The following is a 41,802-nucleotide window of genomic DNA, read 5'->3' as shown; positions in this document are numbered from 1 at the left end:
AAACACCCCCCCCAAAGACAACCGACAGACGGCTGTGGGCCTCCCCCCCCCCCGCGAAGGGCTGCGCAGCAGCCCCATATGGATATCAACGCTTAGCGCGCAGCTCTTCGACACCGCGGTTGGCCAGTTGGTCAGCCCGCTCGTTGCCCGGGTGGCCGATGTGCCCGCGCACCCACTTCCAGGTCACCTTGTGGCGGTTGACCTGCTCATCGAGGGCCACCCACAGGTCGGCGTTCTTCACCGGTTCCTTCGCGGCAGTCTTCCAACCGCGCTTCTTCCAGTTGACCATCCACTCGTTGATGCCCTTCATCACGTACTGCGAGTCGGTGGTCAGCACCACCTCGCATTCACGCTTGAGCGCCTTCAACCCTTCGATCGCGGCCATCAGCTCCATGCGGTTGTTGGTGGTTTCGCGTTCGCCGCCCCACAACTCCTTCTCGGCGCCCTTGAACACCATCAGCACGCCCCAGCCGCCCGGGCCAGGGTTGCCTTTGCAGGCACCATCGGTGTAGATCTCGACGATTTCGCTTTCGCTCATGTACCACTCATCTTCAATGCTTTTCGATATCGGGGTTGCTGGCGTTGCGGTTGACCTTGGCCAGCGGCAGCGGCAAAAGCTTGCCCATGGGCTCGCGGCGCTCCTGACGAAGTGGCCGCAGGCCGACCATGATCTTGCGTGCCACCAGCAGGTAGACACCGCCACCGGCCGTCTGCCAGCCACCGGCAATGCGCTCCCAGCCGGCCAGGCGTTGCTGCCAGGCCGCCGAGGCAAGCGGCGGACGATAGCACCCGAAACGGCGTTTCTCCAGCGCGAAGCCCAGCAGGTTGAGCCAGTCGCCAACCCGCGACGGCGGGATGCAGCGCGCCTTGCGCAAGGCGCCGTGGCTGAAGAAATGGCGCATGCCCCAGCTGCTCCAGGGGTTGATACCGACGATCAGCAAGTGGCCACCCGGGCGCACCGCACTGGCCGCTTCGCGCAGCAGGCCATGGGGGGACAGGCTGAAATCCAGGCCATGCTGCAGCACCACCACGTCGGCGGCGTGCTCCGACAGCGGCCAGGCCTGCTCCTCGCAGACGATCTCGACCCCCGGCAGCGGCGCGCCCAGGCGCACGTTGCGTTGCACCTGCGGGGCATTGGGCGGGGCGTCGGCACCGGGGCCGTAATGCACCAGATAGCCGCCGAAGAAGCGGCCGAGCTCTTGTTCGAGCAGTTTCTGTTCTTCCTCGAGCATCAATTGCCCGAGCGGCCCGTTGAACCACTCGCGGGCCAGGCTGATCAGTTCAACCCACTCGGGGTCGGCCTGGGCGAAGGCTTGGTCGGTCATTGCGTTCTCCCTCGAAGGTTCTCCGGCCGCGCCATCGCGGCTAAGATGCCTTCAATGTCCCGGCTTGGCGATACGGATCCGCACCATGATACAGATCGATGCCCTACCCGCTTTCTCCGACAACTACATCTGGTTGTTACAGGATACTGCCAATCGCCGCTGCGCGGTGGTCGACCCCGGTGATGCCGGGCCGGTGCAGGCCTGGCTCGACGCCCACCCAGGTTGGGTACTGACGGATATCCTCGTCACCCACCACCATCACGACCACGTCGGCGGCGTCGAAGCGCTGAAAAAGGCTACCGGCGCCCGCGTCTGCGGCCCTGCCCACGAACGCATCCCGGCCCGCGACCTGGCCCTGGAAGACAACGCCCGCGTGCAGGTGCTGGGGCTCGACTTCGAGGTGCTCGCCATGCCCGGCCACACCCTTGGGCACATCGCCTATTACACTGCGCAACCGGCCACGCCGCTACTGTTCTGTGGCGACACCCTGTTCGCCGCCGGTTGTGGCCGCCTGTTCGAAGGTACACCCGAGCAGATGCACCATTCATTGCAGCGCCTGGCCGCCCTGCCCGCTGCCACCCAGGTGTACTGCACCCACGAATACACCCTGAGCAACCTGCGCTTCGCCCGCGCCGTAGAGCCGCACAACGCGCAGGTTCTGCAGCGGTTCGAAGACGTTACCCGGCTGCGCGCCGACAATCGCATCAGCTTGCCCTCGACCATCGGCCTGGAGCGCCAGACCAACCCTTTTTTGCGCACTGCTGAAACATCCGTTAAAGAAAAAGCAGACGAATGGAAGGGGCTTTCAAACCCCACCCAAGCCACTGTTTTTGCTGCCTTGAGGTCTTGGAAGGACGTGTTCTGATAACCCTGAGATATATCGCGACACAGGTACAAAGGTTGACCCGGCCGGGACCGGTTTCTAGAATCGCCGAACTTTTTTGCCCGGATAACTGTCCCAGCCGATGCCTTCCACTAGCCGCAGAACCTCTCATTCGGTCGCCCTGACGCGACTGGCCCAGATCAGTGCACTGGCGCTGGCCGCCACCCTGGTCGGCTGCCAGAGCACCCGTCAGCTCGACGAATCCGACAGCGTTCGCGCGCACAATTACCAGGCGCGGATCAAGCACAAGCCCGCCCCGCTGCTGGTCAAACCGAAGGAGCAGGCCCCGCAGGACGTCTGGGAGCGCATGCGCCAGGGCTTCGCCCTGCAGGACAACGTCGACGTCAACCCGCGCATCGAGCAGCAGCGCCTGTGGTTCGCCAGCAACCCGTCGTTCCTCGAGAACGCCGGCGAGCGCGGCAGCCTCTACCTGCACTACATCGTCGAGCGTCTGGAAGAGCGTGACATGCCGCTGGAGCTGGCCCTGCTGCCGGCCATCGAGAGCGCCTACAACCCAATGGCCTACTCCCGCGCGCACGCCGCCGGCATGTGGCAGTTCATCCCGTCCACCGGGCGCCACTTCAACCTGCGCCAGACCAACTTCTACGATGGCCGCCGCGACATCACCGCATCGACCAACGCCGCGCTGGATTACCTGAACCGCCTGCACGACATGTTCAACGGCGACTGGCTGCTGGCCCTGGCTGCCTACAACGCCGGCGAAGGCACCGTCAGCCGCGCCATCGAGCGCAACGAACGCCTTGGCCTGCCGACCGACTACTGGAACCTGCCGCTGCCGCAGGAAACCCGCGACTACGTGCCCAAGCTGCTGGCCCTGTCGCAGGTGGTCAACACCCCGCAAGCCTATGGCGTCAACCTCAACCCGATCGCCAACGAGCCCTACTTCGAAGCCGTCGCCATCAGCGAACGCCTCGACCTGTCGCGGGTCGCCGCCTTCGCCGACATCGACGAGGACGAGCTGATCCAGCTCAACCCGGCGTTCAAGAAACGCATGACCGTGGACGGCCCCAAGCAACTGCTGGTACCCACCGCCAAAGCGCAGTTGCTGACCGACCGCATGTCCAACCTCAAGCCCGAGGAGTTGGTCAGCCTGCAACCGAACAAGGCCGTGTTCAATGCGGCCCTGGCCGAGGCCAAGGCGCCGGCGGCGCGCAGCTACCGGGTCAAGCGCGGCGATAACCTGGCCAGCATCGCCAAGGCCAACCGGGTTTCGGTCAAACAGCTGCAGGGCTGGAACAAGATTCGCGGCAACAGCCTCAAGGTCGGCCAGGTACTGGCCCTGCGTGGTGGCAGCGCACCGAGCGCCGCCGCCAACCGGGTAGCCGACTCGAAGCAGCGCTCCACCCAGTACAAGGTGCGCAAGGGCGACTCATACTACCTGGTGGCCAAGCGCTTCAATGTCGAGATGCAGCACCTCAAGCGCTGGAACCCGCGCAGCGGCCATGCGCTCAAGCCAGGGCAGACGCTGACCGTTTACCTGGCGCGTTAACAGCCCAATCGCGGGGGGGGGGGAGGGGGGGGCGGAACAGGAGAGAGGTGGGGGGGGGGGGGGGGAGGCGGAGAATCCCCCCCCCCCCCTCCCTTTACGCCCGGTGGTTGGGGTTTGCCCCCCCCCGCGATGCTTTGAAGGCTGAAGCAAAGCCCCGCGCCGTACCCTTTTTCCATTCCAGACAAGCTGTTACTGTACCCCGACCAAAGCCCAACGCCTTCTGGATCGGATGCCGACTTGATACGTCCCCTCCTGCTGTCCCTCAGCCTGGCCTTGAGCTTCCCCGCCGTCGCGATGGTGAGCGAAAGCCACGGATACGCGCAGTTCGGCACGCTCAAGTACCCGGCCACCTTCACCCACTTCGACTGGGTCAACCCGCAAGCCCCTAAAGGCGGCACCTTGCGGGCCATGGCGTTCGGCACCTTCGACACGCTCAACCCCTATACCTTCAAGGGCTCGAGCCCGGTCACCACGCCCAACTTCCTGCAATACGGCATCAGCGAGCTCAACGAGCCACTGATGGTCGGCACCGGCATGTACGACCCCTCCGGCGACGAACCCACTTCAAGCTATGGCCTGATTGCCCGCAGCGTCGAGTACAGCGAGGACCGCAGCTGGGTGGTGTTCAACCTGCGCCCCGAGGCCCATTTCCACGACGGCACGCCGATCACCTCGGCCGACGTCGCCTTCAGCTATCGCACCCTGCTCAAGGATGGCCACCCGATCTATCGCACCAACCTGCAGGAAGTGCAGCGTGTCGACATCCTCGGCCCCCTGCGCATCCGCTTCGTCTTCAAGCGCGCCGGCAACCCGCTATTGATCCTGCGCCTGGGCGAGATGCCGGTGCTGCCCAAGCATTACTGGCAAAAGCGTGACTTCAAGGCCACCACCTTCGAGCCACCGCTGGGCAGCGGCCCGTACCGCATTACCGAAGTGCAGCCTGGCCGGCGCCTGGTGTTCGAGCGGGTGAAGGACTATTGGGGCAAGGACCTGGCGGTCAACCGCGGCAAGTACAACTTCAAGCGCGTCGAATACGAGTTCTACCGCGACGCCACCGTGGCCTTCGAAGCATTCAAGGCCGGCGAGTTCGACATCTATATCGAGCACCAGGCCAAGAACTGGGCCAACGGCTACAACTTCCCCGCAGTGCGCCGGGGCCAGGTGATCAAGGCGCAGATCCCGCACCAGATCCCCACGCAAACCCAGGGCCTGTTCATGAACAGCCGCCGCGCCACCTTCAGCGACCCTCGGGTACGCCAGGCGCTGGGCCTGATGCTGGACTTCGAGTGGACCAACCGCGCGCTGTTCAGCAGCGCCTACCGCCGCGCCACCAGCTACTACCCCAACAGCGAGTTCGCCGCCAGCGGCCTGCCCACCGGCAAGGAGTGGCTGCTGCTCAAGCCGTTCCGCGACCAACTGCCGGAAAAGCTGTTCACCGAGCCCTACCAGGTCAGCCACACCGATGGCAGTGGCATCAGCCGCCAGACCCTGCGCCAGGCCCTCGATCTGTTCGCCCAGGCCGGCTGGAAGCTCAACGGCCAGCGCCTGGTGGACAGCAAGGGCCAGCAGTTGCGCATGGAACTGCTGCTGGTGAACCCGAACCTCGAACGTATCCTGCAACCTTATGTCGAAAATCTGGCCAGCATCGGCATCGATGCGCGCTTGCGTACCGTCGACCGCGCCCAGTACAAACAACGGCTCGACCAGTTCGATTTCGACATGATCCTGATGACCCTGAACCAGACCCTGAGCCCCGGCCTCGAACAGTGGCTGTACTTCCATTCAAGCCAGGCCGCGACCAAGGGCAGCAAGAACTATGCTGGCGTGAAGGACCCGGTGGTCGACCACCTGCTCGACACCCTGCTCGCCGCCCGCACCCGCGATGACCAGATCGCCGCCGCCCGGGCCCTGGACCGCGTGCTCTCATGGCAGTACTACATGATCCCCAACTGGTACCTGGACAACCATCGCCTGGCCTACCGCAACCGGCTGGCCTTCGTCACCACGCCGCCCTACACCCTCGGGCTGAACAGCTGGTGGATCAAGAAGACTTCGGAGAAAGCCAAATGACCCCGACCCTGCGCCTGGCCTGCAGCCTGCTGCTGGCCTGCCTCACGCTCCCGGCCATGGCCGCCCCGCAACACGCCCTGACCCTGTATGACGAAGCGCCGAAATACCCGGCCAACTTCAAGCACTTCGACTTCGTCAACCCGAATGCGCCCAAGGGCGGCACGTTCCGCCAGTCCAGCTTCGGCGGCTTCGACAGCCTCAACCCGTTCATCAACAAGGGCGTGCCCGCCGACAACGTCGGCAGCATCTACGACACCCTGATGCGCCAGAGCCTGGACGAACCCTTCACCGAGTACGGCCTGGTGGCCGGCAAGATCGAAAAAGCCCCCGACAACAGCTGGGTGCGCTTCTACCTGCGCCCCGAAGCGCGCTTCCACGACGGCCACCCGATGCGCGCCGAGGACGTGGTGTTCACCTTCAACGCCCTGATCAAGGACGGCGCGCCGCTGTACCGCCAGTACTACGGCGACGTCGCCGAGGTGGTTGCCGAAGACCCGCTCAAGGTGCTGTTCAAGTTCAAGCACACCAACAACCGCGAGCTGCCGCTGATCCTCGGCCAGCTGCCGGTGCTGCCCAAGCACTGGTACGAAAACCGCGACTTCAACCGCGGCAACCTGGAAATCCCCCTGGGCAGCGGCCCCTACAAGGTCGCCGACGTGAAGGCCGGCCGCTCGATCCGCTACGAGCGGGTCAAGGACTACTGGGCCAAGGACCTGCCGATCAACCGCGGCTTCTACAACTTCGACGTGATGACCTTCGACTCCTACCGCGACAACACCGTCGCCCTCGAAGCGCTCAAGGCCGGCCAGTTCGACTACGGCCTGGAAGTCAGTGCGAAGAACTGGGCCACCGCCTACGACGTGCCCGCCGTGCGTGATGGCCGGCTGATCAAGGAAGAGCTGCCCAACGGCACCCCCGTCGGCATGCAGGGCTTTATCTTCAACCTGCGCAAGCCGGTGTTCCAGGATGTGCGGGTGCGCCAGGCGCTGAGCCTGCTGCTGGACTTCGAGTGGACCAACAAGCAGCTGTTCAACGGTGCCTACCTGCGCACCGGCAGCTACTTCGAGAACTCGGACATGGCCGCCCAGGGCCTGCCCTCCCCGGCCGAACTGAAAATCCTCGAACCGCTGCGCGGCAAAGTCCCCGATCAAGTGTTCAGCGAGGCCTTCCACAACCCCGTCACCGACGGCAGCGGCATGATCCGCGAGCAGCAGCGCCAGGCCTACAAGCTGCTGCAGGAGGCCGGCTGGAAGATCGTCGACGACAAGATGGTCGACAAGGACGGCAAGCCGCTGAGCATCGAGTTCCTGCTGGCCCAGACCCAGTTCGAGCGCATCCTGCTGCCGTTCAAGCGCAACCTCGCCGACCTCGGCATCGAGCTGAACATCCGCCGCGTCGACGTTTCGCAGTACATCAACCGCCTGCGCTCGCGCGACTACGACATGATCGTCGGCGGCTTCGCGCAATCCAATTCGCCCGGCAACGAGCAGCGCGAGTACTGGTCCAGCGCCGCCGCCGACAACCCCGGCAGCCGCAACTTCATCGGCCTGCGCGACCCAGCCATCGACCAGCTGGTGGAACAGTTGATCAACGCCGATTCGCGCCAGAGCCTGATCGACCACACCCGCGCCCTCGACCGCGTGTTGCTGTGGGGTTACTACGTGATCCCCAACTGGCACATCAAGACCTGGCGCGTGGCCTACTGGAACCACATCGGCCACCCGCAGGTGCCGCCCAGGTACGACATCGGCATCGACACCTGGTGGATCAAGCCAGGCGTCACCCCCGCCGTGACCGACGCCCCTGCGGATGAGGCCAACTGACATGCTGGCCTATATCCTGCGCCGCCTGCTGCTGATCATCCCCACCCTGTTCGGCATCCTGATCATCAACTTCATCATCGTCCAGGCCGCCCCCGGTGGCCCGGTCGAGCAGATGATCGCCAAGCTCGAAGGCTTCGAAGGCGCCACCAGCCGCATCGCCGGCGGCGGTGCCGAAGTGTCGGTGGCCGGCTCCAACTACCGCGGCGCGCAAGGCCTGGACCCGGCCCTGATCGCCGAGATCGAGCGCATGTACGGCTTCGACAAGTCCGCCCCCGAACGGCTGTGGATCATGGTCAAGAACTACGCCCAGCTCGACTTCGGCAACAGCTTCTTCCGCGACGCCAAGGTCATCGACCTGATCATCGAGAAGATGCCCGTGTCGATCTCCCTGGGCCTGTGGAGCACGCTGATCATGTACCTGGTGTCGATCCCGCTGGGGATCGCCAAGGCCGTGCGCCACGGCAGCCATTTCGACGTATGGACCAGCTCGGCCATCGTCGTCGGCTACGCCATCCCCGCGTTCCTGTTCGCCATCCTGCTGATCGTGCTGTTCGCCGGCGGCAGCTACTTCGACTGGTTCCCGCTGCGCGGCCTTACCTCCAACAACTTCGACGAGCTGTCCACCACCGGCAAGGTGCTGGACTACTTCTGGCACCTGGTGCTGCCCATCACCGCGCTGGTGATCGGCAACTTCGCCACCATGACCCTGCTGACCAAGAACAGCTTCCTCGACGAGATCAACAAGCAGTACGTAGTCACCGCCAAGGCCAAAGGCCTGAGCCGCACCCGCGTGCTGTACGGCCACGTGTTCCGCAACGCCATGCTGCTGGTGATCGCCGGCTTCCCCTCGGCGTTCATCGGCATCTTCTTCACCGGCTCCCTGTTGATCGAGGTGATCTTCAGCCTCGACGGCCTGGGCCTGATGAGCTTCGAAGCGGCAATCAACCGCGACTACCCGGTGGTGTTCGGCACCCTGTTCATCTTCACCCTGCTGGGGCTGTTGGTGAAGCTGATCGGCGACCTCACCTACACCCTGGTCGATCCGCGTATCGACTTCGCCAGCCGGGAGCACTGACATGGCCCTCTCCCCCCTCAATCGCCGGCGCTTCGAGCGCTTCAAGGCCAACCGCCGTGGCTGGTGGTCGCTGTGGATCTTCCTGGTGCTGTTCGGCCTGAGCCTGGGCGCCGAGCTGATCGCCAACGACAAACCGGTGGCAGTGCGCTACGACGGGCAGTGGTACTTCCCGGCCTTCAAGCGCTACCCCGAGACCACCTTCGGCGGCGAGTTCCCGCTGGAGGCCAACTACAAGAGCCCGTACATCCGCGAGCTGCTGGCCAAGAAAGACGCCTTCGTGCTGTGGGCGCCGATCCCGTTCAGTTACCAGAGCATCAACTACGACCTCAAGGTGCCCGCCCCCGCGCCGCCCTCGGCCGACAACCTGCTGGGCACCGACGACCAGGGCCGCGACGTACTCGCCCGGGTGATCTATGGCTTTCGCATCTCGGTGCTGTTCGCCCTGACCCTGACCCTGGCCAGCTCCGTCGTCGGCGTGATCGCCGGGGCCCTGCAGGGCTTCTACGGCGGCTGGGTCGACCTGGCCGGCCAGCGCTTCCTGGAGATCTGGTCCGGCCTGCCGGTGCTGTACCTGCTGATCATCCTCGCCAGCTTCGTGCAGCCCAATTTCTGGTGGCTGCTGGGCATCATGCTGCTGTTCTCGTGGATGAGCCTGGTGGACGTGGTGCGCGCCGAATTCCTGCGTGGCCGCAACCTCGAGTACGTGCGCGCCGCCCGCGCCTTGGGCATGCGCAACGGCCCGATCATGTACCGGCACATCCTGCCCAACGCCATGATCTCGACCATGACCTTCATGCCGTTCATCCTCACCGGCGCCATCGGCACCCTCACCGCCCTGGACTTCCTCGGCTTCGGCCTGCCCGCCGGCTCCCCGTCGCTGGGCGAGCTGGTGGCCCAGGGCAAGTCCAACCTGCAAGCGCCGTGGCTGGGCATCAGCGCCTTCGCCGTGCTGGCGGTGATGCTGAGCCTGCTGGTGTTCATCGGCGAGTCCGCCCGCGATGCCTTCGACCCAAGGAAATGACATGAGCCAAGACACCCTGATCGAAGTGCGCGACCTGGCCGTGGAGTTCGTTACCGGCGACCAGGTCAACCGCGTGGTCGATGGCATTAGCTTCGACATCCGCAAAGGCGAAACCCTGGCCCTGGTGGGCGAGAGCGGCTCGGGCAAGTCCGTCACCGCCCACTCGATCCTGCGCCTGCTGCCTTACCCCCTGGCCCGGCATCCCTCCGGCAGCATCCAGTACGACGGCAAGGACCTGCTGCACCTGGGCGAAAAGCCCATGCAGCGCATCCGCGGCGACCGGATCGCGATGATCTTCCAGGAGCCGATGACCTCGCTGAACCCGCTGCACAGCATCGAAAAGCAGATCAACGAAATCCTCCTGCTGCACAAAGGCCTCACCGGCAAGCAAGCCACCGCGCGCACCCTGGAGCTGCTGGAACTGGTCGGCATCCCCGAGCCGCACAAGCGTTTGAAAGCCTTGCCCCACGAGCTGTCCGGCGGCCAGCGCCAGCGCGTGATGATCGCCATGGCCCTGGCCAACGAACCCGAACTGCTGATTGCCGACGAGCCCACCACGGCGCTCGACGTGACCGTGCAGTTGAAGATTCTCGACCTGCTCAAGGAGCTGCAGGCGCGCCTGGGCATGGCCTTGCTGTTGATCAGCCACGACCTCAACCTGGTGCGCCGCATCGCCAACCGCGTGTGCGTGATGCAGTGCGGCAAGATCGTCGAGCAGGCCGATTGCGCCACGCTGTTCAGCAAGCCGCAGCACCCTTATACGCAGATGCTGATCAATGCCGAACCCAGCGGCGCGCCGGCAGCGAACGCCGAAGGGGCGCCGTTGCTGGAGGTGAAGGACCTGAAGGTGTGGTTCCCGATCAAGAAGGGGCTGCTGCGCCGCACCGTGGACCATGTGAAGGCCGTGGATGGGGTGAACTTCAGCCTGCCCCAGGGGCAGACCCTGGGGATTGTTGGCGAGAGTGGATCCGGCAAGTCCACCCTGGGCTTGGCCATCTTGCGGTTGATTTCCAGCCAGGGCGGCATTCGCTTCCACGGGCAGAACCTGGAGGGGTTGAACCAGAAGGAAGTGCGGCCGCTGCGGCGGGAAATGCAGGTGGTGTTCCAGGACCCCTTTGGCAGCCTGAGCCCGCGCATGTGCGTGGCGGATATCGTTGGCGAAGGGTTACGGATTCACAAGATCGGCACGCCGGCCGAGCAGGAAGCGGCGATTGTGGCGGCGCTGGAGGAAGTGGGGCTGGATCCGCGTACGCGGCACCGGTATCCCCATGAGTTTTCCGGCGGGCAGCGGCAGCGGATTGCGATTGCTCGGGCGTTGGTGTTGAAGCCGGCGCTGATTTTGTTGGATGAGCCGACGTCGGCGCTGGATCGGACGGTGCAGCGACAGGTGGTGGAATTACTTCGGAATTTGCAGGTTAAGTACAACCTGACGTACCTGTTCATTAGCCATGATTTGGCGGTGGTGAAAGCGTTGAGTCATCAGTTGATGGTGATCAAGCATGGGCAGGTGGTGGAACAGGGGGATGCGCGGGCGATCTTTGATGAGCCCAAGCATGGGTATACGCGGCAGTTGTTGGAGGCGGCGTTTTTGGGCACAACATCGATTGCCTGAAACTGGCCCCTTTCAGGAACCACGGTCTTGCTCAAAATCTAAATTGCTCGCGCGGTCCCTGTAGGAGCGGCTTTAGCCGCGAACACCGGCGTAGCCGGTGCCAGTCACCGCGTCGCTTGTTTCGCGGCTAAAGCCGCTCCCACAGAAATCGCGTTTACCGGGCCGGCCAATATCAATGCAACATCTGCAACTGCTGACTTTGCTACCCGTCACGAAAAATCAGATTAAAGCCCTTACTTGTAGTCCATTTCCCAAACATACTCCTGCCGCCTTTTTTCCGTTGCGGTCGCTTTGGCAGCCCCCTAGTCTCGGCGAGTCGCTGAGTTCAGCGATCGACTTTGACAGGTCGCGACGGTATTAAGCTTACGGCTAGCCTTCAATGGTGGCTGTACGTGCGGGCACGCTTGCGTGCGCCGGAACTTTGCTTATTCCGCCGGTCTGTCAACCCACGTACAGCTGCCACCCTTCTGTTTGACAGCAGTCAGGTGACCGCCTTTTAAAGGAATAAGGTCATGTTGAAGATTGTCCCCGATCCACCCCACAACCATCACTCCCTCGAAGACACCCTCGTCCAGGCCACGGAGTACGCCCTGTGCGCTCAGGCCGTGGCGCATCAGGCCATTTCGGTCCAGCAGCCCAGGTCACACGCGTCGATTCTGATCATGGCGTTGATGCATGAGATCGAGGCGCTGCGGGTGCTGCTCGAGTCGGCGTTGATTCAGGTGCAGATGCCGCAGATGGAGCGCCGGGCGTTCCACTAGGCCGTTGGTCATGTGTCGCCTGAGCTGGCGCTATCGCGGGGCAAGCCCACTCCCACGCCACCCCCAGCCCGCAGGGTTATGCCTGCATCCGTGGGAGCGGGCTTGACCCGCGATAGGGCCCGCCCAGGCATCGATCATTTCAGGGAAAGTGAGCAATGAACACAGACGACACCACGCCCCGCACCACTGCGGGCAAGACCAAGTTCTATCAAGGCGAAGGGGTGACCGCCCCGCTGTTTTGCATCGAGCCCGGCATCCCCTGCCAGCATGCGCGGGACCAGGCCTCGGAGTTGATGGGCTGCGTGCGGGACCTGACCATCGCCGGGATCATGGAGGAAAAGCCGCAACTGCTCTGGGCATCGTATTACCTGAGCGCGCTGGCCAAGGCGCTGATGGATGATGCCGAGTTGGGGATGAAGCACTGAGCTTGCGCATCTGCTTTGGCTGCGGCTTTACGGTGAGAGAGGCGGCGCCTGCCTTGGTGCATGACTCAAGACAGGCGCAGCGGCATCCGCGCGCACCACGATACCGCGTCGTGCCAACAAGGCGGACCAGGTGATGGCACAGGAAAGACTGGCCCGAAACAGATGTGGGAGCGGGTTTACCCGCGATGCGCCGCGCGGGCGGCGCTCGATTTCATAGGCGCTGCAAAGATACCGGCAGACACCTGGTGGCCCTCACTCGATATCCCGGCATGCACCTGGTAGCCCATACCAAATCCTGATTTTCCAGGGCCCGCAGCGTGACACCCAAGCGCCTGCCTTGGGATGGCATGTGCGCCACCAGGTGCATGACGACGGATTTGCAGCGTTCTCAAGATCGAGCGCCGCCCGCGCGGCGCATCGCGGCGCAAGGCCGCTCCTACATCTGTTTCGGGCCAGTCACGTCTGTGAAGTCACCGCTGTCCGCCTTGTTGGCATGACGCGGTATCGCGGTGCGCGCTGATGCCGCTGCGCGTGTCTTGCGTCATGCGACACTCCCACGCCATAACCTCCACGGCACCCCAACAAATGTACGGCTACAGTGATCGCTGAGAACAGCACCTGCGAATGGCCCGGGGAGCATGTGTCAGCGCACCACCCGCTGTAACTTGCGCTGCATCCTGCACGAAAAACCCGTTACTCACGCCCATGCCCAGTGCGGTTCAAAGCCCAGGCAACTAGTGGCAAAGGAGAACGGACAATGCCCAAGAAAATCATCATCTCGTTTGACGGCACCTGGAACACACCGGATGTGAAGTCCGAAATCAAAGGCAGTAAAAGCACCAACGTGTGGAAGTTGCACGCAGCCCTGCTCCCACGCGACAAGGACGACACCGTCCAGCACAAATGGTACGACCAAGGCGTTGGTACCGACTGGTACGACCGCATCAGCGGGGGTGCCTTCGGGGTGGGGCTTTCAGAAAAGATCCTCGACGGCTATCGCCACCTGGCAAGCACCTACGAACCGGGTGACCTGGTCCATATCTTCGGCTTCAGCCGGGGCGCCTACACGGCGCGCAGCCTGGTGGGCCTGATCCGTAACGCAGGGCTGCTCAAGCCCGAACACCTCGATCTGGCCCGTGAGGCCTATGGCCTGTACCGCACCCGCGACGAAGGCGCCGACTCGGACAGCGCGCAACTGTTTCGCAGCAACTTCTCACGCACCATCACCATCCACATGCTGGGCATCTGGGATACCGTCGGAGCTCTTGGTGTACCGCTGGAGTCCTTCGACTGGTTCAACAAGTCGTACTACGAATTCCATGACACCGAACTCAGCTCGATCGTCCACAACGCCTTCCACGCGCTGGCGATCGATGAATGGCGCAAGAACTACCAGTGCACCCTGTGGGACCCGAAAAGCAAACCCAACCAACGTGTAGAGCAAGTCTGGTTCTCCGGTGCCCACGCCAATATCGGCGGTGGCTACCCGGACAGCAGCCTCTCGGATATCGCCCTTGCGTGGATGATCAACAAAGCGGCCGAATGTGGCCTTGCAGTCGACACCAGCAAGATCCCCAGCCTGCCCACTACGACACTGCCGATCACCAACTCCTACAAACAGTTCCTCGGCGGTGCCTACAGCCAGTTCAACCCACCCTACTACCGGGATATCGGGCAAACACTGTTTGGCCGGGAGGCCATCGACCCAAGCGTCGAAGACCGGCTGAAGCACGAGGCGGATTACAAGCCGAAGAACACGGTCGGCCCGAACTTGGTCGGCAGTTTCACGCCGGTCGGCAAGGTCAGGTGATGCTGACGCAAGCACTCTTCACCAACCCAAGTACATGCACCGCCCTCTACAGTAAGGGAGCTGTCAGGATGAAGCGAGATGATTTCATTTTATTACTTGCAGGGCTCGGTGGCGTCGCTGCAATCGTTGCACTCACTGCCCCCCTGATATGGACGATGATTCAGCCTAAACCTATAAAACCTACAGGAAAACCCACAGCTTTCGTGTACGACTACCCTTGGGGCGAGCTGGCAGGCGAGCGCCATTGGTCGCAAGTAGAAACCGGAGGGTGGCGAGAAGTGTATCCGGATGGCAAGACGGTGAATTACTTCAAGGAGGTGCGGCGGGAAAAACTCGAGCGATGCGGGGGCACCGTTGTTGAACGCGAGGACGGTACCAACTTCAAAATCCTGATTGCAGACAGAGACTGCGAAAAAATGTGGCTATTTTATCAGATCGGTGATGGAGCATGGAATTTCATGGGTGCAATGAAGTCCGTAAAATAACTGTAGCCAAGGGCAGTTCGCATCCTTGGACTGAAACGCTGTAAGCCCTCACCCAAGTCTGGGCCAAAAGCATAGCTATTGACGCCTCTATTCAGAATAATTCTAACCGTGTGTGCGCCCTCCCCATTGCCGTGTCTATATTTTCACCTATAGCTGACAGGCAGACGGAGAACATCCATGGATCACGACAACCAGCAGGCCATCGATGCCTTGGCCAAAGGGCTTATAACATTACATGCACCAGAAGAAATCGACTACTTCGAACAGCTTAAGCAGCAATCAAACGAAGTAATTCAAGATGACGATGCCTTCGCATTTGGTGTAGCAGAGGTAGTACCTGCGATAACCCCTATTGCGCTCATGATCGCCACAACAGCCGTAAATTTTCTGCTTGAAACCATGGGTGAAGTCGGGACGGATATTATGAAGGAAAAGTACAAAAGCTGGGCTCGCGGACTGTTTTCGGCCAGCCCGAAAATTGCTCCGACACTTACAGAGGTGCAAAAGGAGGCGCTGACAAAAGCATTGCTCGCAGCTGCGCTACGGTCGGGGGTTAAGACCGATCTGGCGGTGAAGCTGTCCTCCAAGTTCATAGACAACGTTCTCTAACTTTATGCAGGGCCTGACGATGCCCACGTTGAACCCCGACGCATTCCCAAGCGCCACGAACCAGAGGTTCTCGGTATTTATCCTGACAGTTGGGGCGCAAGCCTGGATTTTAGGAGACTGGTACGCCAACTTCCTGCCCCCTCCTTTTAATGCAATTGAGGACGTATATATCTCAGCACTCGCCTGCACCTACTCGTTCTTCATGGCATATTTGATCTACCTGCTACATCCAAAAATGATCACCAGAAGAGAAAAGCTAACAGAATTATGCTCCAACACCCACCCACAAATTTACAGAACTCTCGAGAAGCTAGCACAAATAACGGGATGCCAGACACCCAGAGTATTAAGATCTGAAAATCTCAGACGGCAATCCGCAAAAGTGTTTGGAATTGGTAAAAATAAAATACTGAAACTAGATGGCGGATTGATCCTCTTGAGGGCACGTGACCCTGATAAATTCGAAGCAATCATCCTCCATGAGTTGGCGCACATCAAGTACAGAGACATCTTTAAAGGATACTATGCAAGATGCCTTTTCTGGGTTGCATTCATTGCAACAATTCCAATCATCCTTTTTCGAGGCATTGGCTACATCATTCAATTCATCAACGTCTACCCGCAAATGCTTATACATCTGGATACAGGGAACTATAAATGGTTTGCACTGTGGCACCTGCAGAATATCCCCAATTTTGTATCCAGCATTGCGCCATTTTTGTTCATGCAGTTCATATTGACCATCGAATACTGCTCAATACTTAGAGCCCGGGAGCATCACGCCGACTGGGCAGCCAGCGTACATGGCGCGCGGGATACTTTACTTTCCATTTTTGAAAGCAGCCAAACGCCATCAGTAGCAAAAGGCGCTGACATATTCAAACGACACCCTACCCTATCAAAACGAGCGAATTTCATCACTGAACCGGCGAAGGCAGCCTTCGAAACAAACGGGCTAGATGCCTTTCTAACCGCTTACGCCGTCTGCTCTATTTTTCAGATCACCGTGCTCGCAACCGAATTACTTTCAGCTATAACAGGAAAAGATTGGTCAGAAAATTTTGACGCCCTCCTGACCACGCTACCCCTGCTGATAATCGGAAACATATACGCCGCCATCATCTGGTCTAGGATGATTCAAAAATTCTCCACCGGAGAATGGCTTACAAAAAGCCAATGGAAGACTAGAACTTTTCACTTCCTCCAACTGTCCACTTACGCCGCCCTAGGCGCCCTCTCCGGCGCAATTTTCTGGCCAGAAGAATTCTACAGCGCCATCACCCTCCCCAAGTTGGCAAGCTCATTTCAGAGCGGCCTATATTTTCTACCAGCCCTTTTGATATCCGCTTACTTCTGCTCAGTTTTCACCGTATTCGGCATTGCACGCTCAGAGGGAGAAAGCAAACCAAAATCGCTTTTCATTATTGGCCACTTAATCACCCTGTGTGGATTTAACGCAGGCATGCTATATTCCGGATACTGGCTAAGAACACCAACCACGACCGAAGCATTTGACTCACTTGGCATACCATTACTACAATTTACAATCATCGGCTTGGCGCAACTCCTAATCTACATGACCATATTGGTTGGCCTTTTTAAACTGTTCATGCGCCGACGAAGCAGAGTATCCCCTGATGCCCACGCGCCTGCATGGCTGTTGATTCCTGAGCGTTAGCGGCGAAGAGTACCTGACGCCACCTGTTGCCCTTTTACCGCACCGCGCAACGCCTTGGCTTCAGACTGAACGAGATCAGCAGCAACGTGGAGCAGCTGTGGCACGTAGCGAATCCCGACCAGGCTGTACAAGCGCTTTTGCGCGACAAGCTGGTGCAGGTGGAGCAGCGGCTCGAAGACCTGCAGCAATTGCGGGACACCTTGCGGCAGCGGCTGAAACTGGCGTGTCCATTACGGCCCGAGCAAGGCTGAGGACATGTGAAAGGGATGTTCCAGCGCCGTCGGCGAACCCACGCGGTATTTCCAAAGGAAACCACCGCCGCCACCGAACCTCAACTCAACTGGGCAATCAGCACCGCATTGGTGTAGATCAGGCTGCCATCGCTGGCCCGATGCCCCACCAGGTGAAACTGCCCGCGCTCATCATCACTCAGATAGACCCGCAGACGGCAGTCTGACAACGGTCCATAGCCTTCCGGCAGCATCAGGTTCAGCGTGCCCATGTCGACATCGACCATGGCTTCGGGCTCGTGGCTCCGTTGCAGGCGCTCTTCGACCTGCTCCAGCAACGTATGGGTCGGGCCTTGGATGTCGAAGTGGATGTCGCCCACCGGGGTGGAGCGGCGATCACCATTGCCTTTGCACCAACCTTCTATCGTCAGGGTACTCATGGCCAATCCTCCTGCTATGGAGCGTTCTCAAACTCCAATGCAGTTGTTGACCCAACCCCCGCTCGATTCGTTCCGACGGGCTCAGCCCCCCTTCGCCAGCGCCGCCTCCATCTCCCGCGCCTGAGACCGCAGCGCCTGGCAAAACGGCTCCACCACAACCGATGCAGGTCGATGTTCGGGCCGGATCAGCATCACCTGGTAGGGCACCGAGATACTCAACCGCCGAATCGGCAACCCACCCTGCCCCGCCTCCAGCCCACTCAAAGGGTTGATGATCGCCACCCCCAACCCCTGCCGGACCATGGCACACACCGAGGCCGCGCTGGTGGTCTCGATCACCGTGCGCCGGTTCACCCCGGCAGCGCGAAAGTGCTGGTCGAGCTGCTGGCGGTAAGTATCCAGGCTGGCCAGGTTGATGAAATCGACCTCGTCGAAATCGCTCAGCTCGAGAACGGCTTTGGCCTGCAATGGGTGCCCCTGGGGCAGCACGCAGACCATATCAGCGCTGAACAGCAACTCGCCCACCGCGCCACGCGGTACCTGCTCGACTTCGGTCAGACCGAGGTCGTGCTGCTGGGCGACCAGCGATTCTTCCAACAGCGGCGACTCCTGGGCAGTGATGCTCACGCTCACGCCCCGGTGTTGCTGATGGAAGCGCTGGCAGGCCCTGGGCAGCAGGGTTTGCGAGAACAGCGGCAGGCAGGTAATGGCCAGCCGGCCTTGCTCGAAGTTGCGGATGGCCTGGGCGAAGCGGTCGATGCGTTCCAGCCCGACGAAGGCGCGCTCGACCTCGTCGATCAGCAGCAGGGCCTGGGCGGTGGGCGCCAGGCGCCCGCCTTCGCGGTCGAACAGGTTCAGGCCGGTGACCTGCTCCATGCGCGCCAGTTCACGGCTGACGGTGGGCTGCGAAGTGAACAGCAGCCGGGCGGCGCCGGTGACGCTGCCGGCGGCCATGATGGCGCGGAACACTTCGATGTGGCGGACTGAGAGTTTCATGGGGGTACACAGCCTGAGGTATGGACGCGGTGTCGTGAGAGCGGCTCGTGGGAGCGGTGTCGTGGGAGCGGGCTTGCCCCGCGATGCAAGCAACGCGGTGCATGGCACCGGCCATGCCGGTGATCGCGGGGCAAGCCCGCTCCCACGCACATGCACATGCACATGCACATGCACATGCACATGCACATGCATATCAAATATGAATAGACTGAATAAAAATAGCTATTTTTGTGAATCAATCAACTCATTCAAGATCGGTGCATCCATTACAAGGAACACCACCATGAGCACCCCCTCCACCCTCCTGGCCGACGCCGTCCGCCAACACGGCTCGCCCCTGTGGGCCTACGATGCGCAAACCATCGGCCAGCGCATCGACCAGCTGCTGCAGCACTTCGACACCGTCCGTTTCGCACAAAAAGCCAACCCCAACCTGCACGTGCTGCGCCTGATCCGCGAACGCGGCCTGGTGCTCGATGCGGTCTCGCTGGGTGAAATGGAGCGTGCCTTCGCTGCGGGCGCGCAGGTAACTGGCGAGCCGGCCGGGGTGGTGCTGACCTGCGACGTGCTGGACCAGCCGACCCTGGCGCGGGTGGTCGAGACCGGTATCGAAGTGAACGCCGGTTCCATCGACATGCTCCACCAACTGGGCGAACGCTCCCCCGGGCACCGGGTGTGGCTGCGCATCAACCCAGGGTTCGGCCACGGCCACAGCCGCAAGACCAACACCGGTGGTGAAAACAGCAAGCACGGTATCTGGCACGAGCAACTGCCCGAGGCGCTGGCCTGTGTGAAGCAGCACGGCCTGCACCTGGTCGGCGTACACATGCACATTGGCTCGGGGGTGGATTACCAGCACCTGGAGCAGGTGGCCGGGGCCATGGTCGGGCTGATCGGCCAACTGGGCATGGACATCGAAGCCTTCTCCATCGGCGGCGGGCTGTCCACGCCTTACCGCCAGGACGACCAGCCGGTGGACCTGCAGTGCTATGCCCGCACCTGGGCAGTGGCGCGGGCGGAGATCGAAGCGATGCTCGGCCACCCCGTGCGCATGGAGATCGAACCGGGGCGCTTCCTGGTGGCGGAGTCGGGCTACCTGGTGGCCGAGGTGCGCGCCGTCAAGCAGATGGGCAACAACCACTACATCCTGGTGGACGCCGGCTTCAACGACCTGATGCGCCCGGCAATGTATGGCGCCTATCACCGCATGAGCCTGTTCGATGCCGTGGGGCGGCCCGTCAATCGCCCGCTGCAACCGACCGTGGTGGCCGGGCCGCTGTGCGAGTCCGGGGATGTGTTTACCCAGGACGATCAGGAGCTGACGCCCCAGGTGCTGCCGCAAGCCAAGGTAGGTGACCTGCTGGTGATTCACGATGCCGGGGCCTACGGCGCGTCCATGTCGTCGAACTACAACAGCCGGCCGCTGTTGCCGGAGTTCCTGATCGAGCAGGGTCAGTTGCGCATGATCCGCCGGCGGCAGACTGTGCAGGAGCTGCTGGCATTGGAGCTGGGTGTCTAACACTCAGTAATGCGATACGCGCTGATGTGAACATCGTGGGAGCGGCGGTGCGCCGCTGCGACTTGCCCCGCGATTACCGGCAAAGCCGGTGCCATAACGCCCCGGGCATTCATCGCGGGGCAAGCCCGCTCCCACGTGTCCTCGCTACGGCTGCGCTGGCGCCACCAATCGATACCCCACCCCCGCCTCGGTAATGATGAACCGTGGCGCCGTGGGGTCATCCCCCAGCTTCTGGCGCAAGTGCCCCACCACAATCCGCAGGTAATGCGTGTCGTCGGTGTGGGTCGGCCCCCAGATATCCTTGAGCAACTGCTGCTGGGTAATCACCCGCCCCGGGTGCCCGGCCAGCTGCGCCAGCAACGCGTATTCCTTGCGCGTCAGCGCCACCTCCAACCCCTCCAACGTCACCTTGCGAAAGGCAAAATCCACCACCAGCGGCCCAAAACTGGCCGTCGCGGTTGCACTGCCCACCTGCGGTGCCTGGCGCAGCAACGCGCGCACGCGGGCGAGGAATTCCTGGATGCCGAAGGGCTTGGTCACGTAGTCGTTGGCGCCGCCATCCAGCGCATCGACCTTCTGCACTTCACTGGCACGCACCGACAGCACCATCACCGGCACCGTGCTCCATTCGCGCAGTTCGCGCAGCACTTGCTGGCCGTCCATGTCCGGCAGGCCGAGGTCGAGCACCACCAGGTCAGGCTTGCTCAAGGCGGCCTGGGCCAGGCCTTCACTGCCGGTACCGGCTTCGATCACCTTGTAGCCCTGGGACGCCAGGCTGATGCGCAGGAACTTGCGGATCTGCGGTTCGTCGTCGATCACCAGCAGGGTGGCGGCTTGGCTCATGGGGCTTCACTTTCGCTATCGGGTTGGGTGGGCAGCGGCAAGCATAGTGTGATGCAGGTGCCGTGGCCATCGAGGCCCTCGCCCACCAGGATGCGCCCGCCGTGGGCGCCGATCATGCCCTGGCAGATCGCCAGGCCCAGCCCGGTGCCCTGCCCGCCGCGGTCACCGCGGGCGGCGGTGTAGAACATGTCGAAGATCTTTTCGCGCTCGTCCTCGGGGATGCCCGGGCCCTGGTCGCTGACGGCGAAGCACAGTTGCTCGTCCTGCACCTTCACCTGCAAGTCGAGCCGCCCTTGTGGCGGCGAGAAGCGCGCGGCGTTTTCCAGCACGTTCACCAGCGCCTGCTCGATCAGCGCGGCATGCACGAACAGCAGCGGCAGCTCGCCGGGCACATCGGTGTGCACGCGCAGCGGCGCCAGCACCACGCGCAGGCGGTTGAGGGCGCTGCCGACGATATCGGCGGGGGCCACCCAGTCGCGGGCAAGCTTGAGGCTGCCGTGGCCGAGGCGGGTCATGTCCAGCAGGTTCTGGATATAGCGGTCCAGGCGCTCGGCTTCGTCGCGGGTGCCTTCAAGCAATTCGCGGCGGTCGTCCGGGGGGATGGCGTCGCCCAGCGCCAGCAGGCTGTCGATGCTGCCGCGCATGGACGTGAGCGGGGTGCGCAGGTCATGGGACACCGAGGCGAGCAAGGCGCTGCGCAGTTGCTCGGTTTCACCGTGCAGGCGCGCGGCCTCCAGTTGCTCGCCCAAGCGGGCGCGGGCCAGGGCCTGGGCCAGGGGCTGCGCCAGGGCCATCAACAGGCGGCGGCGTTGGGCAGCCATGGGTTCACCGTTGCGCGGGCGCACGCCGAGCAAGGCCAGGGGTTGCTCCTCCACGGCCAGCGGCCACCACCACCAACGGCCGTGGGGCAAGGTGTCGCTGCCAAAACCTGCGGCCTGGCCGTGTTGCCAGGCCCATTCGGCGGCGGCGCGTTCGTTGTCGGTGAAGGCCGGCGCATCGCCGCTGGCGACTTGCAGCAGGCCGTCGGCGCTGCGTTCGAGCAGGCACACCTGCACGTCCTGCCAACCGTTCAGGTGCTGGCCGGCGGCGCTGAACACGGCCTGGCGATCGGTGGCCACGGTCAGCCGGCGCGACAGGTCGAGCAACTGGTTGGTCTGCGCCTGGGTTTCGCGCAGGGCCTGCAACTGGCGGCGCTGGCGGGCAGCGAGGTTGCCGGTGAGCGCGGCCATCAACAGGAAGAACACCAGGGTCAGGACGTCTTCTTCGCGCTGGATGCTGAACGAGAAGTTCGGCGGGATGAACAGGAAGTCGTAGGCGAGGAACGACAGCACCGCGCAGGCCAACGCCGGGCCAAGGCTGCTGCGCACCGCCACCAGCAGCACGGCGGCGAGGAACACCAGCGAGATATTGGGCAGCGCCAGCACGCTGGACACCGCCCATGACAGGCCGGCGGCCAACACCGTGGCCACCAGCGCCAGCAGGTAGTGGCGCCACACCCACACGCGCTTGGCCGCAGCGCTGGCCGGTTGTGGCTGGGCGTCGCGGTCGAGCACGTTGATTTCCAGGCCATGGCTTTCGCGCAGCAGGCGCGCCGCCACGCCGGCACCGAACAAGCGGCGGCGCAGCAGGTCGCGGGACTGGCCCACCAGCACCAGGCTGGCGCGGCGTTCGGCGGCGTGCTGGATCAGCGTGCGGGCCACCTCCCCTGCCCTGAGCAGCACCACTTCACCGCCCAGCCGTTCGGCCAGTTGCTGGGCGGCCTGCAGGCGATGACGGGCGGTTTCGTCGCGCAGGCGGCCGTTGTCGACGTGCACCACGCTCCACGGCAAATGGCGGCGTTGCGCAACGCGGCTGGCATGGCGCACCAGGCGCTCGGCCTGGTCGTCGCCGTCGATGCCGACCAGCAGCCGGCCGCGCAGGGCCGGCGCTTCCTGGCCACGCTGGCGGTAGCCGCTGGCCAGGTCCGCATCCACCTGGGCGGCGGCGGTCTGCATGGCCAGCTCGCGCAGGGCGGTGAGGTTGGTCTGGGAGAAATAGGCGTCGATGGCGGCGCGGGCCTGCTCGGGCACATAGACCTTGCCCTCGCGCAGGCGCTCCAGCAGTTCGCGCGGCGGCAGGTCGATCAGCACCAGTTCGAAGGCTTCCTGCAGCACCCAGTCGGGCAGGGTTTCGCGCACCAGCACGCCAGTGATGTCGCGCACCTTGTCGTTGAGGCTTTCCAGGTGCTGGACGTTGACCGTGGTGTACACGTCGATGCCGGCGGCCAGCAGTTCCTGCACGTCCTGCCAGCGCTTGGCGTGGCGGCTGCCGGGGGCGTTGCTGTGGGCCAGCTCGTCGACCAGCACCAGCGGGGGCTTGGCCTTGAGCAGACCATCGAGGTCCATTTCTTCGAGCAGCACGCCACGGTATTCGCTGCGCAGCAACGGTTGCTGGAGCAGGCCACCGAGCAGGGCCTCGGTTTCGGCGCGACCGTGGGTTTCGACCACCCCGGCCACCACCTGCACACCCTGGCGCTGCTGGGCGTGGGCGGCCTGGAGCATGGCGAAGGTCTTGCCGACCCCGGGCGCGGCGCCGAGGAATACCTTGAGCCGGCCCCGGCCTTCGCGGGGCAGGCCGGCCAACAGCGCGTCGGCGCGGGTGGGGTTGCTCATGTTCGATCCTTTGGTTGTGCGGTGATCGGTGGCGCCTGTAACGGCCATCGCGGGGCAAGCCCGCTCCCACGCAATTCTTTGGATGCGTGGGAGCGGCGGTGCGCCGATGCGACTTGCCCCGCGATGGGTCCGGTCATTTGCCAGCTATGGGTGCCAAACGCTCAAGCGCCTGGTTCAGCGCCAGCACATTGACCACCGGCGGCCCGACCAATGGGCGAAGGGTGGCGTCATTCACCAGCACTTGCAAGCGCTCCACCGGCACCTGCCGCGCCGCCGCCACACGCGCCAGCTGGTAGGCGATGGCCTGCGGCGGCAGGTGCGGGTCCAGGCCGCTGCCGGAGGTGGTCAGCAGCGCCAAGGGCACCGGCCCTTGCTGCGCCTGGTATTGCGCGGCGGCCTCGCCCTTGACCCGCTCGGCCAACGCGGGGTTGCTCGGCGACAGGTTGCTCGCGCCGCTGGCCACGGTGGCATACGCCCCCGCCGAGGGCCGCGACTGGAACCAGCCATCGCCCTTGAACTCCTGGGCGATCAGCGCCGAGCCGCGGACTTCACCTTTGTCATCACGCACCAGGCTGCCATTGGCCTGGTCGGGGAACGCCACCTGGGCAATCCCGGTCACCGCCAGCGGGTACAAGGCACCGGTGACCACGGTCATCAGCAGGATCAGGCTCAAGGCCGGGCGTACATAAGCAGTCATGTCAGTCTCTCCTTCAAACCAGGTGCAGGGCGTTGAGCAGCAGGTCGATCAGCTTGATCCCGGCGAACGGCACAAGGATCCCGCCCAGGCCGTAGATCAGCAGGTTGCGCCGCAGCAGGTGGGCGGCGCTGGCGGCCTGCACCCGCACCCCGCGCAGGGCCAGGGGGATCAGCACGATGATGATCAGCGCGTTGAACACGATGGCCGAGAGGATCGCGCTCTGCGGGCTGGCCAGCTGCATCAGGTTGAGCACGCCCAGTTGCGGGTAGATGGCGGCGAACAGCGCCGGCAGGATGGCGAAGTACTTGGCCACGTCGTTGGCAATGGAGAAGGTGGTCAGCGCGCCACGGGTGACCAGCAGCTCCTTGCCCACCTGCACCACGTCCAGCAGCTTGGTCGGGTCGCTGTCGAGGTCGACCATGTTGGCGGCCTCGCGGGCGGCCTGGGTGCCGTCGTTCATGGCCATGCCCACGTCAGCCTGGGCCAGGGCCGGCGCGTCGTTGGCGCCGTCGCCGCACATGGCCACCAGGCGGCCGTCGTTCTGCTCCTGGCGGATGCGCGCCAGCTTCTTCTCCGGGGTGGCTTCGGCGAGCACGTCATCCACGCCGGCCTCGGCGGCAATGGCCGCGGCGGTCAGCGGGTTGTCGCCGGTGACCATCACGGTGCGGATGCCCAGCTTGCGCAGCTCGGCGAAGCGCTCACGGATGCCGGGCTTGACCACGTCCTTGAGGTGGATCACGCCGAGCAGGCGCTTGTCGACGCACACCAGCAGCGGTGTACCGCCGCTCTGGGCAATGCGCTCCACTTCACGGGCCAGGGGCACCGGCATTTCCAGGCGTTGCATGCCGACGAAGGCCAGCACCGCATCGACGGCACCCTTGCGGTAGCGGTGCTGCTGGAAGTCGATGCCCGACAGGCGCGTCTCGGCGCTGAAGGCGATGGCCTGGTACTGGCTGCTCGAGGGTTCAGCGAAGTCATGCAGCTGGCGCAGGTACTCGACGATGGACTTGCCTTCGGCGGTGTCGTCGGCCAGCGAGGCGAGCAAGGCGCCCTCCCCCAGTTCCTTGGCGGTCACGCCCGAGGCGGCATGCAGGGCACTGCAGCGACGGTTGCCGAAGGTGATGGTGCCGGTCTTGTCGAGCATCAGCGTGTGCACGTCGCCGGCCGCCTCCACCGCGCGGCCGGAGCGGGCGATCACGTTCAGGCGCACCAGGCGGTCCATGCCGGCGATGCCGATGGCCGACAGCAGGCCACCGATGGTGGTGGGGATCAGCGTCACCAGCAAGGCGGCGAGGAAGATCAGCGGCAGGCTGCCACCGGCGAAGCGGGCGAACGGCTGCAGGGTCACCACCACGATCAGGAAGATCAGGGTGAGGCCGATCAGCAGGATGTCCAGGGCGATCTCGTTGGGGGTTTTCTGGCGCTTGGCGCCTTCGACCAGGGCGATCATGCGGTCCAGGGTCGATTCGCCGGGGTTGCTGGAGATGCGGATCAGCAGCCAGTCGGAGACCAGCCGGGTGTTGCCGGTGACGGCCGAGCGGTCGCCGCCGGACTCGCGGATCACCGGCGCGGACTCGCCGGTGATGGCAGCCTCGTTGACCGCAGCGATGCCTTCGAGCACCTCGCCGTCACCGGGGATCATCTCGCCGGCCACCACGCGCACCACATCGTCCTTGCGCAGCTGGCTGGCGGCGACGGTCTCAAAGCTGCCGTCGCTCTTGCGCCGCTGCGCGGTCAGGCCCTGGCTGCCGGCCTTGAGGCTGTCGGCGCGGGCCTTGCCGCGGCCCTCGGCGAGGGCTTCGGCAAAGTTGGCGAACAGCACGGTGAACCACAGCCACACGGTGATCTGCACCGCCACGCCGGTGCTCACGCCGCTTTCGGGGGCGTAGCACAGTACCGTGGTGAGCAACGCAGTGAGGGCCACCACCAGCATCACCGGCGAGCGTTTGAGCTGGCGCGGGTCGAGCTTGACGAAGGCCTGCAGCAGCGCCGGGCGCCACAGCGCGGCGAAGCGGGTCTGGTCCTTGGCGCTGCGTTGCGCCTTCACGTCAGGAATGGGCATGTTCATCAATGATTCCTCAGAAACCCAGGCTCAGGTGTTCGGCGATCGGCCCCAGGGCCAAGGTCGGCAGGAAGGTCAGGCCACCGACCAGCAGGATGGTCACCAGCAGCAGCGTGGTGAACAGCGGGCCGTGGGTGGGGAAGCTGTTCAGCCCCTGCGGTGCGCTCTTCTTCGCCGCCAGGCTGCCGGCCAGGGCCAGCACCGGCAGGATGTAGCCGAAGCGGCCGATCAGCATGGCCAGGGCGATCATCACGTTGTGGTAGGGGGTGTTGGCGCCGAAGCCGGCGAAGGCCGAGCCGTTGTTGGCGGTGCCGGAGGTGTAGGCATACAGCAACTGGCTAAAGCCGTGGGCACCGGGGTTGCTCACCGCGCCGGCCGGGCCTGGCAGGCTGGCGGCGATGGCGCCGAGCACCAGCACGCCGACCGGCATCACCAGCAGGGTCGCCACCAGCAGTTGCACTTCACGGGCCTGCAGCTTCTTGCCCAGGTACTCCGGGGTGCGGCCGTTCATCAGGCCAGCCAGGAACACCGCGATCAGCACGAATAGCAGCATGCCGTACAGGCCTGCGCCGACGCCGCCGAAGATCACCTCGCCGACCATCATGTTGACCATCGCCACCATGCCGGTCAGCGGGTTGAGGCTGTCGTGCATGGCGTTGACCGAGCCGTTGGAGGCGGCGGTGGTGGTGACCGTCCACAGCACCGAGCCGGTGGTGCCGAAGCGGCTCTCCTTGCCTTCCAGCGGCGCGCTCTGTTGCACCTGGGCACTCTCCAGGGCCGGGTTGGGCTGATGCTCCGACCACAGCGCGGTGCTGCCGCCAATCAGGAACAGCGCCAGCATGCAGGCGATGATCGCGCGGCTCTGGCGCAGGTCCTTGACGTAGTGGCCGAAGGTGAACACCAGCGCCACCGGGATCAGGATGATCGAGGCCACCTCGAACAGGTTGCTCCAGGCCGTGGGGTTCTCGAACGGGTGCGCCGAGTTGACGCCGAAGAAGCCGCCGCCGTTGGTGCCCAGCTGCTTGATGGCGATCTGGCTGGCGGCCGGGCCGAGCGGGATGGTCTGGTCGGCCCCCTGCAAGGTGACGGCGTGGGCGTAGTCGGCGAAGGTCTGCGGCACGCCCTGCCACACCAGCAGCAGCGCCAGCACGAGGCACAGCGGCAGCAGGCCGTAGAGGGTGGCGCGGGTCAGGTCGACCCAGAAGTTGCCCAGCGTGGTGGTCGAGCGGCGGGCGATACCACGGCACAGGGCGACCAGCACGGCCAGGCCGGTGGCGGCGCTGACGAAGTTCTGCACGGTCAGGCCGAGCATCTGGCTCAGGTAGCTGACCGAGGCCTCACCGCTGTAGGACTGCCAGTTGGTGTTGGTCATGAAGCTGACCGCTGTGTTGAACGCCAATGACCACTCCTGGCCCGGCAGGTGCTGCGGGTTGAGCGGCAGGCTGCCTTGCAGCAGCAGGACGGCGAACAGCAGCCCGAAGCCGGCCAGGTTGAAGGCCAGCAGGGCCAGGGTGTACTGCTTCCAGTTGTGCTCTTGCCCGGCGTTGACCCCAGCCAGGCGATAGCAGCCCCGCTCCACCGGGCCGAGCACCGGCGTCAGCCAGGTGCGCTGGCCTTCCATCACTTTGAAGTAGAAACGCCCAAGCCAGGGTGCCGGTAGCAGCACGATGGCGAAGAACGCCAGCAATAGCAGGTAATCGTAACTGTGCATGGCCGCCCCTTAGCTGCGATCGGCGCGCAGCAGCGCCACCAGCAGGTAAACCGCCAACGCCACTGCCAACAGCAGTGACAGCCCATCGAGCATGTACATGAGCCCATCTCCCTTGATGCGGCATGAGGGCCGCTTTGGGGAAATTGTCCTAGGGAGGGGCGTAAAGGGGCGAGATGGGGGGTGGGGTCAGGGCATAAAGAAGGCGTAAAGATCAACTGACCATCGCGGGGGGGGGGGGGGGGGGGGGGGAGCCCAAAAAAGATGGGGGGGGGGGGGGTTTGGGGAGGGACGATCCCACGCATCCAAGGGATTGGGTGGGAGCGGGCTTGCCCCGCGATGGGCGTTAGTTCTGCGCAGAGTGGCGGCTCCAGTCCAGCAGCAGGCTGTACCCCACCGCCAACAGGGTCGGCCCGATGAACAAGCCGATAAAGCCAAAGGCGAGCAAACCGCCGAACACCCCGAGCAGCACGATCACCAATGGCAGGTTGCCGCCGCGGCTGATCAGGTAGGGTTTGAGCACGTTGTCCACGCCGCTGATGACGAAGGTGCCCCACACCCCGAGGAACACCGCCATGCCGTAATCGCCCTTCGACACCAGCCAGGCGGTGGCGGGGATCCACGCCAGCGGCGGGCCCATGGGGATCAGGCTGAGCATGAAGGTCACCAGGCCCAGCACCACTGCCCCCGGCACGCCGGCAATCAGGAAACCGATCAGTGCCAGCAGGGCTTGCGCCGCAGCGGTGCCGATCACCCCGTTGACCACCCGTTGCACGGTACCGGCCACCAGTTCGACGTAGTACTCGGCGCGCTCGCCTACCAGCCGTTGCAGCAGGCGGAGCACGAACGCCGCCAGGCGCGGCCCGTCGCGGTAGAAGAAGAACACGAACACCAGACTCAGGGTCAGCTCCAGCACCCCGCTGCCGATCTGCGCGCTGCGCGCCAGCAACCAGTTGCCGACCTGGCCGAGGTAAGGTTTGGCCGACGCCAGCAGCGCCGCACCTTGCTGGTCGAACGATTCCCACCAGCCGACCAGGCGCGCACCCACCAACGGAATACCCGCCACCCAGGCGGGCGCATCGGGCAGGCCTTCGACCTGCACGTCGCGCACAAAGGCGGTGGCATCGCGGATATGGTCGGCCAGGTTGAAGCCCAGCCACACCAGCGGCAAGGCCACGATCAGGATCCAGGCCGTGGTCAGCAAGCTGGCGGCCAGGGTTTCCCGCCCGCCCAGCACACGCGTGAGCAAACGCATCAACGGCCAGCTGGCGAAGGCCAGGATGGCGCCCCACAGCAGTGCCGAGATGAACGGCGCCATCACCCAGAGTGCAGCGCCGAGCAGCGCCAGCAGCAGGATCTGCACCAGCAGGCGGTCGGTGTTGGGCATGGGGCGCTCACTCAACGGATCAGCTCCAGGTGCAGGCCATCGGTGGGCGCATCGCCGACTTCGAGCCGGCCGTTGCGCACGCCGGCCTTGGTCAACTGCTCGCGCCAGGCCTCGGCGCCCTTGCCACTGAGGCTGGCGCGCAGGGTGCTGTCAAGGTTCAGGCTGCGCGCCAGCAGCGCCACCCAAGTGGCCTGGGGCTCGGCCAGGTCGGGGTAGTCGAGCTTGCCGGTGTCGCGCAGTTCGCGCAGGACTGTGGCGGCCGTGGGCAGGATTTCTCCCAACGGGCTGCCGGCGACGAACTCTTCCACATGCAGGTAGGCGCGACGGTTGCCTCGGGTGACGCTGTACAGCGCGACCAGGGTGTCGGCCTCCTCGGCCGAGCGACGCAACAGGATGAACGCCTGCTGCTCGTCGCCGCCATTGAGGCGGGCGTTGGCGAACACGTCGTTGGCCCACAGGCTGGCTTCGCCGCAGTCGCGGCCCTGGCACCAGAACAACGGGTAACCGCCGTCTTTTTGCAGGGCTTCTCGGGCGCTGGTGAACGCCTCGCGGGCGCTGCGCTCCAACGGCAGTTCGTAGGTGACCGAGCTGACCTGGCCACGGCTTTCGACCTTGTCATCGACCCGCAGGCGACCACTGATCTTGCGCAGCGGCCCCATTGGGTAGACCCGCTCCTGCTCCACCGCGGGGCGTTGATCGACCACTTTGGCGTCAACCGGAACGGGCAGCTCACCGGCCCACAGCCAGGGGCTGGCGAAGGCGAGGCAGGCAGCGATGGCGCTGCGGGCGTAAACGGGTACGCTCATCGGCAGCCCTCGTGGCCGCGGGTTTGGAATACGTGAGTGTCTGGCATGTACATGGTTGTCTCCCTTTCAACCCGCCAAGCCTCGACACTTGCCCGGTGCAAGTCAAGGAATGCCAAAGAAGCGATTGAAACAGTCTGCAACAAGGGCCGCACCCTGCTCATCGTTCAAGTGCAGGTGATGGCCACCCGGCAGCGTGATCTGCTCGAAGGGTAGCTGCTCCAGCAGCTCCGTGTGGCGCGCCAGCATGCCGTCGGCCGCCACCACCAGGCAGGCCGGGCAGGCCACGCGCTTGACGAAGGCCATGGCCTGGGCCTGGTTCAGGCGGGTGGGCGACGGCAACGTCAGGCGGCTGTCGCTGCGCCAGCTGTAACCGCCGGGTACCGGCATCAGGCCGCGCTGGGCCAGCAGTTCGGCCGCTTCACGGCTTACCGCGACCATGCCTTTCATGCGCGCCTCGACCCCCTCCTCCAAAGTTGCGTAGACCGTCTTGCGCTTGCCGTCCAGGCGCAGTTGGGCCTGCAGCGCCATCCCCAGGCGCTCGGCGGCATCCTGTTCGGTCACGGTGGGCGGGATCACCCCGTCGATCAGCGCCAGGTGGCTGACCCGCTCGGGCAAGGCGCCGGCCAGTTGCACCGAAATGATCGCCCCCAGCGAATGGCCGAGCAGGCCGAAGCGCTGCCAGCCCAGTTGCTCGGCGACCCGCAGCACGTCGTGGGCGTAATCGGCCAGGGCGTAACCAGCCCCGACCGGGCGGTGCTGCGAATAGCCGTGCCCGGCCAGGTCGAGTGCGACGATACGCAGCCCTTCGAGCTGGGGCGCCAGGCGGGCGAAGCTGTTGGCGTTATCCAGCCAGCCGTGCAAGGCGATCACCGGCAGGCCGTCGTCGGGGCCGAACAGGTGGGCGGCCAGTTCGATATGGCCCAGGGTCAGGCGAACTTCTTCAACCTGGGCGCTCATGCCTGGCCCCAGCGGTCGAACAGGCCTTTGATCAGGCTGGCGGTGTCGAGGGGGCGCTCCAGCGGGAACATGTGCCCGCCCGGCAAGCTGTGATATTCGCCCCGGGCCATGCCCCGCACGCCCAGCGCATGGTGCCGGCGGATCACCCGGCTCTGGGCGCCGCGCACCACGGCCAGCGGCACTTGCAACTGGCGCGGTGGCAGCGGGCTGGCATGGGGGATGCTGCGGTAGATGCTGATCTCGGTGGCCGGGTCGAAACGCAGGCGCAGGCCGTCTTGCGCGCGCTCCAGACCATGCTCCAGATAGGCCTCCAGGCATTCCGGGTCGAAGTGGCGGAACAGGCTCTTGCCGGCGAAGTAACTGCGCGCGCTGTCGCGGTCACTGAATGCCTCACGCCGGCCCAGGGTGCGCCCGGCCGGGGTGATGCGGTCGATGAAGCCCAGGCGCTTGGCTGCCTGGATCAGCCATTCATCGACCCGGGTCAGCACCGGCGAGTCGAGCATCACCACGCCACGGTAGAGTTCCGGGCGGCGCAGCGCCGCGTGCAGGTGCAGCACACCGCCCAGCGAATGGCCGACACCCCACACCGGGGCGTCCTGCTGTTCGAGGTGATGCAGCAGCTCGTCCACCAGGCTTTGCCAGTTGTCGTTCACCGGGAAGCGCGGGTCGTGGGCATGCTGGGCCAGGTGGCACACCTGGTAATCCGGCGCCAGGGCGGCGAACAGCTTGCCGTAGGTGGCCGAGGGGAAGCCATTGGCGTGGGCGAAGAAGATCTGCTGCGACATGGCCGCCTGCTCTGCACGGGGAAGGATGGCCCATTGTCGGCAAGCCGGTGGGTGGCGGCAACGTCCGGAAAGGTCATCGCCAAGGGCGATCAGGTCATTCAGAACTCGCCGAAGCTGGCCATTGAGCGCCGCAGGCAGGCCTGCATGTAGGCCAGCTGATACTCCAGCGCCTCACGGGCCAGGTGTTTGTCCTGCTGTTCCAGGCCAAGCCTGCGCAAGGCCAGGCAGCTGGTTTGCAACAGATGGGCCATGCGCATGCTGGCTTCCTGCAGGCGCCGCAGATCTTCTTCGCCGTCGAACAGCGTGGCGGGAGCCAGGCCTTGCCCGGCACGGACCTTGTTCATCAACTGGTAGAGCTTGGCGTCTGCCGACTCTCGCAACATGCTGTACTCGGCAAATTCCAGCACGTCATCCTTCTGCACTTTTTCCAGCGTTGGTTGCAGGTCAACCGAACCTACCAACGCCAGCCTCCGGCTGTTCATTCGACACTCCCTGGGCCTGCCGCACATTCACTTGCTGTTGCCGACGCTAGCAAGCGCCTCGGCGGCGCGACAACTGGCAAAAATACCAGTTGCCGCCTTCACGCCGAATGATGAAGGCCGCGCAGGGTCATCAATCCGGCCAGCGGCCAGTCGCCTTCCAGCGTGGCCAGGCTGGCGGTGCTCAAGGGCGCCGGTTGCTGAGCATGGCCATGCTCCAGCATGCCCACCAGCGAACCCACCAGTGGCTGGTGGCTGACCAGCAGCACATGCTCCAGCCCCAGGCGCTCGAGTTCGCCGATCACCTGTTGCACATTGCTCTCGGGGGTCAGCCAGGGCACGGTGCGCACGGGCTCAGCGAAGCCCAGGGCATCGTGCACCAGCGCTGCGGTTTGCTGGGCGCGCACGTAAGGGCTGGCGATGATCGCCTGCAGCGGCTGGCCCAGCAGGTGCGCGGCACTGCGCAGCACCTGCTCGCGGCCGTGGGCGGTGAGGCGCCGTTCGGCGTCGGTGTTGGCGCGCGGCTCCGCCTCGCCGTGGCGCAGCACCCACAGCCTCACAGCTTGGGCTCCTCGTCACGCACCGGGTGCGGGGCCGGGGCCACGGCATGGGCGGCCTCGCCCTCAGGGGTGCGGGGTGTAGGCCAGTCGGCGAACGGCCAGGGTTTCTGGTCGCTGTGGAAGCTGCCGAAGCGGCCGATCTGTGCCAGGTACTGGCTGAGGCTGTCGCCAAAGTTCATCAGGCTGGCGCTGGGCGCGCCGTAGATCAGCCGGTAGATCAGCTGCACCAGGACCAGGCCGCCCAGCAACAGCTCGGCGAGCTGCCAGACCACCAGGAACACCAGCATCCACAGCACCCGCAGGATGATCGACTCGCGCGCGGCGCTTTGCGGGGTATCGTTCATGTGTCGCTCCTTCGTTCAGTTGAAACCGCTGGTGGAAATGAAATCGATGTCGGTCTTGGGCTCGGCGCGCATCAGGTGCTCGATCACCTGGTTGAGGGTGCGGCCTTCGAACAGGATCGCATGCAGGCCGGCCACCAGGGGCATGTACACCTGCACTTCCTGGGCCTTGGCCTTGAGCACCTTGATGGTGTTGACCCCTTCGGCCACCTCGCCCAGGCGGCTGACTGCCTGCTCCAGGGTCAGGCCCTGGCCCAGGGCGTGGCCGACCTGGTAGTTGCGGCTCTTGGGCGAGGAGCAGGTGACGATCAGGTCGCCGACCCCGGCCAGGCCAAGGAAGGTCATGGGGTTGGCACCCTGGCTCACGGCGAAACGGGTCATCTCGGCCAGGGCGCGGGTGATCAGCATGCTCTTGGTGTTCTCGCCCATGCCCAGTGCCACCGCCATGCCGGCGATGATCGCGTAGACGTTCTTCAGGGCGCCGCCCAGCTCGACGCCGAAGCGGTCGTTGCTGGCATAGACGCGGAAGGTGCGGCCGTGCAGCACGGCCTGCACCTGCTGGCACAGCGCTTCATCTTCGCTGGCGACCACGGTGGCGGTCAGCGCGTGCTCGGCGATCTCGCGGGCAAGGTTCGGCCCCGACAGCACGCCGATGCGCGCCTGGGGGGCGATCTCTTCGAGGATCTGGCTCATCAGCTTGAAGCTCTGCGCTTCGATGCCCTTGGTCAGGCTGACCAGGCCTTTGCCACGCAGCAGCTCTGCGTGGGGCGCCAGCACGCTGCGCAGGGCGCTCGACGGCAGCGCGACGAAGATCAGGTCGCTGGCCTGCAAGGTGGCGAGCAGGTCGTTGACCGGTTCGACGCCGTCATGCAGGCGAATGCCCTTGAGGTAACGCGGATTCTCGCGGTTGACGCGCATCGCCTCGGCCTGCGCCGGGTCGCGCATCCATTGGCGCACCGGGTGGCCGTTTTCCGCCAGCAGGTTTGCCACGGCGGTGCCGAAGCTGCCACCGCCAAGAACTGCAACAGGTTGCTGTTCAGTCATATCCAATCCGTTAACCCATAAAATAAGTGGCGACTGGCGCATTATACGGCCCGCATGCGACAGAACCAGTGGCGCATCGCGGGGCAAGCCCGCTCCCGCGGTTCAGTAGCCTGGCATGCGGCAACTTGCCAACCGCAGATCACTGGCAAAAGCCACACGGTCAGTTAACATGCCTGATTCATTTCTGAAACAAGGCCGTACCGTGTTCCCTGGCACGCCCCCTTACCCGCGCCTGCTGATACTGACCGCCCTGCTCGGCGGCCCGGCCATGGCCGATGATCTGTTCACCGACAGCCAGGACCTGCCCCAGGTTCTGACCGCCACACGCCTGAAACAATCCCCGGCCGCGGTGCCGGGCAGCATGACCGTGCTCGACAGCGAGCTGATCCACGCCAGCGGCGCCCGGGACATCCCCGAGCTGCTGCGCCTGGTGCCGGGCATGATGATCGGCTATGGCGCCGGCAACCAGCCAACGGTCAACTACCACGGCAGCAACGTCAACGATGCCCGGCGCATGCAGGTGCTGATCGACGGCCGTTCGGTGTACCGCGCGGGCCTGGCCACGGTGGACTGGAGCGACATCCCGGTGGCCATCGAGGATATCGAGCGGATCGAAGTGTTCCGCGGCCCCAACACCGTCAGCTATGGCGCCAACGCGCTGATGGCGGTGGTCAACATCCTCACCCGCAACCCCGCCGACAGCCACGGCACGCGGCTGAAGCTGACCCGTGGCCAGGACGGCATCAACGACTATTACGCCAGCCAGGGCATCGGCTGGGACGGCGGCGACCTGCGCCTGTCGCTGTCGGGCCAGCAGGACGACGGCTTCGACAAGGACCAGTTCGGCCGCGACTACCGCGACAGCCGCCGGCTCAACCGCATCAATATCAATGCCAGCCACAGCCTGGCGCCGGACCAGACCCTGGAATGGCAACTGGCGGCCAAGGAAGGCAGCAACCAGCGGCCCTATACCTACCAGCCAGTATTCGGCAGCTACGCCGCGGGCAACGATGCCGACGTCAACGCCAAGGACTATGCCGGTTCGTTGCGCTGGAACATCGACTTCAATCCCGATCACAGCCTGTATGTGCAGGGTTCGGCGCAGCACTTCGACCGTCAGCAGGTGTGGCGCGCCTGCGATGCCTCCATTGCCTTCAGCCCGGAGCTGACCCGGCTGTGGCAACTCAATCCGAACTTTGCCGAAGGTGTTGCACGCAATCTCTTTACCGGCAACCTGCCGACCACCAGCGATCCGCTGCTCACCTCGCTCACACAGCAAGTGCAGGATCAATGGAATGCCGGCGGGCGCAACACGGTGTGCGGCGATGTCGACCAGAGCACCCGTGAAACGCGCTACGACCTGGAGATCCAGGACACCTTGAGCCTGAACGAGAGCCTCCGTCTGGTCACGGGCATGAACTACCGCTACGACCGCGCAGACTCGCAGACCTACTTCAACGGCAGCCTCGACGACCAGACCTGGCGCCTGTTCGGCCAGCTGGAATGGCGTGCCGACGAACACTGGGTCATCCAGGGCGGGGCGATGTACGAAAATACCCAGCTGTCCGGCAACTCGTTGACCCCGCGCGTGGCGGTGAACTACCTGATCACGCCACGCCACGGATTGCGCGCGGTGTACTCCGAAGCGGTGCGCTCGCCCGACATGTTCGAGAACAACGTCAACTGGAGCTACACGGTCAAGGGCCTGTCCCCCAACCGTTACGGCCTGCAGGACGGCGAGTACTTCGTCAAGACCCGCGGCCCGGGCAACCTCGACCAGGAGCGCATGCGCTCGCGCGAGCTGGGCTACAACGGCTACTTCAGCGACATCGACCTGAGCATGGACGTGAAGTTGTTCTACGACGAGATCACCGGGATGATCAGCGAGCCCCTGAAGAACAACCAGTACATCGCCAGCAACGCCAACAAGGCGCGCTTCACCGGCAGCGAGGCGCAGTTCGACTGGCGCGCCACCCAGCGCGACCGCCTGCGCATCACCTACGCCTATGTCGACGCCTGGGCCAGCAACCCCGCCGACCGGCGCCTGAGCGCCCGCAACAGCGGCTCGGCCGGCTGGCTGCGCGAGTGGGGCCTGGGCTGGTCGAGCGCCCTCTTCTATTACGGTGACGATGCGCTCAACCAGTACCGCTACGAGCGCGTCGACCTGCGCGTGGCCAAACGCTTCAAGGTGCAGGGCAGCGACCTGGAGCTGGCGGCCCTGTGGCAGCAGCGCCTGGATGACGAACCGACTACTGCCGTGCAGAACCGCTACGACAGCCGCCACCGCCTGAGCGTGAGCGCGGAGCTGGCGTTCTGATGGTCGTGCTGCTGCGCTTGCTGCTGCTGTGCATCCTGCCACTGGGTTCGCTGTCGGCCAGCGAAATCCTGTTGGTGGGTGCCGACGACCAGCCGGGCATCCGCAGCTTCGTCGCTGCCCTGGCGCAGCGCCGCCCGCACGACCATGTGCATTTCCAGACCGTGAGCGAACTGCCGCGCCCGGAACAGCTGAAAAGCGATACGCGCCTGGTGTTGCTGGACGGCCCGGCGCTGGAGTGGCGCCTGGGCGAAACCGCCGGCCCGCCGGCGCTGGCCCTGAGGGTCAGCCGGGTGCAGGCCGAGCAACGCTTGGGAAAGTCGCGGCCGGCGTTCCTCAGCCTGCTGTGGAGTGACCCGCCGCTGGCCCGGCAATTGCGCCTGGCCCGCTACCTGTTGCCGCAGGCGCGGCGCATTGGCGTGCTGTACGGTGAGCACAGCCGCTTCCTGCTCGATGAGCTGCGCCAGGCCGCCCAGCCCATGGGGCTGGAGATCGTCGCAGAGGGCTGGCCCGACTTGCGCGACAGCCGCCCGCTGCAGAACCTGCTGGCCAACAGCGATGTGCTGCTGGGGCTCGACGACCCCGAGCTGTACAACTCCAAATCGGCCAAGAACGTGCTGCTCAGCAGTTACGGCCGGCAGATGGCGCTGATCGGGCCGAACGTCGGCTTCGTCCGTGCCGGTGCCCTGGCCAGCACCTACAGCGACCAGGACGACTGGCTGGAAGTGCTCGACCAACTGCTCGAGCAACCTCCGGCACGCTGGCCACGCAGCCTTTACCCCACGCATTTCGCCGTCAGTGGCAACCAGCAGGTGGCGCGCGCCCTGGGCCTGGAAGCCATCGATCAGGACGCCGCCGCATTGGCGTTGGCCGCAGGAGAACCCACCCCATGAGCAAACGCCTGAGCTGGGACATCCACACCCGCACGCAGATGATCAGCCTTGGCCCTGCCCTGCTGCTGACCTTGCTGCTGATCAGCTTCTTCACCTTCGTGCGTATCCAGGACTTGCGCCAGGAGCTCAACCACACCGGCCAATTGATCGCCAACCAGCTGGCGCCGGCCTCCGAGTACGGCGTGATCTCCGGCAACAATGAAGTGCTCGAAAGCCTGATGCGCGCGACCCTGAGCATTCCTCACGTACGCTTCCTCGAGGTGCAGGACAGCCGCAACCACATCCTGGTGTACGTCGAACAACCGGACGAAAGCCTCAGCCGGGCGCAACGGGTGGAAGTGTTCCAGGCGCCGATCCGCCTGCAGCAGATCCGCCTGGACAACGACTTCCTGCAGGGCAAGCCGCAGTTGCCGAGCATCGGCGACGACTACCTGGGGCGGGTGATCGTGGGCATGTCCGACGACGCCTTCAGCCAGCGCCAGCAGGAGATCGTGATCAAGGCCGGCATCCTCGCCCTGTTCGCGCTGCTGTTCACCTTCCTGCTGGCCCGGCGCCTGGCCATGAGCCTGTCCAAGCCGATCAGCGACATGGGCCATGCGGTCAAGGCCATCCAGCAAGGTGATTTCGATGCCCCGTTGCCGGTGGTCGATGACAGCGAACTGGGCCACCTGGCGCGGCACATCAACAACCTGGCCAGCGCCCTGGACCAGGCCGCCCATGAACAGCAGCAGGCCATGAGCCAGCTGATCCAGGCCCGCGAAGAGGCCGAGCAGGCCAACCGTGCCAAGTCGGACTTCCTGGCCATGATGAGCCATGAACTGCGCACCCCCATGAACGGTGTGCTGGGCATGCTGCAACTGCTGGAGACCACCCGGTTGACCAGCGAGCAGGCCGAATACGCCGCAGTGGCCAGCGAGTCCACCGGGCACCTGCTCAAGGTGATCAACGACATCCTCGATTTCTCGCGGATCGAACGCACCACGCTGCAGCTGGAGCACATCGACTTCAACCTTGGCGAGCTGGTCGCCAGCAGTGTCCAGTCGTTCCAGCACAGCGCCCAGCAGCGCGGCCTGGCGCTGCACCTGCAGTTGCCGCCGGGCATGGAGCTGTTGCAGGTGGTCGGCGATCCGACCCGGATCCGCCAGGTCCTGCTCAACCTGATCGGCAATGCGCTGAAGTTCACCGAACGCGGCGAGGTGGCGGTAGAGGCGAGCTGGCAGGTGCTCGATCAGCAGATGATCTGGCTGACCTGCACCGTGCGCGACACGGGGATAGGTATCGACAGCAACCGCCTGGAAATGATGTTCGTCGCCTTCCAGCAGGCCGACAGCTCGATTTCCCGGCGCTACGGCGGTACCGGGCTGGGCCTGTCGATCGCCCGCACCCTGGCCGAACGCATGGGTGGCCATCTGCGTGGCGAAAGCCGCGAAGGGTCGGGCTCGACCTTCACCCTGGAGATGCCGCTGGCCCTGGCCAACGCGCCCGCGGCCCTGCCTGCGGGCGCGACGGCGGCCGGTGCGCTGGCTGGCAATGGCGAGCGGATCCTGCTGGTGGAGGACAATCCGGTCAACCAGAGCGTCATCGAAGCCATGCTGCGCAGCCTCGGCTTCGAGGTCAGCCTGGCGATGGATGGCGCCCAGGCGGTCGACCTGGTGCAACAGCAACGCTTCGCCGCCGTGCTGATGGACTGCCGCCTGCCGCAGGTGGACGGCTTCGAGGCCACCCGGCGCATCCGCCAGCTGGCGCAGGGCGACGGGCTGCCGATCATCGCCCTCACCGCCAGTGTGCTGGAGGGGGACCGCGAGCGTTGCCTGGCCGCCGGCATGAACGATTACCTGAGCAAGCCGTTCAAACGCACCGAGCTGCAGCGCATCCTGCACCGCTGGTTACCCGCTCGGACAGCTGCGACTGGCGATAAATGCTAAAGTGCGGCAGTCTTAAAGACTGGACAGGACCTTCGCAGGCCCGGAAAATAACATTTCAGTGCACACCTGTACTTCTTTTGCCAGGTGCGCTGTGACTTTCACCACAACGCAATAGTCTACCTGTAGGCTGCCGCCTCGAACGCACAACGCTTCGGGCCGGCCGGGAAGATTCATCCCCTGCCACAGGGGGTTATTGAGGAGCTCGCATGACCAAACAAAACGCCTTTACCCGGGAAGACCTGCTGCGCTGCAGTCGCGGTGAGCTGTTCGGCCCCGGTAATGCGCAACTGCCCGCCCCGAACATGCTGATGGTCGATCGCATCGCCCATATCAGCGAGGAAGGCGGCAAGTTCGGCAAAGGTGAATTGGTCGCCGAGCTGGATATCAACCCGGACCTGTGGTTCTTCGCCTGCCACTTCGAAGGCGACCCGGTGATGCCAGGCTGCCTGGGCCTCGATGCCATGTGGCAGCTGGTCGGCTTCTTCCTCGGCTGGCAGGGCCTGCCGGGCCGCGGCCGTGCGCTGGGTTCGGGCGAAGTGAAATTCTTCGGCCAGGTACTACCCACCGCCAAGAAAGTCACCTACAACATTCACATCAAGCGCGTCCTGAAGGGCAAGCTGAACATGGCCATCGCCGATGGCTCGGTCAGCGTCGACGGTCGCGAGATCTACACCGCCGAAGGCCTGCGGGTCGGCGTGTTCACCTCCACTGACAATTTCTAAGGGTTATTCGCATGCGCCGCGTCGTTATCACTGGTCTGGGCATCGTTTCGTGCCTGGGCAATGACAAAGCTACCGTCACCGAAAACCTGCGCAACAGCCGTCCGGGCATTCGTTACAACCCGGAATACAAGGAAATGGGGCTGCGTAGCCAGGTTTCCGGCTCCATCGACCTGAACCTCGAAGAGCTGATCGACCGCAAGGTGTATCGCTTCGTTGGCCACGCCGCTGCCTACGCGTACCTGGCGATGCAGGATGCGATCAAGGACGCGGGCCTGACCGAAGAGCAAGTGTCGAACCCGCGCACCGGCCTGGTTGCCGGTTCCGGCGGCGCTTCCACGCTGAACCAGATGGAAGCTCTGGACACCCTGCGCGAGAAAGGCGTCAAGCGCGTTGGCCCATACCGTGTCACCCGCACCATGGGCAGCACCGTGTCGGCGTGCCTGGCCACTCCGTTCAAGATCAAGGGCATCAACTACTCGATCTCGTCGGCCTGCGCCACCTCGGCACACTGCATCGGCACCGCTCTGGAGCAGATCCAGTGGGGCAAGCAGGACATCGTCTTCGCCGGTGGCGGTGAAGAAGAGCACTGGAGCCAGTCGTTCCTGTTCGATGCCATGGGCGCCCTGTCGACCAAGCGCAACGAAACCCCAGAGCTGGCCTCGCGCGCCTACGACGCCGACCGTGATGGCTTCGTCATCGCTGGCGGTGGCGGCATGGTGGTGGTCGAGGAGCTGGAACACGCCCTGGCCCGTGGCGCCAAGATCTACGCCGAAATCGTCGGCTACGGCGCGACCTCGGACGGCTACGACATGGTCGCCCCGAGCGGCGAAGGCGCGATCCGCTGCATGCAGCAGGCGCTGTCCACCGTCGACACCCCGATCGACTACCTGAACACCCACGGCACCTCCACCCCGGTCGGCGACGTTGCCGAGATGAAGGGCGTGCGTGAAGTGTTCAAGGACAAGGCTCCGAAGATCAGCTCGACCAAGAGCCTGTCCGGCCACTCGCTGGGCGCCGCAGGCGTGCACGAGGCGATCTACTGCCTGCTGATGATGGAGAACAACTTCATCGCCGGCTCCGCCAACATCGACGAGCTGGATCCGGAAGTTGCCGACCTGCCGATCGTGCGCAAAACCGAAGACGCCAAGCTCACCACCGTGATGAGCAACAGCTTCGGCTTTGGCGGCACCAACGCCACCCTGGTGCTCAAGCGCTGGGAAGGCAAGTGATCGCTTGATCTGCTGAACGAGAACGCCCCGACCTAGGTCGGGGCGTTTTTGTTTGTGGGCTGTAACGCCCTCATCGCGGGGCAAGCCCGCTCCCACGAACACATCGTGGGAGCGGGCTTGCCCCGCG

Annotated in this window: 38 protein-coding genes; 20 read left to right on the top strand and 18 right to left on the bottom strand. The window is 64.4% G+C overall.

The features are described 5' to 3' along the window. Positions 1-85: 85 nt before the first annotated feature. Positions 86-538, bottom strand: a complete 453-nt coding sequence (gene rnhA, locus ACO6VM_RS10055) for a ribonuclease HI (protein ID WP_390969758.1) — start codon at positions 536-538, stop codon at positions 86-88. 13 nt (positions 539-551) lie between these two features. Then, positions 552-1,325, bottom strand: a complete 774-nt coding sequence (locus tag ACO6VM_RS10050) for a class I SAM-dependent methyltransferase (RefSeq protein ID WP_125464846.1) — start codon at positions 1,323-1,325, stop codon at positions 552-554. A gap of 85 nt (positions 1,326-1,410) precedes the next feature. Between ACO6VM_RS10050 and gloB the strand changes: the two genes are divergently transcribed. The 14 genes from gloB (at position 1,411) to ACO6VM_RS09980 (ending at position 17,338) form a co-directional block, all read left to right on the top strand. Next, positions 1,411-2,190 carry a hydroxyacylglutathione hydrolase gene (gloB, locus tag ACO6VM_RS10045; RefSeq protein ID WP_316906389.1) on the top strand — a complete coding sequence of 260 codons (780 nt, stop codon included), beginning with the start codon at positions 1,411-1,413 and terminating at the stop codon, positions 2,188-2,190. A gap of 100 nt (positions 2,191-2,290) precedes the next feature. Then, positions 2,291-3,718, top strand: coding sequence for a lytic transglycosylase domain-containing protein (locus ACO6VM_RS10040; protein ID WP_390969752.1), 1,428 nt, complete (start codon positions 2,291-2,293; stop codon positions 3,716-3,718). 237 nt (positions 3,719-3,955) lie between these two features. Next, a complete protein-coding gene (locus tag ACO6VM_RS10035; RefSeq protein WP_422403217.1) occupies positions 3,956-5,788 on the top strand; it encodes an extracellular solute-binding protein in 1,833 nt (610 codons plus the stop codon). Next, positions 5,785-7,611 (top strand): extracellular solute-binding protein, encoded by a 1,827-nt coding sequence (locus ACO6VM_RS10030; protein WP_401056189.1) that lies wholly within the window; start codon positions 5,785-5,787, stop codon positions 7,609-7,611. Before ACO6VM_RS10035 ends, ACO6VM_RS10030 begins: the two co-directional genes overlap by 4 nt. A 1-nt stretch (position 7,612) precedes the next feature. After that, positions 7,613-8,686: a microcin C ABC transporter permease YejB gene (locus tag ACO6VM_RS10025; protein WP_125464850.1), complete on the top strand. Its 1,074-nt coding sequence runs from the start codon at positions 7,613-7,615 to the stop codon at positions 8,684-8,686. Between the two features lies 1 nt (position 8,687). Next, positions 8,688-9,707, top strand: a complete 1,020-nt coding sequence (locus ACO6VM_RS10020) for an ABC transporter permease (RefSeq protein WP_125464851.1) — start codon at positions 8,688-8,690, stop codon at positions 9,705-9,707. Position 9,708: 1 nt separating this feature from the next. Further along, entirely contained in the window at positions 9,709-11,319 is a 1,611-nt protein-coding gene (locus ACO6VM_RS10015; RefSeq protein WP_422403216.1) for an ABC transporter ATP-binding protein, read from the top strand. 512 nt (positions 11,320-11,831) lie between these two features. Then, positions 11,832-12,080 carry a hypothetical protein gene (locus tag ACO6VM_RS10010; RefSeq protein WP_422403215.1) on the top strand — a complete coding sequence of 83 codons (249 nt, stop codon included), beginning with the start codon at positions 11,832-11,834 and terminating at the stop codon, positions 12,078-12,080. A gap of 155 nt (positions 12,081-12,235) precedes the next feature. Beyond that, complete coding sequence (locus ACO6VM_RS10005; protein ID WP_422403214.1) at positions 12,236-12,505, top strand: DUF3077 domain-containing protein; 270 nt, start codon at positions 12,236-12,238, stop codon at positions 12,503-12,505. 757 nt (positions 12,506-13,262) lie between these two features. After that, the gene (locus ACO6VM_RS10000; RefSeq protein ID WP_401056197.1) at positions 13,263-14,315 is read left to right on the top strand and encodes a DUF2235 domain-containing protein; all 1,053 of its coding nucleotides are present in this window, start codon (positions 13,263-13,265) and stop codon (positions 14,313-14,315) included. 68 nt (positions 14,316-14,383) lie between these two features. Further along, on the top strand, positions 14,384-14,800 hold the full coding sequence (locus ACO6VM_RS09995; protein WP_401056199.1) for a hypothetical protein: 417 nt from the start codon (positions 14,384-14,386) through the stop codon (positions 14,798-14,800). A gap of 177 nt (positions 14,801-14,977) precedes the next feature. Next, on the top strand, positions 14,978-15,409 hold the full coding sequence (locus ACO6VM_RS09990) for a hypothetical protein (protein ID WP_422403213.1): 432 nt from the start codon (positions 14,978-14,980) through the stop codon (positions 15,407-15,409). A gap of 19 nt (positions 15,410-15,428) precedes the next feature. After that, positions 15,429-17,087: a M48 family metalloprotease gene (locus ACO6VM_RS09985; RefSeq protein ID WP_422403212.1), complete on the top strand. Its 1,659-nt coding sequence runs from the start codon at positions 15,429-15,431 to the stop codon at positions 17,085-17,087. A gap of 86 nt (positions 17,088-17,173) precedes the next feature. After that, positions 17,174-17,338, top strand: a complete 165-nt coding sequence (locus ACO6VM_RS09980) for a MerR family DNA-binding protein (protein ID WP_401056775.1) — start codon at positions 17,174-17,176, stop codon at positions 17,336-17,338. A gap of 80 nt (positions 17,339-17,418) precedes the next feature. Here ACO6VM_RS09980 and ACO6VM_RS09975 read toward each other — a convergent pair whose 3' ends face one another. Then, entirely contained in the window at positions 17,419-17,757 is a 339-nt protein-coding gene (locus ACO6VM_RS09975; protein ID WP_422403211.1) for a hypothetical protein, read from the bottom strand. Between the two features lie 81 nt (positions 17,758-17,838). Continuing rightward, positions 17,839-18,753 (bottom strand): LysR family transcriptional regulator, encoded by a 915-nt coding sequence (locus tag ACO6VM_RS09970; protein ID WP_422403210.1) that lies wholly within the window; start codon positions 18,751-18,753, stop codon positions 17,839-17,841. Positions 18,754-19,036: 283 nt separating this feature from the next. Between ACO6VM_RS09970 and lysA the strand changes: the two genes are divergently transcribed. Beyond that, the gene (gene lysA / locus ACO6VM_RS09965) at positions 19,037-20,272 is read left to right on the top strand and encodes a diaminopimelate decarboxylase (protein ID WP_401056208.1); all 1,236 of its coding nucleotides are present in this window, start codon (positions 19,037-19,039) and stop codon (positions 20,270-20,272) included. 144 nt (positions 20,273-20,416) lie between these two features. Here the strand turns inward: lysA and ACO6VM_RS09960 are convergent, their stop codons facing one another. The 14 genes from ACO6VM_RS09960 to ACO6VM_RS09895 all read right to left on the bottom strand — a co-directional run bounded on the left by ACO6VM_RS09960 (position 20,417) and on the right by ACO6VM_RS09895 (position 34,592). Then, a complete protein-coding gene (locus ACO6VM_RS09960) occupies positions 20,417-21,115 on the bottom strand; it encodes a response regulator (RefSeq protein ID WP_422403209.1) in 699 nt (232 codons plus the stop codon). Next, positions 21,112-23,766: a DUF4118 domain-containing protein gene (locus ACO6VM_RS09955; protein WP_422403208.1), complete on the bottom strand. Its 2,655-nt coding sequence runs from the start codon at positions 23,764-23,766 to the stop codon at positions 21,112-21,114. The genes ACO6VM_RS09960 and ACO6VM_RS09955 overlap by 4 nt, the downstream gene beginning before the upstream one ends. A 133-nt stretch (positions 23,767-23,899) precedes the next feature. Beyond that, positions 23,900-24,463: a potassium-transporting ATPase subunit KdpC gene (gene kdpC, locus ACO6VM_RS09950; RefSeq protein ID WP_422403207.1), complete on the bottom strand. Its 564-nt coding sequence runs from the start codon at positions 24,461-24,463 to the stop codon at positions 23,900-23,902. Positions 24,464-24,476: 13 nt separating this feature from the next. Continuing rightward, positions 24,477-26,531, bottom strand: a complete 2,055-nt coding sequence (kdpB, locus tag ACO6VM_RS09945) for a potassium-transporting ATPase subunit KdpB (RefSeq protein ID WP_422403206.1) — start codon at positions 26,529-26,531, stop codon at positions 24,477-24,479. A 10-nt stretch (positions 26,532-26,541) separates the two neighbouring features. Further along, the gene (gene kdpA, locus ACO6VM_RS09940; protein WP_422403205.1) at positions 26,542-28,236 is read right to left on the bottom strand and encodes a potassium-transporting ATPase subunit KdpA; all 1,695 of its coding nucleotides are present in this window, start codon (positions 28,234-28,236) and stop codon (positions 26,542-26,544) included. Positions 28,237-28,245: 9 nt separating this feature from the next. Beyond that, positions 28,246-28,335 carry a K(+)-transporting ATPase subunit F gene (gene kdpF, locus ACO6VM_RS09935; RefSeq protein WP_033696222.1) on the bottom strand — a complete coding sequence of 30 codons (90 nt, stop codon included), beginning with the start codon at positions 28,333-28,335 and terminating at the stop codon, positions 28,246-28,248. Between the two features lie 244 nt (positions 28,336-28,579). Continuing rightward, on the bottom strand, positions 28,580-29,620 hold the full coding sequence (locus ACO6VM_RS09930; protein ID WP_401056218.1) for an AI-2E family transporter: 1,041 nt from the start codon (positions 29,618-29,620) through the stop codon (positions 28,580-28,582). 11 nt (positions 29,621-29,631) lie between these two features. Next, positions 29,632-30,426, bottom strand: coding sequence for a DUF4892 domain-containing protein (locus ACO6VM_RS09925; RefSeq protein ID WP_422403204.1), 795 nt, complete (start codon positions 30,424-30,426; stop codon positions 29,632-29,634). 102 nt (positions 30,427-30,528) lie between these two features. Then, a complete protein-coding gene (locus ACO6VM_RS09920; RefSeq protein ID WP_125859451.1) occupies positions 30,529-31,383 on the bottom strand; it encodes an alpha/beta hydrolase in 855 nt (284 codons plus the stop codon). Next, positions 31,380-32,168, bottom strand: a complete 789-nt coding sequence (locus ACO6VM_RS09915; RefSeq protein WP_401056220.1) for an alpha/beta fold hydrolase — start codon at positions 32,166-32,168, stop codon at positions 31,380-31,382. The genes ACO6VM_RS09920 and ACO6VM_RS09915 overlap by 4 nt, the downstream gene beginning before the upstream one ends. A 98-nt stretch (positions 32,169-32,266) precedes the next feature. Continuing rightward, positions 32,267-32,650 (bottom strand): hypothetical protein, encoded by a 384-nt coding sequence (locus ACO6VM_RS09910; RefSeq protein WP_125464872.1) that lies wholly within the window; start codon positions 32,648-32,650, stop codon positions 32,267-32,269. 98 nt (positions 32,651-32,748) lie between these two features. Beyond that, on the bottom strand, positions 32,749-33,207 hold the full coding sequence (gene sixA, locus ACO6VM_RS09905; RefSeq protein ID WP_401056222.1) for a phosphohistidine phosphatase SixA: 459 nt from the start codon (positions 33,205-33,207) through the stop codon (positions 32,749-32,751). Next, positions 33,204-33,551 (bottom strand): DUF4389 domain-containing protein, encoded by a 348-nt coding sequence (locus ACO6VM_RS09900; protein WP_422403203.1) that lies wholly within the window; start codon positions 33,549-33,551, stop codon positions 33,204-33,206. Before ACO6VM_RS09900 ends, sixA begins: the two co-directional genes overlap by 4 nt. A gap of 15 nt (positions 33,552-33,566) precedes the next feature. Then, positions 33,567-34,592 carry an NAD(P)H-dependent glycerol-3-phosphate dehydrogenase gene (locus ACO6VM_RS09895; RefSeq protein ID WP_401056224.1) on the bottom strand — a complete coding sequence of 342 codons (1,026 nt, stop codon included), beginning with the start codon at positions 34,590-34,592 and terminating at the stop codon, positions 33,567-33,569. Between the two features lie 169 nt (positions 34,593-34,761). On the opposite strand from ACO6VM_RS09895, the gene ACO6VM_RS09890 reads away from it, so the two are divergent. The 5 genes from ACO6VM_RS09890 to fabB all read left to right on the top strand — a co-directional run bounded on the left by ACO6VM_RS09890 (position 34,762) and on the right by fabB (position 41,675). After that, complete coding sequence (locus ACO6VM_RS09890) at positions 34,762-36,909, top strand: TonB-dependent receptor plug domain-containing protein (protein ID WP_422403202.1); 2,148 nt, start codon at positions 34,762-34,764, stop codon at positions 36,907-36,909. Next, the gene (locus ACO6VM_RS09885; protein WP_401056228.1) at positions 36,909-37,799 is read left to right on the top strand and encodes an ABC transporter substrate-binding protein; all 891 of its coding nucleotides are present in this window, start codon (positions 36,909-36,911) and stop codon (positions 37,797-37,799) included. The genes ACO6VM_RS09890 and ACO6VM_RS09885 overlap by 1 nt, the downstream gene beginning before the upstream one ends. Beyond that, complete coding sequence (locus ACO6VM_RS09880) at positions 37,796-39,724, top strand: response regulator (RefSeq protein ID WP_422403201.1); 1,929 nt, start codon at positions 37,796-37,798, stop codon at positions 39,722-39,724. Before ACO6VM_RS09885 ends, ACO6VM_RS09880 begins: the two co-directional genes overlap by 4 nt. Before the next feature lie 206 nt (positions 39,725-39,930). After that, positions 39,931-40,446, top strand: a complete 516-nt coding sequence (gene fabA / locus ACO6VM_RS09875) for a 3-hydroxyacyl-[acyl-carrier-protein] dehydratase FabA (protein WP_110993977.1) — start codon at positions 39,931-39,933, stop codon at positions 40,444-40,446. Positions 40,447-40,457: 11 nt separating this feature from the next. Then, positions 40,458-41,675: a beta-ketoacyl-ACP synthase I gene (gene fabB / locus ACO6VM_RS09870; protein WP_401056231.1), complete on the top strand. Its 1,218-nt coding sequence runs from the start codon at positions 40,458-40,460 to the stop codon at positions 41,673-41,675. Positions 41,676-41,802: the final 127 nt, after the last annotated feature.

It is taken from the genome of Pseudomonas sp. GZD-209, from assembly GCF_049310485.1.
Lineage (GTDB): Bacteria > Pseudomonadota > Gammaproteobacteria > Pseudomonadales > Pseudomonadaceae > Aquipseudomonas > Aquipseudomonas sichuanensis.
This window is presented reverse-complemented; position numbering and strand designations above follow the sequence as displayed.

Bases quoted from the DNA above. Each gene is read 5' to 3' on its own strand.
- rnhA (WP_390969758.1), bottom strand. From the start codon at position 538: ATGAGCGAAAGCGAAATCGTCGAGATCTACACCGATGGTGCCTGCAAA.
- ACO6VM_RS10050 (WP_125464846.1), bottom strand. From the start codon at position 1,325: ATGACCGACCAAGCCTTCGCCCAGGCCGACCCCGAGTGGGTTGAACTG.
- gloB (WP_316906389.1), top strand. From the start codon at position 1,411: ATGATACAGATCGATGCCCTACCCGCTTTCTCCGACAACTACATCTGG.
- ACO6VM_RS10040 (WP_390969752.1), top strand. From the start codon at position 2,291: ATGCCTTCCACTAGCCGCAGAACCTCTCATTCGGTCGCCCTGACGCGA.
- ACO6VM_RS10030 (WP_401056189.1), top strand. From the start codon at position 5,785: ATGACCCCGACCCTGCGCCTGGCCTGCAGCCTGCTGCTGGCCTGCCTC.
- ACO6VM_RS10025 (WP_125464850.1), top strand. From the start codon at position 7,613: ATGCTGGCCTATATCCTGCGCCGCCTGCTGCTGATCATCCCCACCCTG.
- ACO6VM_RS10020 (WP_125464851.1), top strand. From the start codon at position 8,688: ATGGCCCTCTCCCCCCTCAATCGCCGGCGCTTCGAGCGCTTCAAGGCC.
- ACO6VM_RS10015 (WP_422403216.1), top strand. From the start codon at position 9,709: ATGAGCCAAGACACCCTGATCGAAGTGCGCGACCTGGCCGTGGAGTTC.
- ACO6VM_RS10010 (WP_422403215.1), top strand. From the start codon at position 11,832: ATGTTGAAGATTGTCCCCGATCCACCCCACAACCATCACTCCCTCGAA.
- ACO6VM_RS10005 (WP_422403214.1), top strand. From the start codon at position 12,236: ATGAACACAGACGACACCACGCCCCGCACCACTGCGGGCAAGACCAAG.
- ACO6VM_RS10000 (WP_401056197.1), top strand. From the start codon at position 13,263: ATGCCCAAGAAAATCATCATCTCGTTTGACGGCACCTGGAACACACCG.
- ACO6VM_RS09995 (WP_401056199.1), top strand. From the start codon at position 14,384: ATGAAGCGAGATGATTTCATTTTATTACTTGCAGGGCTCGGTGGCGTC.
- ACO6VM_RS09990 (WP_422403213.1), top strand. From the start codon at position 14,978: ATGGATCACGACAACCAGCAGGCCATCGATGCCTTGGCCAAAGGGCTT.
- ACO6VM_RS09985 (WP_422403212.1), top strand. From the start codon at position 15,429: ATGCCCACGTTGAACCCCGACGCATTCCCAAGCGCCACGAACCAGAGG.
- ACO6VM_RS09975 (WP_422403211.1), bottom strand. From the start codon at position 17,757: ATGAGTACCCTGACGATAGAAGGTTGGTGCAAAGGCAATGGTGATCGC.
- ACO6VM_RS09970 (WP_422403210.1), bottom strand. From the start codon at position 18,753: ATGAAACTCTCAGTCCGCCACATCGAAGTGTTCCGCGCCATCATGGCC.
- lysA (WP_401056208.1), top strand. From the start codon at position 19,037: ATGAGCACCCCCTCCACCCTCCTGGCCGACGCCGTCCGCCAACACGGC.
- ACO6VM_RS09960 (WP_422403209.1), bottom strand. From the start codon at position 21,115: ATGAGCCAAGCCGCCACCCTGCTGGTGATCGACGACGAACCGCAGATC.
- ACO6VM_RS09955 (WP_422403208.1), bottom strand. From the start codon at position 23,766: ATGAGCAACCCCACCCGCGCCGACGCGCTGTTGGCCGGCCTGCCCCGC.
- kdpC (WP_422403207.1), bottom strand. From the start codon at position 24,463: ATGACTGCTTATGTACGCCCGGCCTTGAGCCTGATCCTGCTGATGACC.
- kdpB (WP_422403206.1), bottom strand. From the start codon at position 26,531: ATGAACATGCCCATTCCTGACGTGAAGGCGCAACGCAGCGCCAAGGAC.
- kdpA (WP_422403205.1), bottom strand. From the start codon at position 28,236: ATGCACAGTTACGATTACCTGCTATTGCTGGCGTTCTTCGCCATCGTG.
- kdpF (WP_033696222.1), bottom strand. From the start codon at position 28,335: ATGTACATGCTCGATGGGCTGTCACTGCTGTTGGCAGTGGCGTTGGCG.
- ACO6VM_RS09930 (WP_401056218.1), bottom strand. From the start codon at position 29,620: ATGCCCAACACCGACCGCCTGCTGGTGCAGATCCTGCTGCTGGCGCTG.
- ACO6VM_RS09925 (WP_422403204.1), bottom strand. From the start codon at position 30,426: ATGAGCGTACCCGTTTACGCCCGCAGCGCCATCGCTGCCTGCCTCGCC.
- ACO6VM_RS09920 (WP_125859451.1), bottom strand. From the start codon at position 31,383: ATGAGCGCCCAGGTTGAAGAAGTTCGCCTGACCCTGGGCCATATCGAA.
- ACO6VM_RS09915 (WP_401056220.1), bottom strand. From the start codon at position 32,168: ATGTCGCAGCAGATCTTCTTCGCCCACGCCAATGGCTTCCCCTCGGCC.
- ACO6VM_RS09910 (WP_125464872.1), bottom strand. From the start codon at position 32,650: ATGAACAGCCGGAGGCTGGCGTTGGTAGGTTCGGTTGACCTGCAACCA.
- ACO6VM_RS09900 (WP_422403203.1), bottom strand. From the start codon at position 33,551: ATGAACGATACCCCGCAAAGCGCCGCGCGCGAGTCGATCATCCTGCGG.
- ACO6VM_RS09895 (WP_401056224.1), bottom strand. From the start codon at position 34,592: ATGACTGAACAGCAACCTGTTGCAGTTCTTGGCGGTGGCAGCTTCGGC.
- ACO6VM_RS09890 (WP_422403202.1), top strand. From the start codon at position 34,762: ATGCCTGATTCATTTCTGAAACAAGGCCGTACCGTGTTCCCTGGCACG.
- ACO6VM_RS09885 (WP_401056228.1), top strand. From the start codon at position 36,909: ATGGTCGTGCTGCTGCGCTTGCTGCTGCTGTGCATCCTGCCACTGGGT.
- ACO6VM_RS09880 (WP_422403201.1), top strand. From the start codon at position 37,796: ATGAGCAAACGCCTGAGCTGGGACATCCACACCCGCACGCAGATGATC.
- fabA (WP_110993977.1), top strand. From the start codon at position 39,931: ATGACCAAACAAAACGCCTTTACCCGGGAAGACCTGCTGCGCTGCAGT.
- fabB (WP_401056231.1), top strand. From the start codon at position 40,458: ATGCGCCGCGTCGTTATCACTGGTCTGGGCATCGTTTCGTGCCTGGGC.